The sequence below is a fragment of the Asticcacaulis sp. AC460 genome (assembly GCF_000495795.1).
In the GTDB taxonomy this organism is placed as follows: domain Bacteria; phylum Pseudomonadota; class Alphaproteobacteria; order Caulobacterales; family Caulobacteraceae; genus Asticcacaulis.
This window is the reverse complement of record NZ_AWGD01000001.1, coordinates 1-57,671: the sequence shown is the minus strand read 5'-3', so window position 1 is coordinate 57,671 and position 57,671 is coordinate 1. Positions and strand designations below refer to the sequence as shown.

Genomic DNA, 57,671 nt, shown 5'->3' with positions numbered 1-57,671 from the left:
CATAATCTTCAATATATATGGAAAAGCGCAATCGTTGTGGTGGTGTCGCCAGCTTTGCAGTTGTACTTACTTAAAAAAAGCAAATTCGGCGAGTTCCAATTTATGTTCTGCATCGCGGCTTTTTTGGTATCCGCGGTCATGCTGCTTTCTATAACGCACCCGTATTAATGCGCGTGGTCTTCCGAGGTGCCGGTCTTGGCCAGGGGGGCGTTTGAGACCGGCATGCCTAAGGTCACCGGACCGGCGCCGTCGAAGGTCAGGGTCACATTCACCGTCTGGCCTTCGGCGGGGCGGTCGGTCAGGCCTTCCAGCATGATGTGGTTGCCGCCCGGCGCCAGCACCAAAGTCTCGCCCGGTTTGATCTCGAAGCCGTCCGTCTTTTCCGACATCGACATGACGCCGTCCTTCATGGTCATCTCATGAAACGTCGCCTTCGCGGCGCAGGCGCAGGCTGCCGACAGCAGCTTTTCGGGCTTGTCGCCGCCGTTCTTGATCGTCACATAGGCCGCCGTGTTGGGGTTGTTGCCCAGAGCCGCGCGCATGGCGTAGTCGGTCATCAGCACCTTGGTGTTGGTGATGACGCCGTTGACGTTCGAGGTCGAAGCGACGGTCGTGTGATGTTCGGCTTTACCGCAAGCCGCCAGGGCCAGCAGTGACAGGGCGAGAACGGCAGCGGCTTTCATAGGCTTAACCCCACAATCCGAAGATCTTCTTCACGTCCTTTACCACGGGGGCGGCGGCTTCGCGCGCCGTTTCCGCACCCTTGGCCAGGACTGCGTCAATTTGTGCCGGGTCGTTGAGAAGCGCGCGCAGCTTTTCCGAGATCGGCGCCATCTTCGCGACCACCACGTCGGCCAGGGCCGGCTTGAAGGCGCCGAAGCCCTTGCCGCCGAATTCGTCCAGGACGGCCTGGTTGCTGATGCCCGACAGGGCGGCGTAAATGCCGACCAGGTTCTTGGCTTCCGGGCGTTCGGCCAGGCCGGCTTCTTCCGACGGCAAGGCGTCGGCGTCGGACTTGGCCTTCTTGACCTTGCCGGCAATGGTATCGGCGTCGTCGGTCAGGTTGATGCGCGAATTGTCGGACGGGTCTGATTTCGACATCTTGGCCGTGCCGTCGCGCAGGGACATGATGCGGGCGCCCGGGCCCTGGTACAGGGTTTCCGGCACCGGGAAGTAATCGGTCTTGAAGTCGTGGTTGAACTTTTTGACGACGTCGCGGGTCAGCTCCAGGTGCTGGCGTTGGTCCTCGCCGACGGGGACGTGGGTCGCCCGGTACAGCAGGATGTCGGCGGCCTGAAGCACCGGATAGGTGTACAGCCCGATCGAGGCGCGTTCCTTGTCCTTGCCGGCCTTATCCTTGAACTGGGTCATGCGGTCGAGCCAGCCCAGGCGCGCCACGCAGTTGAACAGCCACGCCAGTTCGGTGTGTTGCGGCACGGCGGATTGCGGGAAGATGGTCGATTTTTCAGGGTCGACACCGGCGGCCAGGTAGCAGGCGGCGATCTCGCGGGTTTGCGACAGCAGCTTGTCCGGATCCTGCCAGACGGTGATCGCGTGCAGGTCGGCGATCATGTAGAAGCGCGTGGCATCGAGGGCTTGCATGTCGGCGAACTTTTTCAAAGCGCCGAGATAGTTGCCCAGGTGGAGGGAACCCGAAGCCTGGATGCCGGACAGAATACGCATATCGTTTTAGTTCCTCAAATTTGAGCTCACCAGGGCGAGGGCAGGGCTGTCCGACTGACGGTAAAAGCCCCTCCCACCGCTCCGCGGTCCCCCCTCCCCGTGAAGGACGGGGCGGGAGAAGGAAGTGAAGGCCGTTCTGGGCTAGCCCTGGCGCCGCATGACGGCCTTCAGTTCGGAAACCGAGGTCGCTCCGGTGACAAAGAGAAGGGCCATATAGAGGAACAAGCCGGCAAAACAAACCCCCACAATCGCGAATTCCTTGGCCATATGGGCCTCGATCAGGCCGCGGTTGAGGTCGCAGACCTTCAGCGCCACGCCCATCACGCCGCCGCACAGGGCAATCTTGATCAGGGCGGAGCCGGAGCGCTTCGTGATGTGCCAGACCTTGCGTTTCAGCAAGGTCAGCAGCATCAGCAGGACATTGGCCCAGGCCCCGGCCGAGGTACCGATGGCCAGGCCCGGCACGCCGATTTCCGGGATGATCTGGGTCCCATCGATGTTGACGCCGTTGAACAGGGCCACCCCGACGCCGAGATTGACCACGACATTGACCAGGGCGAACTTCATCGGGCCGTAGGTGTCCTTGCGGGCATAGAAGGCCGGGCTGAGAATACGCGTCAGGACGAAGGCCGGCACGCCCCAGCCGTAGTGCAGCAGGGCGGCGGCGGTTTCCATCGCATCGTGGGGCAGGAATTCGCCGCGCGTATAGAGGCCGTCGATCAGGTAGTAGGGTATGGCGATCAGGGCGGCCGTGGCGGGCAGGGTGAAGACCATGGAATAGATCAGGGCGTCGTCCAGGGTTTGCTGGGCGCGGTCGTGGTCTCCCGACTGGACCGAGCGCGACAGGGCCGGCAGCAGGGCCACCCCGATGGCGACGCCGACCAGGCCCAGCGGAAGCTGGTACAGGCGGTCGGCCACGGTCAGCCAGGTGCGGGCGCCGTCGACCTGGGACGCGAAGATGCCGGATACCCAGACATTGATCTGGGTCGCCGAAGCGGCCAGGGCGCCCGGGATCGCCAGCCACAGCAACTGGCGGATCTGGGGCGTGAAGCGGGGCATGACGTTGAGGCCGACTTTCGCGCCTACCTTGCGCACTGCCCACAGCAGGAGTGCGGCCTGGGAGACGCCGGCGACGACGATACCGGCCGAGGCCCACCAGGCGCCCTGGACCGGGTCGGTTTGCGGCAGGACCATGGCCAGCATGACGACATTGAGCAGGGTTGGCGCGGCGGCCGAGACGATGAAGCGGCCGCGCGCGTTCAGCACGCCCGACAGCAGGGCGACGATGGTCATGCACGGCAGGTAGGGCATGGCGATCTGGGTCAGGACCACGGCCAGTTTGAACTTGTCCGGCGTGTCGGCGAAGCCCGGATTGATGACGTGCATCAGCCACGGCATGGAGATCTGCGCCGCGATGGTCAGGATGAGGGTGGCGGAAGCTAGGGTCGCCATGGCGTCGCGCGCCAGCTTGTCCGCGGCTTCCTGGCCTTCGGAGGCCAGGACGGCGGAATAGCTGGGCACGAAGGCGGCGGTGAACGCCCCTTCGGCGAAGATGCGCCGGAACAGGTTGGGGAAGCTGAGCGCGGTGTTGTAGGCGTCGGCGGCGATATTGCCCGAGGCCCCCATCACGGCAGTAACGACGACGTCGCGCGCCATCCCTAAGAAGCGGCTGATCAGGGTGAAAACGAAATTGATCAGCGAATTGCGGACGAGGCCGGAGGATTTGACGCCGGAGGATTCTGGGGAGTCGGACACGAAGGCAGCCTGTAACAGAGGTCGCGAAGCATTAGGCGTGTGAGGGGAAGGCTGCAAGGGGTTTCAGGGGAGGAATTGAGGGCCGTCGCGTCAATCGCCATGGGCCGAAACGCGGGCGGGCCAAATCCCCCACCGTCTCATTTGCTTCCAGCAAATGATCCACCTCCCCGTATAACGGGGAGGGATTAAGTTGTTTATAATGCTAACTTTTTTCTTGAACGCCGTTTCATTTGGCGGGGTTGTTCGTGGCCAGGAAGTCGACAATCGCCCGGGCCGCGGTCAGGCGGCAGGCTTCCGTGCCCAGGCCATCGCCGCAATCTTCGAGCTCGACATAGGTGCCGGTCTTGCCGGCGGCGCGAAGATCGGCGTCCAGGTCCCGCGTCCGGCCGGCAGGCGTGTACTTATTGAACCGGTTGTGGACCAGCAGGACGGGCAGGTCGATCGAGGCCGCCGAAATGGCGGCCGGCGCCTGGGCACCGTAGTAGCGCTGGATCAGCGAAGGCGACGTACTGTCGGCCAGGACGTTGCGCGTATGTTGCGGGTCCGCCCGCAAGGCGGCGATCGGGTCCGACTTGTTCCTGTCCTTCAGACGAGAAACGTAGTCTTGCGGATCGGTGATGGCGTTGATGGCCACCGCGCAGCGATAGGGAAGGTCTTTGCGGGCGCTGGCCAGGGCGGCATAGCCGCCATAGCCTTGCCCGGCGATACAGACGCGCTTCGGGTCGGCGATGCCCTTGCCGGCCAGGTATTCCACGCCGTCGGCCAGGTCGGTGAGCATCCGGCCGCTCCATTCGCCGTAACCGGCATCGGTAAAGGTCTGGTCGTAGCCGTCCGAGCCGCGATAGTTCGGCTGCAGGACGACATAGCCGCGCGAGGCCAGGACCTGCGCCAGCCAGTTGTAGCCGCGGGAACTATGGTCCAGGGGACCGTCGTGCGGCAGCACGACCAGGGCCCGGTTGGTGGCTTCCCCCTGGGGCGGCAGGGTAAGAATGGCGCGGAGCGCCATGCCGTCGCGGGCCTTGTAGCTGATCTGCCGTTGTGAGGCGACCCATTCGGCCGGGACGGACGGGTACTGGTTGCCGATGTCGACGCGGCGTGCCGAGGCGAAGTCGTAATAGTGCCAGGACCCGGTATCGTCACCGCCCTGATTGAACAGGATCATCTGATCCGCACTCTGCGACATGGCCGCCACGCGCACGGCCTTGTCCGGCGCCATTTCCAGGGCGAGTTTGTAGTATTCGGCCAGGTCGGGGTCGAAGAAGGTATAGGTAGCGGCTTCGCCCTGATGTTCGAAGCCGGCCAGGGCGCCGGTCTGGGGGTGGAAGATCGGCCGGTCGCGGGTGGCTTCACGGGTATCGAGCGCCTCGGACAGTTTTCCGTCGGCGGAGAGTTCGTAATAGTGGAAGCGGCGTGAACCATCGGGCGCATCGACCGCGTCCAGGATCAGCAGGGACTGGCCGTCACGTCCCATGCCCGCCAGGACGGGGGCGAAGGTGTGCGCCTTACGGTCGATCTTGCGCTTGAGAACCGGTTTCCACTTTCCGTTCTCACGGATTTCGATATGGGCGGTGGTGTCAAGGTAGGTGTAGGCCGCCCGGGCGATCGGGGTGCCCTGGGCGTCGACGAGCCAGTCGTCGACATAGCTTCCCATGCGGTCGATGTCGCCGCCCCGGTCATCGACCATACGACCGATGCCGGTGTCCGGATCGACGCGCCACAGATAGACACGTTGCGCGACCTGGCCGCCGATGGGCCGATTGCGCAGTTCAAGGAAGGCGCCCACAAGCATGGGCTTGCCGTCGATGGTGATGAGCTTGGGCAGGCCCAGCGCGATGTTGTGGTAGTCGCTCATCCGTTTGCCGAGCGTGACGGACTGGCTGTTGCGCAGGTCAATAACGGTTGCGGCATCATGAGAGCGGACGCCGTAGCTGCCGCAGACCGGTGAACTGAGCGCGTTTTGCAGTTGCATGCCCAGGATGCGATCCATGGTACTCATGGGATCGCTGGCGGACGCAACGCCCGATCCCCAGCCGGATATGGTCGTGGCCGAAATCAGGTCGGACAGGGCCTGGGATTCGTTCAGCTTTTGTCCGATGCCTGACGGGCAGGTGCCGCGAATGGCGGATCGCGTATCCGACAACATGATGTGGTTGTTGTCGAGCCAGGTGATGGCCGACAGGGAATCGTCGCTCAGGCGGACGGACTGGCTGCTGTTGTCCGTCGTGACGTAGGTGGTCAGGATACGCAGCCCCTCCCTGGCGGTCACGAAGGCAAAGCGGCTGCCGTCCGGCGACAGGGCGATCTGCTGGATACGCGGCGGTGTGACGAACAGTTCCAGTGGTGGCGGTGCGACCTCGGGCGCCGGTTTGGGACGGATCGTCCCCCGTACGACGACGGCGGACGGATCCGAAGCGGCGGTCTGCGCGGCGGCCTGTGAGCCGGCCAGCAGCAATGCGGCCGACAGTGTCATCAATACTCTCATCTGTTTCCCCTCCTTGTTGTCCCGGCGCCCGTCCGTATCGACCGGATCGATGCCGCAAGACGTTGCTGTCGTGCGTCGCGCTTTGGCATGCGCCCCTGGCGGATATCCCGCCAGAAGCAATACGGCCCAGGTGGCTGAACATCCGGTCGCGCGTTTGCCGGGCGGCAAAGCAGCATGCCGGATATCAGTCCCCGTTCGTTGCGCCGTGAAAGATCTGTGCGCAACCGTGCCGGCCAGAAAATCTATGGCAATTCCCCCCATGCCTCCATTCCGACGCGGCGGTGAGCCTGCGTCGTAAACCAGCGGAAATCAATCGAAAGTTATTTTCATATCCGAAAAATATGTGCTGCCCGTACAGAAATATCACAATGTGAGGCGGTGTTATAATGCCGTCTTGCCGGTAAGTTGATACGAATTTCATTGCGTCGCAGCGAAAGTTTTGTTTCTCTTGAGATATGGAACGGCAGCATTTCAAAACGGTCGTGATCGGCGGGTCCAACTCCGTCATTAAAACCGGCTACCTTGTCGAAGCCGTAAAAAACGGCAAGAACCTGGGCCTCGACCTCGATATCATCGAGGATATGGCCATAGGCGGCACAACCATTCTCAATGGTCTGTTCCGGCTGAAGCGCAGCAAGGAACTGGCGAACGCCGACGTCCTGATCATCGAATACGCGCTGAACGACACGCCGACCTATGCGCACGACATGCGCAGCCGGTCGTTCATCACCCACTGGGCACGCGCCTATGAAGGCGTCATCCGTTATGCCCGGACGGTCAATCCCAATATCCGGATCATCTCCATGATCCTGGAGGCCAAGACCCCGCTCGAAAAGCGCCAGATGAACCTGGTCTATGCCGGCGTCCATTACCTGTCGTCCTATTACGGCACCGAGCTTATCGACGTCGCTTCGGCCGTGCTGCGCTCGGTCGGGTCCGACCGCGCCTTCACCAACGAATTCTACAAGGACGGTTTCCACTACAAGCCGACCGTGTTCAAGTCGACGGCGGGCATGCTGCTGTCGCAGCTGATGACGCCGCCGCGCCAGCCCTTGCCCCTGCCCGAGCCGCTGGATCCGCGCAATTTCAGCGAGGTGTCCGCCTGGGGTGTCGAAGACCTGGACAGTGCCTGGAACCTGCCCCTGAAAACCTACGAGAACAGCAAGTTCAGCTTCGACGCGCTGATGCTGGGTGAAAAGGACCTCTCCTTTACCCTGGAAGACGGCAAGCTGCTGGCGCTGATCTATATCAATGATCCCGACACCGGCATCGTCCATTATCAGGTCGACGACCAGTATTATGCCTCGTACATGCAGAAGCCCGGCGTCCGCAGCGGCGCCTTCCCCTTCATCGTCGGCATGCTGAGCTGTGAATTCCTCCATCCCAAGCAGCTGATGGTGCCGGAGCGGACGCGGTCCTACCGGATATCGGCCCGCGACATGGGCGAGCCCCTGGCCAAGCTGTACCGCCCCAAGGCCAATGTCTTCCATACCAGTCCGGACAATCCGACCCTGGCCCTGACCGGATTGCTGTATACCGGCACGCTGACAGACCTGAAGCTGCTGGAACCCGCCGAGGACAGGGTGCTCGAGACCGCTTGATTTGTTCGCGCCGCCACGGTTAATGGTTAACGGGAACTGTTCGGGGCTGGACTATGTGGAAATATCTGATCGCGGCCGCCGTGGTGGCCGCCGCGCCGTTGGCGGCCATGGCGCAATCGACCTCGCCGAAGCTGATCCGCGAGGCCGAATTCGGCGTCGTGCGTGAGGTCGAGGGCGGGAAGCTGATGATCGCCGTGGCGCGCGACGGCTGTCCCGCCGCGTGGCAGCCGGCCGGGGGCGGACCGTGCTTCGATACCCTGAAGGCGAAACTGACGGCCAGTCCGATGCGGGTGCTGGGCCTGTATCGCGCCGCCAATGCCGGCCAGCGTATCGCCGGCCGCTATGGCAGCGATTTTGCCCTGTTCAGCGCCAGCATCGAAAACGGCGCCCTGGTGGCCCAGCGGCTGGAGCTGCCGACCTCTGACGTCACCGTGCCGACCAACTGTTATCGCCTGAACGGCGAGGGCGTCGGCTATGTCATCACGGTTCAGAACGGCAGCAACCTGGCCTATGAAAGCCAGATTGTGTCGTGCGACGGCGGGCCGGAAACGCCGCAGGGACCCTACTATCCCGAGGGTGACGCCATCCTGCCCGGTTCGACCGGCGTGCATCACCGCACCGAAGAGCTGATGGTGTGGGGCAGTGTCCGCTACCTGGCCATTACCGGCGTGACCTGCGACAAGGTTTATCAGTTGCGCAAGACCTGGTGTGCCCGGCCGGCCGTTTCGTACCTGCAGAATAATCCCGGCGAGAAGGAGCTGGATCTGATCGCCGCGCGTGGTCCGGTCAATGCCGGCGACTGGCTGACCGAAAAGCAGGTCGACCAGTGGGTGCTCAAGCGCAAGGGCAAGGATGGGTTCAAGGCCGACAGCCGGTGGGTCAACAAATCGTTCCTGAACGGCGTTGCCGGGTGTTGGTCAACCGAGGCGGTCGGCTGGAATGTCGGCCAACGGGGCGACGGATTGTACATCACTGAAGGGGCGCACCACGCCTGCGGTGCGCCCAAAGCGCCGGTGCCGGCCGCGGTCTACGAGGCCTATGGCCGCGAGCTGGAGGTTGTCGACTGCGCCGAGCGCCGTGGCGACTGGCGCAAGGGCGAGAGCGGCTGTCCCGACCGCATCAAGGCGCAATTGTTGGACATGAAGGTCGGTGACGCCACCGTGGTGGTGCTGAACGAGCACGGCCGGGTGGGAGATTACCTGCACCCGGGTAGCTATGTCAGCTATGATGTTGCCAATGTGCGGCTCAGCAAGGAGGGTGTGCTGGACATCGATGTGGTGTATAGTTATGCGCCCAGCGTCTACATGTCCAACTGCAGCCCGATGAACGGCGGTCCTCAGGAGAGCCGTGGCTTCGTGCTGGTGCGCAGCTTAGGCGTTAACCGGGCAAGGGAATATCAGTGGATGGAATGCCCGGTGTATTAAGGGTGTTATATCATGCGCTCGCAATAGAACGTAGGTAACGGAAGCAGCGGCGGGCCAAATCCCCCACCGTCTTATTTGCTTCCAGCAAATAATCCACCTCCCCGTATCACGGGGAGGGATAAGAAAAGTTTGTATATCCAGTAGCTTGCAGATGTGTCTGGCGGCGCGGGCATACGGAGTAGGTATGAGCATGCCTCATCCGGGTAGTGTTGCGGCTTGACATTACCGAAAGATTAATCGCGAATCCTTCGCAACGAGTAAAGCGTTCAACCGGAATGATAGTTGGCGCGCGCCTGTGGGGCTGTGGCGCCTGGGAGACTCAAGATGTTCGTATTCCTTGGCGATGATGGCATTGACGGCTTGGATGGCGTCGACGGCGATCAGGCGACGCCGACCGTCGCTCCGGGCGATGGCACCGCCGGCACGACGGGTGATGACGGCGAGGGGCTGATCGGGCATCTCCTGGACCAGAGCGACGTCCTGTCGGGTGACCTGGAGGTCCAGGCCCAAGGCGGCTGGGGCGGCAATGGCGGCAATGGCGGCCTGGGCGGCGCCAGCGCGGCCGGCGAAGCGTACAATGGCGGCGCGGGCGGCGCTGGTGGATCCGGCGGCATCGGTGGCGACGTGAATATCGGGATTGACGCTGTCACCGCCGATACGGTCACGATCCTGGTTCTGGCCGGCACCGGCGGCGACGGCGGCGGTTGGAACAGCACCAATCTGTTCGGCAATGGCGGCAAGGCCGGCGAGCCCGGCTATAACGGCGGCGCAGGCGCGGCGGGCGGCGCCGGCGGGACCGGTGGCGGGACCAGCCTGACCCTGGCCGACTCGCAGGTCGGCGATACCCTTATCCAGATCGCGGGCGGCGACGGCGGGACCGGCGGCGACGGCAGCGATGGCGGCACGGCCGACACCGGCGGGACCGGCGGTGCCGGTGGTGATGCCGGCAATGGCGGTGACGGGGGGAGTGCGTCCTTGTACTTCTTCGACAACCTCTTCGTCACCTCGGACGGGCGCGGCTTCGCGGCCGCAGGCGGCAGGGGCGGCGACGGCGGTTTCCAGGGCTATGGCGGTCTGGGCGGTGGCGCGGACGGCGACTACGGCTTCAGTGGCAATGGCGGCAATGGCGGTGACGCCCTGGTGTCGGTTTCCGGCAATATCTTCGACGTCACCTCGGATTGCGGGTGCGAGGATGCCATCATCGTCGCGGCGGTCGGTGGCCAGGGCGGTTTCGCCTATTATGCAGACAGCGACCCTTCGCGCGACGGCCTCAGTGGCGCCGGCGGCGATGCCATCATCAATTTTTCCGGCAATCTCCTGCGCGCTACTGCCAGCGACGCGGTGATTTCGCTGGCGCTGTCGCTCAATGCCGGGCAGGGCGGGGTGTTCTTCGCCGATCCGACCGATACCACGGCCGGCGCAAAAGGCGCCGACGGTGCGACGCAACTGATCTTTGGCAACAACACCATTCAGGGCAGTGCCGGCGTCGATACCTTCCGGCTGGACATCGAGAACTATGTGTTGGACGAGGCCGATACGGGCGTAGGCATTGCGCCGATCGGCAGCGTGATCATCGACCTGACGGCCGGTTCTATCGACCTGGGCAGCGGCGCCGTGAGCCTGATCCAGGATATCGAAAATGTCGACCTGGTCATCCGTGACGGCTATTACGACAGCGTCCTGGATTTCTATGACAGCTACACGGCCGCCTATCTGAACGGCAATGCCGCCGCCAACGAACTGGGCTCCAGCACCGGCGACGACGAGCTGAACGGGCAGGCCGGCAACGATACGCTGAACGGCTATGGCGGCGCCGATACGTTGATCGGCGGGTTGGGCAATGACGAGATCTGGGTCGACGACCTCAACGACGTCGTGGTCGAGTTGGATGGCGAAGGCACGGACACGGTGGTGTCTGAGGTCAGCTGGTCGCTGGCCGGAACCTTCATCGAGAACCTGTACCTGGACAAGTGGTACGACACCGACGGCACCGGCAATGACGGCAACAACCTGATCACCGGCAGCGCCGGTAACAACCACCTCGACGGTGGCCTGGGCGCGGACAGCCTGTATGGCGGTGATGGCGACGATACCTACTATGTCGATAATGCCGGCGACAAGGTCTATGAAGACCCCGGCATGGGCCGTGACGTGGTCATTTCCACGGTCAGTTTCAGCCTGGTCGGCCGCGTCGTCGAGCAGCTGTATCTGATCGGCAGCGATAATCTCAATGCGACCGGCAATACTTTGGCCAATACGATCGACGGCAATGACGGCAACAATGTCATCGACGGCGGCGCCAACTACGACAAGATGTACGGCGGCCTGGGCGACGACACCTATTATGTCGATCATGTCGAGGACAAGGTCTATGAGTTCCTCAACGCGGGCACCGACGTCATCTACACCTCGGTCGAGTACGACCTGACCGGCCGCCATGTCGAGGTCGTCTATCAGACCGGCTCTGACAATATCGCCATCTATGGCAACAGCCTGGCCAATGAGCTGCACGGCAACAGCGGCGACAACCTGCTGGATGGCCGCGCCGGCAACGACTCCATGGCCGGCGGGCTGGGCGATGACACCTATGCCGTCAACGCCGCGGGCGATGTGGTGACGGAAGCTGACGGCGAGGGAACCGACACGGTCGAGGCGTCGCGCAGCTACACACTGGGTGACTTCGTTGAACATCTGTCCCTGGGGGGCGTTTCCGACATCAACGGTACAGGCAATAGTCTAAACAACATTCTGATCGGCAATGACGGCCATAACGTGCTGACCGGCGGGCTGGGGGATGACAGCTACTATGTCCAGGCCGGCAATGACGTGGTGGTCGAGGCCGCCGGTGAAGGCAATGACGAGGTCCACGCGTCAGTCAGCTTCTCGCTGTGGGGCACCCATGTCGAAGGTCTGATTCTGACCGGCACCGCCAATATCGACGCCACCGGCAACAACCAGATCAATTCGCTGTTCGGCAATGACGGTGACAATGTCATCAACGGCGGTGGCGCCGGCGACCTGCTGTGGGGCGGCATCGGCGCGGACACGTTCGACTTTGACGCCGGCTGCCGTTCGGACAATATCTATGACTTCGATGCCACCGAAGGCGACAAAATCGACATCAGCGCCTTTACCGGCGGCGTGGCCTATAGCAACGGCGTCACCATCCATGATTTTGGCGGCGTTGCGCAGATCATTCTGGGCGGCGGCAATTTTGTCTGGGTGCACAATACCAATGCCGCAGACGCGGGTTTCCTGAGCGCGATTGTCTGGTAGGGATGATCGGGCTTTGGCGTGAAGACGGTAGTTGAAGGGGGAGGGAGCTGGAACCGGCGTTGCGGCCTTGGAGCGGCGGAGGTCGTGTTGGGGGCCGGCACGGCATTCGTAGTGCTGTATAGAAAGTATCAGGAACGGTGCTCCTGTCCCGCTATTTCGCTCTCGGGTGTATGATCCCCTCCACGGCCACTTCCTCCTGGCGAGGCATTTTTCACCAAGGATGTTATGAAAGTTGATATTCGTAAAATATTGGTAATTGCATTGTGCCTCTCCGGTATATTCATAATGCAATGTCGCGAGGCGATCGCCTTTGAGAATTTTGCCGAAAGCGAATTGTTATCAGAAATCCAGGAAATTAAGAACGAAGGTTCACCGAATTCCCAGGTAAACTTAACGTTTAAGCTCGCAAACGATTTTAAACGAGGTAAGTATCCTAAGGTAAGCAAAGCAGAAGTGCACGCCTTGGCTAGCCTTCTCTCTCTTCCCAACGATGCGGTGCGCCATTGGGATGCTGTTGCATTAAGGTATGCAGGGCCAAATGCCGATCGCGCAGTCGTGGCGCTCTATGTAGCGTTAGCTGAGATAGAGTGCAGCAACGCTTCCTTAACGTCGGAACAAGCAATTCGCCTTACATTGAAAGAGCTGCGCCACACTGCGCCCGAATCGAAATGTTCGCCATTTTAACTGATTAGTCTGGCGAAACGTTCAGAAGCTTCTACTGGCGCACCGGATCTCACGTAACGGCTTTTGCACTTTCTACCGGTGGCTGAGCGATGATATGAGCCTTCGTTTTGTGATGATCGCGCCAAAACGCCATACCGGCGAGTTGACTGAAGATTTCAGGGGGTAGGATGGTATCACGCGGCTCCCAAGTCACCTTGCGTTTGACCGTGTGCAAGCCTGGTGTATTCATATGGCTATCAAAGGTTTCGGCTTCGTATTCGAGATTGTCGAAGTCGTGTTCAAACCAGGTCTCTCCGACAAAATCGTAGACAAGCTTCATGGTTTCTCGGGGCCGCTGACACAGGATGTCATACTCTATGAGCAACATCCTGCCAGCCTCGCTGGAATAGTAGGCCTCCTTCATCGCATTCAGTGCAAAGCCGACCAGCCGATCGGGTCGCATCACCGCCTCTGCTCGGGAAAACACAGTGCTCGACTCGCCTTCGCCCGCGAAAATGCGAGATTGCCGCAGCGGGTTTTTACGAACGATTTGCTCGATCGAATCAATGACCCATGCAGGGTTTCTGACGCAGGCCAGAATGCGGGCATTGGGCATGATACGGGTCACAAGCGGCAGGTTGGCAGCCCATTGGCGGCTTGTGTCGAATATGACCTCCGCGTCCCCGACATCGTCATAATAGGCCGCGAAGATTCCCTGGACGAGACGCTGGGTTTTCTCGTCTGTCATCATCGCCGATACCTCGAGTCCGGAAGAGGTTCGCATAGCGGTCTTGACCAGGGCCGATACCGGGCTGGTCATACCGGCATGAAATCGCGGATTTTGTAACAGAATGCCACTCAGCATTGTCGACCCCGAGCGCGGGAGACCAGTGATAAAATGAAACTGTTTCATGGGCTTGCCTCTTGCCACGCTTTGCCGAGTTCAACCGCAGCGATGGTCACGTCACATTGGTACAGGCGCAATAAAATTGCATATGTCACTGCAGGACGGAGATAGCTGACAAGCATCCCGCTGGACGAGGAATTTATTGAGAGCCAAACCGTTTTTTTTACGGATCGGCGCTCTTTTTTTCGACGCGAACTTCAAGGCGTGCGTCACACTTGGGAATGCGCTCTACAGTACGAAGTCAGTGCCCAAAAGCGTGTGAGACGGGATGGAGGCCCAGTCAACACGGATTTCGAAGTCCGCCTTGCCGTCCCCGTTCACATCCCCCAGTATGCGGATATAGCCGCTGGTGCCATTGTCGTAACGCAATTGGCCCGCCGAACCACTGAAAGCGGCCGACCCTATGAAAGAGAAGTCCTGATCGAAAGCAAGAGCCGTGTTTGAATCGATGCCCGACAGGTCGATCTTGTCGCTGCCCTGGGCGAAATCGGTGATCAGATCCCAGTTCGCACCTGTCTTACTGTCGGACAGCGCGCTGAATACAAATCGATCGGCACCGTCGCCGCCCGTCAGTGTGTCCTTTCCGCCCCCGCCGCTGATCGTGTCGTCGCCGACGGATCCGATGACCGTGTCATTACCCGATCCGGCGTTGATTGAATCAATGTCGCTCAGCGACACGCCGGAGAAATCCATCAGGTCAGCTGAGCTGGACCCCAATATTCTTACGCCAGTAAAACCGCCACCACTCACACTTTCGGTATGGCTGGACATGGCCCAGTACAGGTAGGCGTCCTCCTTGCCGGCCAACAGCGTATCAATGCCATCGCCCCCATCGTATGTATCAACGCCGCTCTCGAAGATCAGAGTGTCGTTACCCGCGCCACCATCGATCATGTCGCGTCCGCTGGCGCCCCTGATTAGGTCTGCAGCTGCGGAGCCAATGACGGTATCGTTGCCCGACCCCGAGTTTATTGAAGCGATGTTTGTCAGCGTCACACTGCTCAAGTCCATCAGATCGGCGGCAGTCGAACCTAATATTCTCACATTGGTAAAGATGCCGCCACTTACCCTTTCAACATGGCTTGTGAGGGCCCAGTACAGATAGGCGTCGTTCTTTCCAGCCAAAAGCAAATCCGTCCCAGTTCCGCCGTCATAGGCGTCGGCACCACTTCCGAAAATCATCGTGTCAGCGCCGCCGCCGGCAACGATTACATCCTTTCCTTCGCCGCCACGGATCGAGTCGTCACCTTCGTTCGTCGTAATCGTATCGTCGCCAGCCAGGCCATTAATGGTGAAGTCGTCGGAGGTAAGGGCCATGTAGGTGTCATGAATGGCGGTGAGCGTAACGGACGTCGCTTCTTTCACGTCAGCGACCGTCAGGGCGACGGATTTGCTGATATCGTGGCCAGCGATGCCGTCCGTCACGGAGATTGTAAAGTCATAGACGCCGTCGCGATCCAAATCACCCGGGGCTTCCGCGTCGGGTGTTGCAAGGAAGCGGACATCGCCATTTGCGTCGATTTCGAACAGAGCGCTATCGTCACCGCTGAGGGTATAGGTCAGGGTTGTGCCTCCGACACCGTCGTCCGTCGCCGCCGCGGAAAAAACGGTGCCTGCGGTGTTTTCGTCGACCGTTGCCGAGCTCGCGTTACTTACAAACTGTGGCTCAGCATCGGTGTCATCGTTGGTGATCTTACCACTCAGGATGGAGGTGCCGAGGCCCTGGGTTGCTCCGCCCGATGCGTCCGAAAGATTGGACAGCGTAATGCTGAATGTCTCGTCGTCTTCAACAATGTTATCGCCGGCAATGTGTAGGGTAACCGTGACGGATGTCGTCGAATTGGCGGTGAAGGTGGCTGTGCCCGAAGGTATAGTTCCCCCCACAAAATCCGTGCCTGTTAGTCCCAAACCGCCCGACAGCGTCCAGTCGACACTGGTTGCCTCGGTGAAATCACCGATGCGGTTGATCTGGAAGGTTATATCCGTCCCACCACTGTTGCCCTCGGTAATCTGGAGACCGCCGGCGTGCAAATAGACCAGGCTGTCCGACATGGTGACCGATTGCGGAGAGTTGCTGTAAACCGCTTGCGCGTCGGAGCCTGAGGCGCCGGCTGTCCCACTCAGTCCATCGATACCGTTGATGCCATTACGACCGTTGTTGCCGTAGGGTGCTCCCCTGCCGCCAGCCCCGCCGAACCCAAAATGTCCACCCAGCCCTTTTGTCCCGGCATTTCCGCCAGAACCGGCGGTGACACTGTGGCCAGAGCTGAAAGCGGCGGTTCCGGACAGGGTGCCATAATTCAGAATCGCGCCGGCGGCATGCCCTCCGGCACCGCCGTTGCCGCCCTTGCCACCATTTCCGCCATTGCCACCATTGCCGCCATTGCCGCCCGGGGACACGAAGACTTCAAAGTAGTCGACATAATCCGTATAACCATACCCGCCTGTCGCGCCGTCGCCGCCCCGCCCGCCATTGCCACCGCTACCTCCGCGGCCACCGGAACCCGCCGTGGCGCCGAAAGCCCCAACCGTCTGCAATGAACCGCCACTTGTTTCATGCACCAGCACTGTGGCAAACGCACTATCGACCAACGTAATCGATCCTCCGCCAGCGTTCAGGATGGCTCCCGCCGCTCCGCCTCCCTTGCCGCCGTTTGCGCCAGAACCGCCGATGCCGCCTGTTCCTCCGTTTTCACCCGTTTCGCCATAGCTGGCATAGCCATACGATCCTGCCCCGCCATCACCGGCTGCCCCACCTGAGCCGCCAGCGCCACCGGCGCCACCGATTGCGACGCCGTGTCCAAGACTGGTGCGAACGATTTCCAGGGTTCCCGCATTGTAAATCAACCCTGCGGCACTGGTGCCATTGCCCCCGCTCCAGCCATCTTGACCTGCTTCGCCACCGCCGCCGGCGTATCCTTCATAGCCATAGTAACCATCTGATCCGGCGCCGCCGCTCGTACCGACCGCACGTCCATCCGCCAGAGCCAGAGACTCAAGGCGTAGCGTGCCCCCGGAACGGACGTTGAACAGCTGAGTTGCGTTGTTGCCGGAAATCAGGATGTCGGCCTGACCGTCACCATCGAGGTCGCCATTGATGTTTACGGAATTGCCGGCCGCAATAACCAGAGGGCTGTTGGCGTTGAGCGTGATCTGGCTAATCGAAGCATCGAAAGTGATCGTATCGCTTCCGGCACTCAACGCTGCCAGAGCAATTGCCTCACGAAGACTGATGACCCCATCATTGGGATTGTTGCTGTCAGAGGCGGTTGTTACAATAATTTCAGACATAAAAAATCCCGATTGGCGAACCGTTTATATGTACGAAGGCCGGTCCACACGAGTGTCGCCGGCGCGGTTACAGTTTGACGTCGTTACCCTATTCACAGAACATTATTATCGGCAACCCTGCACATCTGATAGCAGTGCAAAACGCCTCGCAAACCTAACGATCAACCAGATCTACCTCCACACGGGGCCGCCTGGCCGCTTACGATGATCGAGCCCCTTGGCCAACTCGGCCTGAAGGGCATGGTCTCAGCCTTCGGCCAGGCGGTCACGACCGGCATCCGGCGCAACCGCTCTGCCATGGAGATACTGACCGAACGGCTGAAGGCGGAAGCCGCTCACTTGGGCACTTTGGGAGATGCGATCAAATCCAAATTTACCCCTCATGGCAATTCTTAGGGAGGTATGCCCCAGGGTTATTTCGGAAACGCTCAGGTCATTGCCTGCCAAAATCACGCTGTTAAAAACGTCGGATATGCGCGCTGTTTCCTTCGACACATGCTCCAGGTCGGATACCAGATGCCAGCCCTCGGGAACACGGTAGCTAAACGTCGCTAACGCGTCGTCTCGTCCGTCGATCCACGGTAAGACCTGCGGTCCAAAAACGTGAATGAAGTCGGGCCCAACCAGGGGCTGGCTAAAATCGGTGGTGATCGAGGCGTCCTAGTAGCTCGCCAGGTTGGCGTTCACATCATAACACAGGGGCAGGTCAACCCTTGAGGGCGATGTGATTGTCAATTGGTCGGGTTGGGGGCGGCTGACTGAGGTTTCCCCGGTCATCCCCTTCGACGCCGGATAGGACTTCGATGAAATAGGCGAGCTGCTGTGAGCGGGGAGTGGCGAAAGCGACGGATGATCCCGAGGCGGCCAATACGACAGACGTCAGCACCCATATGTAACGCCAGAACGCTAAGAAGCCCATGTCATTTCTCCGCCTGCTCTGTTCGTTGTGTTGTGTCCGGCAACTTTTCATAAAGTCCATGTATCACAAGGTCGACATGAATTTACCGGAGGGTGCGGAGCTTGTTGTGCGATTGACGGAACCCTGGAGAGGCGGAGGGGACAGTATACCCCTCCACCGCTTCGCTGTCCCCCTCCCCACCCTCGCCGGCAGGCATCGTGGAGAGGAGGGAGCTTGAACACTCTACAGGTGATAAAGGTCTAGATTTCGCGAAGGGGGCCGACGCCGGTATCAAAGGCGCGGGCCTCGAAGGTCTTGCGCACCGACAGCTTGAAATCACGCGACAGGATGGTGTCGACCGCCATCCATTCGCCGGTCATTGCCTCATCCGTCAGGGTCAGGCGGACGAAGCCGTTGTGGCCATCGTCGCTCGCGATGATCTCAGCATTGCTGTCGGCAAGGGCCTGGGCCAGGTGCAGGTCCGGCAGCCAGGAATCCAGCCACCGCGTCGGTGAAGTGACGGAGGTTACGCCCAGTTCGACGGCGACCTGTTGGCCCGAAGCGTCGTGGAGCTGGTTGGCCCAGGCGGCATGGCTGTCGCCGGAAATGACCACCGTGCGGGCGCCGGCGTCGCGGATCAGGCCGTAGAGGCGCTCGCGTTCGGCCGGGTAGCCGTCCCAGGCGTCGAGGTTCCACGGGAAGGGATCGGAGCGGCTGAACAGGCCGATCATGGCATCCAGGATGCGGCGCGGCTGTTCCGGCAGGACGTTGCGGATGGTGGCGACATTGTCGGGGCCCAGGGCGGTCATGACGTCCGGGCCGTTGGTGCGCGTCATCACCACCTGGTTGCCCAGGACCTGCCAGCGGACGCCTGATCGGACGGAGGCGGTGAGGGTGTTGGCCAGCCAGGCGCGCTGGTCCGGGCCCAGCAGTTCGCGCGCCGCGTCGTTGATCTTAGCGCGCATGGCGTCGAAGTCAGGCACGGCGCCCAGGTCGGCGTCGTAGTCGAGTTGCTTGGTGCGACCGACCAGGCGGGTCTCGGTCATGATCAGCTCGGCCATGTCGCCGAAACGGAAGCTGCGGTAGATGCTTTCGGCGAGGCGGCCGGGGGCGGCTTCGCGGATCGGCATCCATTCGGCGTAGGCTTTCAGGGCGGCGGCCTTGCGGGCGAAGAAGTCGCCTTCGCCTTCGTCGGGATCATGGTTTTCGGCGCCGGTTGTCCAGCAGTCGTTGGCGATTTCATGGTCGTCATAGACGCAGATCCATGGCGCCCGGGCGTGGGCGGCCTGCAGGTCGGGATCGGCTTTATATTGGGCGTGACGGGCGCGGTAGTCGGACAGGGAGACGATTTCGCGCGGTGGCTCGGGCGTGCGGTTGAGCATGCGGCCATTGCCCATGCCGTAGTCGGTCAGGCCGGCGCCGTATTCGTAGATATAGTCGCCGAGGTGGACGACGGCGTCGACGCTGTCGAGGTCGGCAATGGCGCGGTAGGCGTTGAAATAGCCGTTGGGGTGCAGCGAGCACGAGACTACGGCCAGGGTGACCTTTTTGGTGGTTCGTGGCAGGGTGCGGGTGCGGCCGATGGGGGAGGTCACGTTGCCGGCAATGAAGCGGTAGAGGTAGTCGCGGCCCGCTTCGAGGCCCTGGGCGTCGATCTTGACGGTGTAATCGCGGTTGGGACCGGTGGTGAAGGCGCCTGAAGCGGCGAGGTCGGTGAAGGCTTCGTCGCGGGCGATCTGCCAGTTGACGGTCAGGCTGTCCTGAGCTCCGGTGATCCGGGTCCACAGGATGACCCGGTCGCTCAGCGGGTCGCCTGAGGCGACGCCGTGCTCGAAGCGCAGGCCTGTGGGTGCCGGCGCAACGGCCGAAGCGCCCAGCGCCGGAGACGCTCCGAGGATACCCAGGCCCAGAAGGGCGCGACGCCGGTTGAAAGCCATCTCGACCCCATGCGAGCTGTTTCAGATGAGGTTGGCCTTAGGGGGATTTGACGACAGGGATTTTACGGTTGGATGACGGTTTTTCGGCGGAAAGGTTAATGGGGCTCGCTCCTGGCGTCCTGGATTGCCCGCTGACGGAAAGATACCCCTCCGCCGGCTTCGCCGGCACCTCCCCAGCCTCGCCGGCAGGCATTCGTGGAGAGGAGGGAGCTTGCCTCCCCTTGTGTGATAGTCCTGCCGCCGCTGCCAGCACATGTCAGCAGTCATTCGCGGTGTCCTTGATCCGGCGGGGGGCTTCGGCCATATAGGAGGCACCCCAAAAAGGACGCCCGCATGGCCGATTCCATTATCAAGATCGAGAAACTCGACAAGACCTACAAGGGCGGCCATCACGCGCTGAAAAACGTCGATCTCGAGATCAAACGCGGCGAGATCTTCGCGCTGCTGGGACCCAACGGCGCCGGGAAGACCACCCTGATCGGTATTATCTGCGGTCTGGTGCGGCCGACCTCGGGCACGGTCATCGCTGACGGCCACGACATCGCCAAGGATTTCCGCAAGGCGCGGTCGGCGATCGGCCTGGTGCCGCAGGAACTGGCCACCGACATGTTCATTACCGTGTGGGCGGCCGTCGAGTTCTCGCGCGGGCTGTTCGGCAAGCCGCCCAACAAGGCGCACCTGGAAAAGGTGCTGAAGGACCTGTCGCTGTGGGACAAGAAGGATAACAAGATCGCCCAGCTGTCCGGCGGCATGAAGCGCCGGGTGCTGATCGCCAAGGCTCTGGCGCACGAGCCCAAGATTCTGTTCCTCGATGAGCCGACCGCCGGAGTCGATGTCGAGCTTCGCCGGGACATGTGGGAGATGGTGCGGCGCTTACGTGAAAGCGGCGTCACCATCATCCTGACCACCCACTATATCGAGGAGGCCGAGGAGATGGCCGACCGGATCGGGGTGATCAACAAGGGCGAAATCATCCTGGTCGAGGACAAGCATGCGCTGATGCGCAAGCTGGGCCAGACCCGGGTGAGCATTGTGTTGAAAGAGCCGATGGCGTCCCTGCCGCATCAGTTGCTGAAGTGGCCGGTGACGTTGTCGGAGGACGGGACTGTCCTGCAGTTGACGCTGAAGGGCGAGAGCGAGGACACCGAAGCCGACGCGACGGGACTAATCAAGGCCTTGGCGGCGCTGAACATCGATTTCAAATCGGTCGATATGAGCCGGTCGTCGCTGGAAGATATCTTTGTCGATCTGGTGGGAGGAAAGTCATGACCAAAGGCCTTAACTTCCACGCCATTCAGGTCATCTACTGGCACGAACTGGGACGCAGCATCCGCACCCTGTTCCAGAGTCTGGCCACGCCGGTCATCTCGACCTCGCTGTATTTCATCGTCTTCGGTTCGGCCATCGGGTCGCAGATGGGCGATGTCGGGGGCGTGTCATACGGGGCGTTCATCATTCCCGGTCTGGTGATGTTGACGCTTCTGACCGAGAGCACGTCGAATGCGTCGTTCGGGATTTACCTGCCGAGGTTCACCGGGACGATCTACGAAGTGTTGTCGGCGCCGGTGTCGGTGGTCGAGGTATTGGCGGGTTATGTCGGGGCCGCGGCGACCAAGTCGGTGGTTCTGGGCTGTGTGATTTTGGCGACCGCCCGGCTGTTCGTGCCGTATGAGATCGTGCATCCGTGGGCGACGGCGGGCTTTTTGATATTGATTTCGCTGACGTTTTCGCTGTTCGGATTTGTGTTGGGCGTGTGGGCCGACGGGTTTGAAAAGCTCCAGGCCGTGCCGATGCTGATCCTGTCGCCTTTGGCGTTTCTGGGCGGGACGTTTTACTCGATCAAGATGCTGCCGGAAGCGTGGCAGACCGTGACCCTGTTCAATCCGGTGGTGTACCTGGTCAATGGGTTCCGCTGGGCGTTTTACGGCCAGGCCGACGTCAATGTGTGGATCAGTCTGGGGATGACGTTCGCGTTTATGGCCGTGTGTCTGGCGATCGTGGCGTGGATATTCAAGACAGGCTACCGGCTGCGGACGTAGGTCATACTCTGAACCGTTCTGTTTTGCGGACGCGTATGTAAGATACCCCTCCACCGCTTCCTTGCGCTCGACGGCGTATACGCCGTCTTCACTCACCCGACCTCCCCACTTCGTGGAGAGGAGAAGTAAGGTCTATCTTTCGCGGATGAGGGCGTCGCGGGCGGCGACCGCTGTGTCGGCGAAGTCGCTGAACACGCCGTCGACACCCATGCCGAACAATTGGGCGTACTCGGCCATAGGGTCGCTGTAGAACGGATCGAGACGGTCGTTGCGCAGGGTCCAGGTGAAGACCTCCAGACCGCGGGCATGGGCGTTGGCGATGATGTCAGTGTGCAAGGTGGGGTGGCCGTCGCGGAAGGACACCAGCCAGCGCTTCCATGGCGCCACGACCGAGGCATAGGTCGCGACTTCGTCCAGGCCCTCTGGCGTCAGCATGTCGGCATAGGTGCCCGCGCGGCCCGATACCACCCAGTCATAGGGCTTGTCGTCCGGCGGCAGCAGCGTGACGTTTCCAGTCGCATCGACGTCGGAGCCGCTGATAAGTTGCAGCAGCTTGATGGGCGTCAGTTTTTTGAGGGCCTTGAGGTTGGCCTGTTCGAAGGACTGGATCCACACCGGCGCTGTGCCTGAGTTCAGGCCGGCGCGGTCGAGCATGTCGACCAGTTTCTGCTCGATGGGGAGGCCGAGGTCCTGGTGGAAGGTCGGGAACTTGATCTCCGGCACGATGCCGATGGTGCGGCCGGCTTGGCGCGACAACCGTTCGCGCAGGCCCAGAACCTCCTGAAGCGTCGGGATGTCGTAGCGGTCGTCGTCGGCATGGCTGCGGTCGGCAAAGACCTGGCGGGCACGCAGGGTCTTGATCTCGGCCAGGGTGAAATCGCTGACGAAGAAGTCGGTGATTTCGAAGGTTTTGAATTTGATCGTGCGTTTGCGATCGGCAAATTCGGGATGGCTGAGGACGTCGGTCGAATCCGTCAGCACCGGGTCGTGGCGCACCACCAGGTGACCGTCCTTTGTCGCCACCACATCGGGTTCGATATGGTCGGCGCCCATGCGCACAGCGGCCTCATAGACGGCCAGGGTGTGTTCCGGCAGGTAGCCCGAGGCGCCGCGGTGAGCGATCACCTGGGGGCGTTTCGGTTGTGCATGGGCGGGCGTGGCAAAAGCCATGGCGGCGGAGGCGGCAAGAAGCTGACGACGGTTCATGGTCCTCATTTATCCAGCTTGTGCAACAGAAATAAAAAAGCCGGCTGCGGTGGTGCGCAGCCGGCTCAAGTTTTACTGGGAAAGCTGAACTCTACTTAGATTGTGGTAGCGGTGAAAAGGAAGGGATGTTCCACTGACGGAAAGCCCCTCCCACCGCTTCGCGGTCCCCCCTCCCCGTAAACGGGGCGGGAGAAGCAAGTTGAAGCAAACTCATACTCTGCGCTTAGAACGCCTTACGCACACTCACGAAGAACTGGCGGGGGGCGCCCGGCAGGACTGTCTGGGCATTGCCGCCGGCATCGTTGTTGACGAAGCCGCCCGAACCGATGGTCGAGATGTATTCCTCGTCCGTCAGGTTGGTCACGTTCAGTTGGAAGGTCGCACCGGCTTCTTCCAAGCGGTAGCCGATGGTCAGGTCGGCGATGGTCGAGGATTCGACACGGCCGCCGATGTTTTCATAGGTGTAGAAACGCCCACCCGTGTAGTTGACGCCCAGGGTGGCGAACAGGTTGCCGGCGTCGTAGCTCAGCTCGGTCTTCAGCAGGTTTTCCGGCGTGTTGACCACGGTCTTGCCCTTGGTGTGGGCGCGGACCGTGCCGTCGTCGGCGACGACGTCGTCCTGGTAGGTCGAGTCGTTCAGCGTATAGGCGGCGTACACGCGCCATTGCGGCGAGATGCGGTAGGTGCCGGCCAGTTCCAGACCTTGCGTCTTGACGTCGCCGACGTTCGACAGCACCGGGGCGTTGCCCAGGATCGAAGCGCCCTGAGCGATGGCCAGGATGCGGTTTTCGAACTTGACGTCATACAGCGCGGCGACGCCCGAGAAACGGTCGGTGCGGACGCGGACGCCGCCTTCGATCGTCTTGGAGGATTCCGGCTTCAGGTGGTCACGGACGAAGTTGATGTTGGTCTGCGACTGCGAGCTGAACGGGCCCGAAGTGGCGGCCGAGACGTAGGCGTTCATGTTTTCGGTGTAGGAGCCGAAGACTTCGAAGGTGTCGTTGATGCGATAGACGGCGCCGGCCTGGGGCAGGAAGCTGTCCTTCGATTCCAGTTCGGCCTTGATGGTGCCGCCGACGACCTGGTTCACCTTGTTGGTGACGTCCAGCGACTTGAAGCCGAAATTGACCTTCAGGGCGTCGGAGATCGTCCACACGTCCTGGACATAGGCCTGGGTCGTCTTGGTGCTGAAGTCGTATTCCCAGTTGGTGCGGAAAGCGCCTTCCTGGAAGCCCAGCGGGTCGCGCTTGGCGGCCGTCAGGTCTTCGGCATAGAAGCGGCGGGCCTGGTTGAAGTCGTTGTTTTCGGTCCAGACGCCGGCCGACACCTGGTGCGCGCCCAGGTCGAAGGTCACGCCGCCGATGAAGCCGGTGCGGGCGATGTCATATTCGGTGGTACGGATCGACAGCGGGGCATTGTCCTTGGTGGCGCCGGAAACGCCGAAGTTCGGCGAGACGGTGTACGGCGTGACCCACAGGCCCTGGCCTTCGTCGGCGTGGTGATAGACCTGGGCGTCGACGCGGATGGTGTCGGTCAGGGCCAGGTCGAGACGGACGGCGGCCAAGGTGTCGTCACGGACGCCGGCGCCATAGTAGTAGGCGTCATCCGGGGTGGCGACGCCGTAGGCGGCGTACGGGTTGGTGCCGGTCCCGCGCCAGTAGCCGGACGCCGGGTCGAGCGTGCCGGTCGGGTTCAGGGTGGCGTGGTAGTAGTTGGCCGGGTTGTTCAGCACCGAGGCGACGCCGATGGCCTTGGCGTAGTCGGGTTGGAAGTTGTCGGCGTCGTAGCCCAGGCGGCCGATCATTTCCAGCGACAGGTCCTGATAGTCCTGTTCACGGCGTTCCGAGTGGTTGACGAAGGCGGTCAGGCTGCCGTCTTCACCCAGCGGCAGGACCCACTTGGTGTCGAACTGCGTGGCCTTTTGTTCGCCGCCGCCCTTCCACTTGTCGGTCTTCTGGTCGACGGCGGAAATGTAACCGCGCAGGCCGCCCAGGGCGTCGATGATGCCGGTTTCGAAGCGGCCGTACACGCGGCGCATGGCATCGGTGCCGAGGGTGACGGCCACTTCGCCGCCCAGGTCGGTCGACGGATCACGCGAAAAGAACTTCAGCGTGCCGCCCAGGTTGGAAGCGGTGGCCGAGTCGAGCGAACCGGCGCTTTGGGCCAGGTCGACGCGGGTGATGTTTTCGTTGATGATGGCGCGCGAGATGTGCAGGCCGTTGTAGTTGCCGTAGGACATATCACCCAGGGTGACGCCGTCCAGGGTGAAGCCGAGCTGGTTCTGGTTGAAGCCGCGGATCGAGATGCGGGTCGACCATTCGTAGGCGCCGAACGGGTCGGCCGACTGGAAGGTGACGCCCGGCAGCTTGTCGACCACCTTCAGCGGCGAGGTGCCGGGGGCGACTTCGAAGAGGTCCGAAGCGCGGACCGACTGGGTCTGGCGGCTCTGGCCATGGCCCAGGATGACGATTTCGGAAGACTCTTCGGCGACCGGAGCCGCGGTGGTTGCGGCGTCTTCCGCATGCACGGCGCCGGCAAAGAGCGCGACGGCGGCGACGGAGGTGAACAGGAAGGATTTCATTATATACCCCTTGGGCGCCGGGGAAGGGGAGGTTGGCGCCATGGGGTAGCCGCCCTAATCGCGGACGGTGACGGTTTGCGAAAGCTTTTCGGACGGTTTGGTGTCGGCGTGGCGAAGCTTTTGTGACCGGCGTGAAAAGGCCTTATTGTGCAGGGGATTGGCAGTGTGATCACATTGCCACAGCCAGATTCCTACTGAAAACTTACCCGCATTTTTCGTAGTCTGTGGCCGGGCAGGGGTTGTTCGACATGAGGAATGCACATGGCCCTGCGCCCCTATTGGAGCGGCAATATCCGGCTTTCGCTGGTCACCCTGGCGGTCAATGTCTACGCCGCGCTGAACCGGTCGAAGCAGATCGCCTTTCATGAGATCTATGAGCCGACCGGCGAGCGGGTGCATCATCAATTGGTGGCCGGCGACAAGGCGGTCGACCGCGACGATATCGTCAAGGGGTACGAGGTCGAGAAGGGCGAATATGTCCTGATCGATCCGGACGAGCTGAATGAGCTCAAGATTCCGTCCAGCAAGACGCTGGACATCGCCCAGTTCGTCGATGCCGATGCGATCGATGCCGTTTATTTCGAAAGCCCGTATTTTGTCGCGCCGGCCGATCGCGGGGACGAGACAACGTTTCGGGTCATCCGGGATGCGTTGCGCACGTCGGGCAAGGTCGGTGTCGGGCAGTTGGCGATCGGCGGGCGAGAGCGATTGTGCGCCCTGAAGCCGTGCGGCACCGGTCTGTTGCTGGAGACGCTGCGGTATGAGGACGAGATCAAGGACGCCGATCCGTTTTTTGACAAGATCCGTGAGACCAAGGCGGATGCCGAAGAGGTCGACCTGGCTTTGGAGCTGATCAAGCGCAAGGCGGCGAAGTTCGATGCCGGCAAGTTTCATGACCATTATCGCGAGGCCATCCGGGAGCTGGTCGATGCCAAGGTCGAGGGACGCGAGCCCCGGGCGGTCGAAGAAGAGAAGCCTGCGGCTAAAGTGATCAACCTGATGGATGCTTTGCGCAAGAGTTTGAAGCAGGCGGATGAGGGGGAGGTGGCGGCGGCTCCGCGGAGAAGCCGGACGAAGGCGAGTGAGGCTAAGCCTAAAGCGGAGAAGGCGCGCAGGAAGAAGGCGAGTTGAGGATGGGAGATCAAATTTTCTTATCCTCCCCCGCGTGCAGCGGAGGTGTCGCCGAATGGCGGCGGAGGGGGAGTCGGGAGCTTGGAACGCCCCCTCCGTCTCGACGCGCTTCGGCCCATAGGGGGCCTCGCTTGCTCGCCACCTCCCCCGCAAGCGAGGGAGGATAAGGAATGCCTGACTCGCTTTCCCGCTATAATGAGAAGCGCGATTTTACCAGGACCGCCGAGCCTGAAGGCAAGGTCGCCAAGGGTAAGGGCTTTCATTACCTGATCCAGAAACATGCGGCGACGCGGCTGCATTACGATTTCCGCCTCGAACTGGATGGCGTGCTCAAATCCTGGGCCGTGACGCGCGGGCCCAGTCTCAACCCCGCCGACAAGCGGCTGGCCGTCGAAACCGAAGATCACCCCGTCTCCTACGGCAGCTTCGAAGGCACCATCCCCAAGGGCGAATATGGCGGCGGGACCGTCATGCTGTGGGACCAGGGAACCTGGGAGCCCATCGGTGATCCGCATGAAGGCCTGAAAAAAGGCGACCTGAAGTTCAAACTGCACGGCGAGCGGTTGGGTGGTTCCTGGGCTTTGATCCGCATGAAGCCGCGCCCCCAGGATCGAGGACGCAATAACTGGCTGCTGATCAAGCACCAGGATGAGGTCGCCAGCGAGGACGACGCCGAGGCCTGGCTGGAAAGCAACGCCAGCAGCATCGTCTCCGGCCGGTCGATGGACGACATCGCTGACGGCAAGAGCAAGGTCTGGCATTCGGGCAAGGCTGAAAACACGCTGAGCTTTATCGAACCCGAGCTGGCGACCTTGGCCGATAAGGTGCCGTCGGGCGAGAAATGGGTACATGAGGTCAAGTTCGACGGCTATCGCCTGCAGGCGCTGATCGAAGGCGGCGAGGTGCGCCTGCTGACGCGCACGGGATTGGACTGGACCCCCAAATTCGCCGGCATCGCCCGCCTGCTGCAAAAGCTCAAGGTGGGCACTGCCATCCTCGACGGCGAGGTCGTGGCGTTGGACAGCGAAGGCGTCTCCAGCTTCAAGACGTTGCAGGACAGCCTGCGCGACGGCCACAGCGACGCCCTGCAATACTATGTCTTCGACCTGATGCATCAGGACGGCGAGGACCTGACGCGCTTACCGCTGATCGAGCGCAAGGCGCGGCTGGAAAAGCTGCTGAAAGGGTTCACGTCCGACAACCGGATCAACTATTCGGAGCATTTCACTGAACAGAGCGGTTTTGTCTCGGGGGTCTGCGACCTGAAGCTGGAGGGGCTGATTTCGAAGCGGGCCGATGCGGTCTATGCGTCCGGCCGGGCGCGGACCTGGCTGAAAATCAAGTGCCACAAACGCCAGGAGTTCGTGATCGGCGGCTTCAAGGAACCGACCCATGCGGCGCGCGGCATCGGCGCCCTGATGCTGGGTTATTATGAAGACGAAAAGTTCGTCTTTTGCGGCAAGTGCGGCACCGGGTTCGATCATGAGACCTCGGTGGCCTTGCGCAAACAGCTGGATGAGCTGGTGCGCAAGACCAAACCGTTTGACGATGTGCCGGCCGAGGTCCGCCGCGAGGCCGTCTGGGTCGAGCCGAAGCTAGTCTGCGAGATCGAGTTCACCGAATGGACGCCGGACGGGCGGTTGCGGCATCCGTCCTTCCAGGGTTTGCGCGCCGACAAGCCGGCCAAGGAGGTCGGGCGCGATCGCGAATTGCCCGTGGAGACCGTGCAAAAGGAGGCGAAGATGGAGGTTGCTGAGGCCAAACCCGGCGTGCGTTCGAAGGCGAAGAACGGCAAGGTCGATGTCGGCGGCATCGGCGTGTCGAGCCCTGACCGCATCATCTATCCCGGTACGCAGATCACCAAGCTGGATCTGGCGCAGTATTATCTCGACGTCGCCGATCACATCCTGCCGTTCGTCGCCAACCGGCCTTTGTCGATGTTACGGTGTCCGGAAGGGATCGGGGAGGCGTGTTTCTTTCAGCGCCATATCTCGGCCGGTCAGTCCGAGCATATCTACGAAACCGGCATCCCGGTGAAGGGGCGCGACGAAGACTATCTGATGATCAAGGATGCCAAGGGGTTGATCAGTCTGGTTCAGTGGGGCGTCATTGAGCTGCATCCGTGGGGCTGCCGCGTCGATAAGCCTGACCGGCCCGACCGGCTGATTTTCGACCTGGACCCCGATCCCGGTGTGCCGTGGGAGAGGGTCGTGGCCGCGGCCTTCGAGGTGCGCGACCGGATGGGCGAGCTCGGGTTGGGGAGTTTTCTCAAGACCACCGGTGGCAAGGGGCTGCATGTCTGCGTGCCGATCGATCGCGACTATGGCTGGCCGACGATCAAGGCCTTTGCACGTGCCGTGGCCCAGTCGATGGAGCACGACGCGCCGGACAGGTTCATCGCCACCATGAGCAAGGAAAAGCGCAAGGGCCGGATCTTCGTCGACTATCTCCGTAATGAGCTGACGGCGACGGCGGTGACCGCTTTTTCGGTGCGGGCAAGGCCGGGAGCGTATGTGTCGACGCCTCTGGATTGGAAGGAGTTAAGTGTGGCGTTGAAGCCGTCGGATTTCGATATCGATACGGTGCGCGAACGGGTGAAACAGGGCGATCCGTGGCGGGATTTCTTCAAGGTGCGCCAGATGATCAAGCGGGAGTATCTCGAGGCTTTGAGGATTGAGGTTTAGCGAAGTCTGAAATCGGGCGGCGATCGGACCTACGTAAGATACCCCTCCCCCGCTTCGCGGTACCTCCCCACTTCGTGGAGAGGAGGGCGCTTGGGGCGTCTGTTGCGGTAGTCCTTTGTATTACGTCGCTTCCTTCGGTGGGGCGTAGGTGCCGGAGCCGAAACGCTTGCTCAGGCCGATCGTGAAGGTCACCGGTAAAGTCCGGTTTTCGTCGCGGCTGAGCAGCAGCGGTGTGTCGCGCACCATGACGGTTTTGCGCGCGCTCAGAAGGTTGTCGGCGGAAATGTTCAGGCTCAGCGAGGGCGTCAGGTTGCGGTAATAGCGGATCGCGCCGCTGCTGAAGCCCGGCAGGACGCCTTCGGCCGAGACCTGGCGGCCGTTGGCGGCGTAGCTGAACGACAGGACGTCGCCCTTGCGCAGATTATAATTGACCCCGATCTGCCAGGTGACCGTCGTCAGGGACCGTTGCGCAACGTCCGGCAGGCGCAGGCGGGTGTCGTAGATATTGACGGTCGTGTTGAGGTTCCAGCGTTTTGACAGTTCGGCCATATAGTTGAACTGCAGGCCGGTCTGGTCGCTGGCGCCGGCATTGCGGCGGGAAATCTCGATCACCTGGTGGCCGCTGTTCTGCGGATCGGGCACGAAACGCGTGGTCGTATGAATCATGCCGTCATTGCGCAGGTGATAGGCGCGCAGCGAAACATTGGTGGTCTCCTTGCTGTACTCATAGGATGCCTCGAAGCTGTCGATGTCCTGCGGTTTCAGCGCCGGCGCCCCGGCGGTGACGGTCTGGGTGTCGATATACAGGCGCGAGGGGTTGAGATCGCGCGGCGACGGCCGTTCCAGGCGATGAGCGTAGTTCAGCCGGATCTTGGCGAAGTCGGAGACGATATAGGTGGCGAACAGGCTGGGGTTCAGCCGGGTGTAGTTTACACGGACCGGGTTACCCGCGGCATCCGGGCTTTCGAAGTCCAGGGTTTCGGAACGAATCCCAGCCAGCACGACCCAGCGGTCGCCGACCGCCTTCTGCCAGGTGACATAGGCTGCGCCCAGGGTTTGGCGGTAGCGGAAGTCGCTGGTCAGGGCCGGGTTGAGAACCGCCGCTTCACCCAGCGAGAAAGGGGTGAAGGCTTCGCTAAGGTCGTGCGAGTCGTCGGCCGTAAGCTGGAAGCCCATGGTCACCTGGTCGTCGCCCCAGTTGGCATTGTAGTCGGTGCTGAGGATCGCCGTGGTCATGCGGGTGAGCGAGCGGTTGCGCATGATCTTTTCGCCGGTATTGCCGGGCACGCTGGACCGTTCGTAGTCCAGCCGGTTGTCCATGGCGTTGTCCATGAGGTTGCGGCTTAGCCGGGCATCGACCTTGAGGCTGTCGCCAAGCTGCTTGCCGGTGCGGGTCCAGGTCACGGCCAGCATGCCACTGTCCATCGTGCCGGCGCCCGTGCCGTGGCTGCTGTAGCGGTCGGTGGCCGCGCCCGTTGCGTCGTAGGTGTCGCTGCGGCCGGTGCTGTCATTGTCGTTGTCGAAGCGCATCAGGCTGAACTGGCCGGTCACGGTGTCGCGCGCGCCGGCGTCGTAGTCGATATTGCCGTTGATCATGACGGAGCGGGCGGCGCTGTCGAATTCCGCGGTGCTTCGCGTTGTCCGCACCGTCCGGCCGGCGGCGTCGCGCTGGCTCAGCGAGGAACGGCTGCCGCTTTGGTTGGACGATTGCAGGAGATTGCCGAAGGTGACCGTGGAAAACCGGCCGGCATAGTGTTGGGCGAAGCCGTTGAGGCTGTAGCCTTTGCGGGAGTCGACCTGCCCGCCCAGCGAGCCGAAATAGCCCGGCGCCATGCGGACCTTGGTGACGATGTTGATGATGCCGCCGGCCCCTTCGGAACCGTATTGGGCGCCGGGCGTCGACATGACTTCGATCGAGGAGATGGTGCTGGACGGCATGGCGCGCAGGGCGGCTTTGCGGTTGTCGCCGGCCAGAAGGGGCGAGGGCTTGCCGTTGACCAGGATCTGGACGGTGTTGCCGCGCAGCTTGACTTCGCCGGACGGATCGACGGTGACGCCGGGCACCTTGGACAGGGTGTCGGCGGCGGTGTCGGTCTTGCTGGCCGGATCGGCTGCGACGTCATAGGTTTGACGGTCGATGCGGTTGACGCGCTTCTTGCCCTTGACCGTGACGGTCTTGCTATCGGGCTTGCGGTCTTCAGCCAAGGCGGGGGCTGCGGCCAGGGCGCAAAACAGCACCAGCAAAGCCGAGGCGTAACGAAAACCGGCGCCGTGTCGCATAGATCCCCCGCGTGTGCGATTCGCTCGCTCTGCCATCGTATACCATTTTGTGGCGGGTGTATGGCGTCGGCGGTTGGCACGCGATGAGAAGCTCTATAGGATGCCGTCATCACGCCTTGGGGGCCTTCATGTTGAAATTCGTAAAATTCGCTGTGGTTGCGGCCGTCTTGGCCTGTGCGGCCCCAGTGCTGGCTCAGACGCCGGCGGAACGCCTGGGTGACGCAATCGATCTGATCAATAATCGATTTGGTCCGCAGGCCGAGTTCCGGGCACCTCCGCCGGCTTCCGATCCCGAAGTCGCAAAAAGTCTGGCCGACATCGAGGCGTCGATGGAGGTTTTCGCAACGCCGGCCTTCCCTATTGATGGACTTAGTACGTTCGCCTCGGTATGTGTGCCGCTTAGTCAGCTTCCCGTGCGCTATGTTACCGCGGGCATGAACAGTGTTTTTCCTGACAGCAAACCGCCCACCACGCCGCAGGAATATTACGCGTTGATGAACAAGCCGGAAGCGTTGTCGCTGATGGCGCGCAATGCCATTCGCCATCAGGACGTGGCGACGCTTTTCATGGTTACAAGCGTAAAATGCATGAGTCTGCATATGCCGGTCGTGGAAAAATTCTGGCAGGATTTGCCGCCATCCGAGCGTACGGCCGTTCGCATACAGGGATTGAAGCAGCTACGCAGCGGTGCGGCAGGCATGGTGCGAGGCGCAGTCCTAAATGCCACGGACCCATCCATGTCCACGAAAAACCGCAATTTGCTTACGGTTGCCGCGGCGACCTATCTGCCCGCTATGGCCCGGACGCTTCCGGTTTCCGAGCGTAAAGTTCTGCTGGCCGAAGTGTTGAAGGCCGATCCTGCATTCAAACGAACTTATCCCAAGGAATTTGAAATCATCACGCAAACCCTGTCATCGACCGAATGTACGGATGTTTGCCTGGTGCCTTAAGCCGGATGGACACGACGCAGCGGACATTGCCAGTCGGCTTCGACAGCGCGGCCGCTGTATTGACGCACCTCCGAAGAGTCGCCGTGGCGAGACAGCATCGGGTTTTCCGTGCCGCTGAGTTGGATGTCGCGGTCGATGATGCTTTCGCGCAGGGTCTCGTAGCGGCCTTCGGCGCGCAGGGTTTCGAACTGGTCGTGGGCGTTGAAGACCAGGGCGGGGACCTCGAAGCGGCGCGCCGGGCGTGAGGCGCCGGGATGCAGGGCGACGACGAAGAAGGCTTCGCCGCCGAAGCTTAAGGAAAAGTGCGGGTCGTCGGGATCGGCGCTGACACGCGGGTCGTAGGTTTCGCCGGATTGGGCGTCCAGGGTTTCCAGGGCTTGCAGGCGTTGGAAGAGGATCTGTTCGAAGGCGCGTTCCGGCAGGGTGTCGGCTGTGTTGAACAGGACGACGAAGGATTGGAACGGGCCGGGGTGGTCGCGGTAATAGCGGGCAAAATCGCGCAGGGATTCGTAGATGGTCCGGTCATCGCGCGGGCAGCGGATATCACCGGCGACGACGAATTGCATCTGGTGGCGCGACAGGGCCGACTTGGCGCCGACGCACGGAAACGCCTTGTCGCGGATATGGGCTTCAAAACGTTCGATCAAGGCGCTGTCTGCGCCGGTGGAGTCTTCGCTAATCGTCGGAAAATACACGGATACGCCTTCCTCTGCTGGAAGGTTAACCTAACGGAGGTGCGGTAAGGAGAAACTCGGGAAGGCGGGTGCGGCGAGCAAGGAGGCTGTAATCCGGCGTGACACGCGGCGCCTCTGTTTATACAATGCTTGCCATTGCGCGTCCATTCCTGACGTCTTTCTTACAGGTTTGTTTCTAAAGTTCGGCCCATTACGCGTGGCTCGGGGTATGATCATGCCGGAAAAACGGTTGCGCCCATGACGGTCGCGAATACGGCGGTGCCGCTGTGGGGGGATTTCGCCTGGCGCGATGGCGGGTTCTATATCCGCAAGACCGGTATTCACCTGAAGATTACCCAGGCCCTGGTCGCCGAGATCGCCAGTTGGGTGGTGTGGCTGACCCTCCTGGCCGGGGCGGCGCTGTGGGCACGGCTGACCTATGCCCGGCGGCTGAGCGTGTGGTATGCGCCCGACCGGCCGCGGCCGTGGTATATGTGTCGCGGCATCGCTATCTTCGGCGGGATCGATGTGGCGAAGGCGCCGGACGGGGCGGATGCGGCCTTCTATTTCGAGGACGTCACCTGTGGCCAGCCGGCGCGATTGGCCGGGCGGCATCTCAACCAGGCCTGTCAGGATATTTCCAAGGCCCATGTCGCGCGAGTGTTCGAGGAGGTGGCCGGTTATCCGCTGGCGCTGGATCCGCGTCAGGCGGCCGGCGAAATCGTCGAGAAATCCGACAAGAACGGTGTGCATGATGGCCGCATTGTCATGGCGCCGATGGCGCCGCTGAGTGGCAAGGTCTATCAGCGGGTGGTCGATACGCGGGACGACGACGGGTGCTGCCATGATCTGCGCACGCCGTGCATAGGCGGCGAACCGGTCGTGGTGTGGGTCAAGACCAAGACACCGGAGGGGCGGTTTTCGATCAACAACCGGCAGGCCCGGATGGCCGAACCCGAGGCTGTTTACTCCGAGGCGGAACGCGATCTGATCCGGCGGTTCAATGCGCGGATCGGGCTGGATTGCGGCGGGCTGGATATCCTGCGCGACCGTCATGACGGTCGCATCTATATTGTCGACGTCAATAAGACCGATGTCGGCCCCGTTATCGCCCTGTCGTGGAGCGACAAGATCCGGTCCATGGCGCGCCTCGGGCGTGCGCTGCGCCGGCATATATTGGAGACTGAGGCATGATCACCGAAATCGCACCGCGTACGGGTACCGCTTTTAAACTGAACCGGGGGCAGAGGTTGCGGGTCATCGATCCGCAGGGCGAGCAGGTGTCGGACATGCTGGCCTTCAATGCCCATGATGTCGATGAGGTTATCTCGTCGGGGCGGACTCTCGACTATGCCAGCAAGTTATTTCTGACCGTGGGGGATCCGATCTTTTCCAACCGCAGCAACGTCATGCTGCGGATCGTCGAGGATACGGTCGGGCGGCATGATTTCCTGCTGACGCCGTGTTCGAAGGACACGTTCCGGATCATCTATGGCGACGAGCATCCGCATCACGGCTGTTTCGGCAACCTGTCAATGGCGCTTGCGCCGTATGGCGTCAAACCGGACCAGATTCCGGTGGCGTTCAACATCTTCATGAATGTCCAGGTGGATGGCCAGACGGGGGCCTTGTCGGTCGATCCGCCGATGAGCAAGGCCGGCGACCATATCCTGTTCGAGGCGCATATGGATCTGATCGTGGCGCTGACGGCGTGTTCGGCGCTGCAGTCGAACAACTATGCGTTCAAGCCGATCCACTATCAGGTGGAGGACGTTATCTTAGGCCGTCAGTAAAGCCGTCGCCGATACCGGTGAAGAAGTCCGGGACATTGTTCCTCAGGGGTTAGGGGTATCCAATCTCTGACGGAAAGAATACCCCTCCGCCGGCTTCGCCGGCACCTCCCCGGCTTCGCCGGCACCTCCCCGGCTTCGCCGGCAGGCATTCGTGGAGAGGAGGGAGCTTGCCCATTCCATATGCGATAGCCCTCTCACATGTGGGGAAGAGAAGAAAGGTTAGTTCGCCTTCACCTGTGAAGCGCTTTTCCCTCTGGTCAGGATGTGTTGGGCGCTATAGTCTGACAATTAACAATGATCACAGAGACATGACATGAGCTCCTTTTCTCCGAGCCGCCGCGCCATCCTGGCCGGTTCCGCGTTAGCCGGTATGGCGGCGACCTTGCCGGCTGGGGCTTCCGCCCAGACGACAGGCCTGTTGGCGCCGACGCCGCCCATGGGTTGGAACAGCTGGAACAGCTTCGCCACCACCATCACCGAAGACCAGTCGCTGGAAGTCGCCACCATCATGGCGCAGAAGCTGCTGCCGTCGGGCTATGACATCTTCACGGTCGATATCCAGTGGTACGAGCCGGAAGCCAAGAGCTACGCCTACAATGCCGAACCGGTGCCGACCATGGATGATCACGGCCGCCTGTTGCCGGCGCCGAACCGGTTTCCGTCTTCGGCCAATGGCAAAGGGTTCAAGCCGCTGGCCGACAAGGTTCATGCGATGGGGCTGCGTTTCGGTGTCCACCTGATGCGTGGGATTCCGCGTCTGGCCGTCAAGAAGAACGTGCCGATCGTGGGTACGTCGGTAAGGGCAGCCGATATCGCCGATACCAGCAGCACCTGTCCGTGGAACCCGGACATGTACGGCGTCGACATGAGCAAGCCGGGCGCCCAGGCCTATTACGACAGCGTGTTCAAGCTGTTTGCCTCCTGGGGCGTGGACTTCGTCAAGATGGATGATATGAGCCGGCCCTATGACGCCCACATGGCCGAGATCGAGGCGGCGCATCTGGCCATCCAGAATTCCGGGCGGCCGATGCTGCTCAGCCTCTCGCCCGGCGAAACGCCGGTGGCACGCGGCGAGCATGTCCGCCGCTTTGCCCAGATGTGGCGGATCAGCGACGACTTCTGGGACGAATGGAAGTTGCTGGACGATCAGTTTACACGGTTCGAGAACTGGAATGCCTGGCGTCAGCCCGGCGCCTGGCCGGACGGCGACATGCTGCCGCTGGGGCGGCTGGCCCTGGGCGATCGCGACACCAAGTTTACGCCCGATGAGCAGCAGACCCTGATGAGCCTGTGGTCGATCGTGCGCTCGCCGCTGATCATGGGCGGGGATCTGCGGCATCTGGACCAGGCGACCCTGGATCTGCTGACCAATCCGGAGGTGCTGGCGGTTAATCAGAACAGCAAGGACAACGGGCCGCATTTCCTGGCCGACGGCACGCGGGTTTGGACGGCACGGGCAGGGGATAATAACCACCTGTATGTGGCGCTGTTCAACACCACTGGCGACCGCAAGACGGTCAGTTTTGCGCTGAAATATGCCGGAGCGAACGGCCGCTACAAGGTGCGGGATCTGTGGAAGCGCGCCGATATCGGAACGGCTGAGGGCAAGGTGCAGGCGGAGATTCCCGCGCACGGTTCAGTGCTGTATCGCCTGTCTGCCGCGTAGGTTGTTTACTCAGACAAAAATAACACGCCGTCCGGATTTGTTCCGGGCGGTGTTTGCATGTAAAGTGGGATAATATTTAAATAATTCAGTCATTTAATGTCGATTTTCGATGGGGCGATATGATCGTATAATTCCTCCGTCCGCCCTTGCTAGGCCTCTGGTTCAGTGCTAAACCGCTTTTTGTCTGAGTAAAAGGCGGCTAACGCTCCACCGGACATGGGAACGCAGTCAAGCAGGACGGGTGGGCGCGTGAGCGGCATCGAAATCAGTAATGTTACCAAGGCCTATGGTGCGACTCCGGTGCTGGATGGGGTCAGCCTCAGCATCGCCGACAACGAATTTGTCGCCTTTCTGGGGCCGTCGGGCTGCGGCAAGACCACGCTTCTGCGGCTGATCGCGGGTCTCGAAGAGGTCGATGGCGGTGAAATCCACATCAATGGCCGCCGGGTTGATCAGCTGGCGCCCGGTGCGCGCGGCGTCGCCATGGTGTTCCAGAATTACGCCCTGTATCCGCATATGACGGTGGCCGACAACCTGGCCTTCGGGTTGAAGAATGTCGGCATCGCCAAGGCCGAGATCGATACGCGCATCGCCGAAGCGGCGCGCATTCTTGAGATTGGCGAGTATCTGGGGCGTAAGCCCGGAGAGCTGTCGGGTGGTCAGAAGCAGCGCGTCGCCATCGGGCGAGCAATTGTCAAGAATCCGGATTTGTTTCTGTTCGATGAGCCGTTGTCGAACCTGGATGCGGCGCTGCGGATGCGCACGCGGCTGGAGTTGGCGCAGCTAAGGCGGCGTTTGAAGGCGACGATGATTCTGGTCACCCATGACCAGGTCGAGGCCATGACTTTGGCCGACCGCATCGTGGTGATGAAGGACCGCAAGATTCAGCAGGTCGGTACGCCGATGGAGATCTATATCCGGCCGGCCAATGTCTTCGTGGCCGGTTTCGTCGGGTCTCCGCCGATGAATATTTTGAAGGTCGACGTGGATGTTTCCGGGGCTGTGGTCATGGCCAGGTTGGCCGGTGGCGTGTTCAAGACCGGCGTCGGATCGGCGGGTTTGCCCGTGTCGGCGCATTGGCGGATCGGCTTGCGGCCGGAGACGGTGAAGGTCGGGGCATCGGGTGATGGTTTGGCGGCAACGGTGGAGTTCGTCGAGCGTCTGGGCGAGCGGACTCTGGTTTATACCAAGCTGGCCGATGGGACGCCGGTGACGGCCGAGGACGCCGGCACTAGTCGCGTCAAGATGGGCGATCCGGTTGGTTTGAAGATCGATGCCGGGAGTGCGCATCTGTTTGACGGCGAGGGTGTCGGGTATCATGCGCCGGAGAGCGGAGAATGAGGGGAAAAGAAAAATCCCCTCTCCCCGTTCTTCACGGGGAGAGGGTAAGGGTGAGGGGCCTCTTGGCTTCCGGTGCTCGGACGTCTTCGGAAGGCCCCTCACCCGATCGCGTTCACTTCGTTCCGCTCTCGTCCTCTCCCCGTAAACGGGGAGAGGTGAAATGAGTCGTGCTCTGTCGCAGAAGGGGAGCTGGACCAACGCCCTGTTCGTGGCGCCGTATCTGTTCGTCTATCTGTGCCTGCTGATCTATCCGCTGATCGCCGGCATGGGGTTGAGTCTGTTCAAGGCCGACCTGTTCGGCGGCGGAAGCTTTGTAGGGTTTGAGAATTTCGCGCGGCTGTTCCGCGACGAGGTCTTCCTGCAAAGCGTCGCCAATACCTTTTACTTCGTGGCCCTGACTGTGCCGCCGCTGACCGTGTTGCCGCTGCTCCTGGCGCTGCTGCTGAACCGCACAACGCGGGTGGCGGCGTTTTTCCGCGGCGTCTTCTTCTCGTCGTCCGTGCTGTCAGTGACCATCGTCACCCTGGTCTGGCGGATGATCCTGATGAGCGAAGGCGGGCTGGCCTCCAACATCACCGCCCTGTTCGGCGCCGATGCCATTGCGTTCCTCAGCGACCCGAAGATCGTCATGATCTCCATGGCCATCATCACCGTGTGGTGGTGTCTGGGCCTGCCGATGATGCTGTATCTGTCGGCCTTGCAGCAGGTGCCGAAGGATATTTACGAGGCGGCAGAGCTCGACAATGCGTCGTGGTGGCGGACCCTGTGGTCGATCACCCTGCCCAGTGTGTCGCGGACCATCATCCTGGTCGCCATCTTCGAATGCGTGCTGCAGTTCCAGCTGTTCGGTCAGCCGCAGTTGATCACTCAGGGTGGGCCCAATGGCGCCTCGCGGCCGATCGTGCTGTTCATCTTCGAAATCGGCTTCCGTAGGTGGGATGTCGGCTATGCCGCTGCGGCGTCGCAGATCCTGTTCGCCATTATCCTGATCGCGACGTTAGTGCAGTATTTTGTGACACGGAAAAGGGGTGTGCAATGAGCGCCTCGTCCCAAAAGAAGTTGCGTGAGATTGCCATCCTGGCGACCCTGGTCGTGCTCGGCTTCATTATGCTGGTGCCACTGATGTGGACCGTGCTGTTGTCGTTGAAGTCCAATTCGGACCTGCTGCAGTCGACGGCCAATGCGTTTCATGGCCCCTATACGGGTGAGAACTACGCCGCCATCACCAAAAGTTCGGGCGTGTTCCGCTGGCTGATGAACTCGGTGATTGTGTCGGGATTGCAGACGATCGGCGTATTGGTGCTGGCGTCGCTGGCCGGCTACGGTTTTGCCCGGCTGGAGTTTCCCTATCGCGACCAGATTTTCCTGCTGGTGCTGTTCGGGTTGGCTATCCCCGAGCAGGCGGTCATCATCACCCGCCACCAGTTGTTCACCGGCCTCCATCTGCATAATTCCTATCCCGGTCTGATCCTGCCGGGATTGGCGGCCCCGTTCGGCGTCTTCCTGATGACCCAGTATTTCAAGGCCATCCCGAAGGAGCTGGACGAGGCCGCCATCCTCGACAACGCCTCGCGGTTCAAGATTTTCTGGAAGGTGTTGTTGCCGCTGACCATTCCGGCCCAGGCGACCTTGGGGATCTTTACCTTTCTGGGGTCGTGGAATGACTACTGGTGGCCGCTGATTTCGGCAACGCGGGCGGACATGTTTACGCTTACTGTGGGTTTGTCGGCGTCGCAGATCAACTTCGCCCAGACCTCGGGGCTGGGGTATCTGATGACCCAGGCGGTGTTTGCCGCCGTGCCGATCCTGATCGTCTATATCATCTTCCAGAAGTACATCGTGCGCGCGGTGGCGGGAGCGGCGATACGATGATCGGGTTGTTAAGAAGCTGGGTTGCTAAGGGAGCCTTCGGCGGGCCAAATCCCCCACCGTCTTATTTGCTTCCAGCAAATAATCCACCTCCCCGTATAACGGGGAGGGATAAGGTAAGTATGTGCCGACCGCAGAACAGCATTGTCACCGTGTTGGCGGCGATTGCGTGTCTTGCTTTGGCTGCGTGTCAGCCGAAGTCGGATGTGACCGAGGTGACGGTGCAGCGCATCTTCGGGGAGTGCCGCGCCAATGTCCCGCAAGGCCAGGCGCCGATCAAGAATCCCGACGGCGAATGCGAAGTCGTCACCCACCTGCTCGATGAGTTCCAGAAGGCCAATCCCGATATCAGGCTCAAGGTCAATATCGCGCCATGGCCCGGTTACGACCAGCTATCGGCGCAGTTCGCCTCCGGTGATCCGCCCGATATTGCCACCATGCACATGTCGGCCATGCCCGATTTCGCCTCGCGTGGCCTGATCGAGCCGCTGGATGGTGGGTTCAAAGAGGTTGGCCTGGATGTCGATAACTTCACGCCGGCGGCGCGCAACGGCGTGACCATCGACGGGCAGGTCTATGGCATGCCGTTCGATAACTGGACCCAACTCTGGCATGTCAATATGAACCTGTTCGCCAAGGCCGGACTGGTCCGCGACGGTCAGCCGATCCTGCCGCACAATCCCGAGGAACTGCTGGCCCAGGCGCGGCAGTTCAAGGCGAAGACCGGCCTGCCCTACCTGCTGCAGCCGACCGATAACGAACGCGCCGCCTTTACGCGCAACATGTTCACCTACCTGTTGGACCAGAAGGCGGTCTTCTTCAGCGACCCGAAGACCATCCGGCTGAACACGCCGGAAGCCCGCCGCATCGTCAATCTGTTCAAGCAGATCTATGCCGAGGGCCTGATGGCGCCGGGCCAGGATTATCCCGCGGCCATGGCGGCTTTCCTGAACGGGGAGGGTGGTATCTGCCTGGTGGGGACGTGGATGATCGGCACCTTCGAAGCCGAGGCCAATACCGAGGGCCGGCCGCTGTATCATGGCTATGCGGTGAAGCCCTATCCGATGCTGTTCGGTACCGAGCAGGCCGCCTATGTCGACGGCCATGCCTGGGTGATGCCGAAACGCGACCGCACGCCGGCCGAACGCGCCGCCGTGTTGAAGCTGATGAAGTTCCTGCAGGCCCACGACTATGACTGGGCGCGGACCGGCCACCTGCCGACGCAAAAGGATGTTGCGCAGAGCGCTCAGTATCTCAGCCTGCCGCACCGTAACGACATCGTCGCGTTGGCTTCTACGGGCAAGACCCTGCCCGCCGGCGTCGAGCGCCAGTTCGCCATCCAGGACATTGTCGGCGACGAAATGGCCTCGGCCATTCGCGGCCACAAGAGCGTCGACCAGGCGCTTTCCGACGCCGAACACCGGGTCAATGACCTGCTTTTCCATGTGCTTTCGAGACAAGACCGATGACATTGACCGCCAAGATCGTCGCCGACCGCGACTTTATCGTCGCCCCGCTGGACCGTCGTGTCTTCGGCACCTTTGTCGAGCACCTGGGGCGCTGCGTCTATGGCGGCATCTATGAGCCTGGCCATGCCACGGCTGATGAGCATGGCTTTCGCGGCGATGTGCTGGCGCTGACCAAGGAGCTGGGCGTCACGGTCGTGCGCTATCCCGGCGGCAATTTCCTGTCGGGTTATGACTGGGAAGACGGCGTCGGCCCCAAGGAAGACCGTCCGGTGCGTCTGGATCTGGCCTGGGCCTCGACCGAGACCAACCAGTTCGGCACCAATGAGTTCATGGTCTGGGCCAACAAGGCCGGGGTCGAGCCGATGTTCGCCGTCAACCTGGGCACGCGCGGTCCTGCCGAGGCGCGCGATTTCCTGGAATACTGCAACCACCCGGGCGGTACCAAGTTTTCGGACCTGCGCAAGTCGCACGGCTTCCCCGAGCCGCACAACATCAAGTTCTGGTGCCTGGGCAACGAAATGGACGGGCCGTGGCAGACCTGCGCCAAGACGGCGAAGGAGTACGGCGCCTTAGCGCGGGAGACGGCCAAGGTGATGCGCTGGATTTCGCCGGATCTGGAGCTGGCGGCGTGCGGGTCGTCGCAGCGCGCCATGCCGACCTACGCCAAGTGGGAATATGAGGTGCTGGACGAGTGTTTCGAGCAGGTCGATTTCATCTCGCTGCACGCCTATTTCCGCAACGATGGCAATGACATCGCCGAGTTTTTCGGCGAGATCGACAATTTGAAGGTCTATATCGACGAGATCATCGCGGTGTCGGATGCGGTCGCGGCCAAGCGCCGGTCGAAGAAGCGTATCATGCTGTCCTTCGACGAGTGGAACGTCTGGTACAAGGCCCACCGCCCCGAAGACCTGAAGAAGCCCGGCTGGCCCGAAGCGCCGCCGTTGCTGGAAGAACTGTACAATTTCGAGGACGCCCTGGTGGTCGGTGGCGCCCTGCTGACCCTGATGAACCGCGCCGACCGCGTCAAGGCGGCCTGCCTGGCGCAACTGGTCAACGTCATCGGGCCGATCTTCACCGAAACCGGTGGACCGGCCTGGCGCCAGACCATCTTCCATCCGATCGCTGACTGCACCCGCAATGGTCACGGCGAAATCCTGAAGTTGAAGGTCGATAGCACGACCTTTACGACCAAGGCGCATGGCGAGGTGCCGCACCTGATCGCCTGCGGGGTCTTTAATCCGGAAACGGGTCAGGTCAGCCTGTTTGCTTTGAATCGCTCGACCGAGGAGACGATGGAGCTGGATGTCGACCTGCGCGGATTGGGGGAGGCGTTGAAGGTGGGTGAGTCGCAGGAACTGTATGATCCGAACCTGAAGGCGATCAATTCCAAGGCAGCGCCCGATGCGGTTTCGCCCAAGCCGAACGGGACAGCGCGAATCAGCGGCAGCCGATTTACGGCGACCTTGAAGCCGCAATCCTGGAACGTGTTCACGTTGATGGCATAGGCGAGGTCGGGGCGGTTTGTCTATTTGTCGGACGACGCTAAAGCGCTATTCGGAGCTTTCCACCCTTTTATGTCGTACCAGAACAGCGTGAAACGCACTGAAATCTAATGGATAAAGTCGCCAGATCGCAATTTTGACGCTCGTGACTTTCATTTGTAAAAAATTACAGCCTTGATTTTGCTGGTGAAGTTTGTGGCGTTGTTGCGCTTATGAGACATTGGGTTCATAAATCAGACAAAAAGAGACTGAGCACCGCTTGCGCTATTGACAGGGGATTATTGTCGGACAATATCGCAGCATAGGTTCAGGCCCAAATTGAACCATTCTGCCAGGGAGCTAAAAATGTCTGACATCTCGTCGACCCTTCGTCGTGGTCGCAATCTGAAAATTCTTTGCCTGACGGCCGTGTCCGTCGTGGCGCTGGGCATGGGCGCTTCGGCCGTCATGGCCCAGGACGCACCGGCCGCCGCGGCGCCGCCGGAAGACCAAGTGGTCGTTCGTGGCGTGCGGGCCTCGATGGCCAAGGCCGTCGCCACCAAGCGTCGTTCGACCCAGATCGTCGATTCGGTCATCGCCGAAGACATCGGCAAGCTGCCGGACAACAACGTCGTCGAAGCGCTGCAGCGCGTCCCGGGCATCCAGGTGACCAACCGCGCCAATGGCGAAGTTTCGGGCATCTCCATCCGCGGCATGCCGGATATCACCACGACCTGGAACGGCCGTTTCGTTTTCACCGGCACGGGCCGCCAATTGGCGCTGCAGGACATTCCGGCCAACCTGATCAACCGTATCGACGTCTACAAGACCCGTACCGCAGAGCAGATCGAAACCGGTATTGCCGGCCAGATCGACGTCGGCACCTATCGCCCGTTCGACTTTGCCGGCTTCCAGATGTCGGCGGCCGTGCGCGGCATCTATCATGAGCAGCGCGACAAGATGAACCCGAACGCCAGCGTCCTGATTTCGAACCGCTGGGACACCGGCGCGGGTCAGGTCGGCGCCTTGGTGAACCTGTCGTATGCCAAAACGCAATATCGCAATCAGGACCTGAACGTCGGCGCCAGCGTGCCGTTCCTTACGGAAACGCCGCCGGCCGGCTGGGTGCCGTTGCAGCGCCTGTTCCCGGACAATCCGCGGTCGCCGTGGCCGACGGGTCTGGAAACCGGTCTGCCTTACGCGCCGGGTTCCAAGCTGCCTGTCGACGGTGTGCAAACGCCTTACTACCTGTCGCGTGACGCCATGATCGCCACCGACCTGATCGGTGACCGCGAGCGTCCGGCTCTTAACGCCGCCTTCCAGTGGAAGCCCAACGACACGTCGGAATACACCTTCGAATATTTCTACGAGGGCTATCGCAACGACCTCTTCAATAGCATGAACTTCTCGTTCGTCGATTGGTGGGGTTCGCTGACGCCGTCGGACATTTCGGGTATCAAGCTGATCCCGGGTACGAACATCATCAAGTCGCGCTCGGTGCATGACATCTACGGTTTCAACTCGTCAGACTTTACCCGTCAGAAGACCGACACCCACGTTTTCGCGTTGAACGGCAAGTGGCGCTTCGACAACCTGACCCTGATCGGCGACCTGTCGTATCAGAAGAGCGACTTCCAGTCGGACTTCTTCGCCGTCCGCACCGATCGCGCCGGTCATGACATTGTCATCGACTTCAACGACAAGGATGGTCTCCCGTCCTACAGCTTCTCCGGTCCGGACGATGTCCTGACCAATCCGAACCTGTGGAACATTGCCCAGTTCTACGACAACATCAATCAGGACAAGGGCGATGCGCTTACCCTGTCGCTGGACGGCGACTGGGTGTCGGATGACCCGATCCTGAAGAAGGTCAGCTTCGGCGTCCGCTTCGACGACCGCGGCGCCAAGCATTACTTCTGGGGCCAGGACTCCTTCCTGGGCCAGCCTCTGTCGAGCCTGCCGGCAGAAGCCATGTTCTATAACGAAAACTTCTTCGACGGCCGCGCCAATGTGCCGTCGTCCTGGGTCCTTCCGGACGGCCGCTGGCTGTACGCACATGCCGATGAAGTCCGCCAACGCTACAAGAATGGCGATGCTCACGTCGTCACCAGCGCGGGCATCAATATGAACGAGGACTTCCGTGTTCAGGAAGCCACGACCGCGGTTTACGCCCAGGTCGATCTCGAACCGCAGGTCTTCGGTCGTCCGCTGCTGATCAATGCCGGCTGGCGCTATGTGTCGGTCAACACCGACATGACCTTCACCGACCGTATTTCGCACGTCACCACCAGCCAGGATGCCTATGTCGCCCGTCTGCTGCCGAGCCTGACCCTGCGTTACGACCTGACCGATGATATCCGCGTCCGGTATAACTACGGCGAGACCCTGCGCCGTCCGGATTTCGGCGCACTGAACCCGAACTTCACCCTGACTGGTGACCTGTCGAACATCGGGCGTGGTTCAGGTAACCGTGGCAACCCGGATCTGGAACCGACCGAGTCCAAGAACCAGGACGTGGCGGTCGAATGGTACTTCGCCCGCGACAGCGTTGTGCACCTGACCGTGTTCAAGCGTGAGATCGAAGGTCTGGTCGTGACCACGCCGAATATCGTCACCATTCCGGGCAGCGGCCTGAATACCGACAAGTTCCTGATCAGCCAGCCGGTCAACGCTTCGAACGGGACGCTGGAAGGCGCCGAACTCGGCCTGACCTACTTCCCGGATTACCTGCCGGACTTCCTGGACGGCCTGGGCGTTCAGGCCAGCGTGACCTGGCTCGACTCGTCGCAGAACATCCCGCTGTACGACACTTCGGGTGCGACGCCGGTCTATCTGGGTGAAGATCAATCGGCCTTCTTCGGCGTGTCGGACTTCTCCTACAACGCCACCCTGGCCTACGATAAGGGGCCGATCGGCGCCCGCCTGTCCTATGTCTGGCGCGACGACTTCCTGGCTTTCAACGAAGCCCGCCTGTTCGCCAACCCGCTGGGTGTGTGGGCCAAGCCGGAAAGCAGCCTGGACTTCCAGATCAACTATGACATCAACGACAAGCTGTCGATCTCGTTCGACGCCGTCAACCTGACCGACGAAATCGGCCAGAACTACTACAAGTTCGGTGATGCCGGCGGTCCGGACACCTTCAACCACGTCAGCACCCTGTGGAGCCGCTCGTTCGCGGTCGGCCTGCGGTGGCGCTTCAACTGACTTCTCCCAAGGTCTTTAATCTCCTAACCTAAAGACCCTATTCGGGCGCCGTCGCATACTTCGCGCCGGCGCCCTTTTTTTCTTTTGAGATTGCCTCATGCCCCAAAGTGGCCTCCACTCTCCGGCACGCGGCGAGGAGGTCCCCATGATTACGAAACGGCAAATAATGGGTGGGCTGGCGGGGCTGGGGTTCGCCGGCGCGACGCAGGCCCAGAGCCTGAGCGACCGGCTGAGCGGCGACCTGTCGCCGGTGCACGATCCGTGCATCATCAAGGACAAGGACGTCTATCACCTGTTCTCGACGTCGCAGTTGCGCGAGGGCGGGCTGATCTTTTGGCGGACCTCGCCGGATCTGGTGACCTGGACCTTGAAGGGCCATGTGCTGCGCGAGTTTCCGAAGTGGGTGACGGATGCGGTACCCGGAACGCGGGGGGCGTGGGCGCCGGACATCGCCTTCTTTAACGGCAAGTTCCATTTGTACTATTCGGCCTCGACCTTCGGCTCGAACCGATCGGTGATTGGGCTGTTGACCTCGCCGACCCTGGATACGTCCGATCCGGCCTTCGGGTGGAAGGACGAGGGGGTGGTGGTCGAATCCGACGTCCACAACAGGTACAACGCCATCGATTCCAACTATCTGATCGACGCCCAGGGCAAGCACTGGATTGCGTTCGGATCGTTCTGGTCGGGGATACAGCTCTTCGAGGCTGATCCGAAGACAGGCAAGCCGAAGAACCGGGTCAAGAAGCCGAAGAACATCGCCAGCCGGCCGATGCCGGGCGCGGTCGAGGCGCCGTTTATCATCCGGCGGGGCGAGTGGTACTATCTGTTTGCGTCCTATGATTTCTGCTGCAAAGGGGTGAACAGCAGCTACTACACTGTCGTCGGGCGTTCGGCCGCGGTCGAAGGCCCCTATGTCGACGACAAGGGCGTGAAGCTGCTCGACGGCGGCGGGCGGATGGTGCTTCAGGCCGATGAGCGCTGGAAAGGGCCGGGGCATTGCGCCGTCTTTGAAGACGCGGGCGTGCACTACATCGTCTATCACAGCTATGACGGCCAGGCCGGCGGAAGGCCGACACTGCGGATCCAGGCGCTGAACTGGACGGTGGACGGGTGGCCAACGGTGTAGGGAAGAGGCAGGAGGCGCAGCCTCCTGCACCTCGTAACGCGATAGCGCTTACCTTTTTTCCATAATAAAAGCCGGGGCGTTAGGGCCCCGGCTTTTATTATGGAATGAAGTAAACACCGTCGAGTTATGGGGTGCAGGGGTCCGCGACCCCTGCCTCTTCCTACAACGCTGTCACCGTCACCTTCCGTTCCACCTCGGTCTGCAACGGGTTCTTCAGCCCGTACAGGAAGGCGTCGGCGGTGATTTCGAAGACGTCGCCGTCCTGGGTCTTCACGCCATCGGCGAAGGACGCGGTGGCCGTGCCGAAGCAATGGACGTGGATGTCGCCGGGCGTGCGGAACAGTTCGTACTTGAAGTGGTGGTGTTCCAGGTTGTCGAAGCTGTGGGACATGTTGTCCTCGCCCGAGATGAAGGGCTTTTCCCAGATTACCTCATTGCCACGCCAGATGCGCGACGTGCCGCGAACGTCCCTCGGCAGCTCACCGGTCAGGATCTCGACGCCCAGCGATGCCGGCCGCAGCTTCGAGTGGGCCAGCCACAGGTAGTTCTGCTTTTCGACCACGTGGTCCGAGAACTCGTTGGCGATCGCCCATCCGATACGGTACGGCGTGCCGTCGTCACCGATGACATAGATGCCGGCCATTTCCGGCTCTTCGCCGCCGTCTTCGGCAAAGCTGGGCGAGGTCAGGGGCGCGTTCGGCCCGACCAGGGTGTTGCCATTGCCCTTGTAGAACCATTCCGGCTGGACACCCGTCTCGCCAACCGCTGGCTTGCCGTTCTTCACGCCCATGAGGAACATGCGCATCGAATCGGTCTGGACCTCGGCCTGGGAAGCCGCCTTGTGCATCTTGTCGCGGCCTTCCGCCGACCCCAGGTGGGTCAGGCCGGTACCCGTCACATGCAGGTGCGAGGCGTCGGGATGGTCGATCGGGCACAGGACGCGGCCTTCCGACAGGGCCACGGCGACATCGACCGCGTCGCCCGTGCCCTGCTTTTCGACCTGGGCAGCCAGCGACACGCCGGCCGAGATGGCCGCCTTTGCCAGCTCATAGGTGGTCGCCACGCCGTTGACGAGGTGCGCCCCATCCTGGGTGGCCGCGACAAGCTGGCGCTCGCCCGAAGCGCTGACGATCTGGATGAGACGCAAGGTCATGGGTAGTCCTCCTGAAAACCGAACTTTCTAATAGTCTGACAAATTGGTGATGTAAAGACCGCAGTTCGCCTTGTCAAATGTCTGAGGAAATGGCATCCTCATATGCATGAACGCCTACGATAAGCGCGGCCGGGGAGACATATTGGAAACGCCTTTGCGCCATCACCTTGGCCAGGGCCGGCTGCACGGCGCGCTGGCGCACCGGTTGGGCGTGGATATCCTACGTGGAGTCTATCGCCAGGGCCAGACCCTGCCCAACGAAATGGAGTCCAGCAGCACGCTGGAAATCTCGCGTTCGGCCTATCGCGAAGCCATCCGCATCCTGGCCGCCAAGGGCATGGTCGAAAGCCGGCCGAAAACCGGCACCCGCGTCACGGCCCGCACGCGCTGGAACATCCTGGACCCCGAGGTCCTGGGCTGGATGTTTGAGACCGAGCCCAGTGAGAAATTCATTCTCGACCTGTTCGAATTGCGCCTGATCACCGAGCCGACGGCGGCCGCCTTCGCCGCCCAGCGCCGCCAGCCGGCCCATATCGAAGCCATGGACCATGCCCTGATCGTCATGGCGCAACAAACCCTGGCGACGGAAGCCGGCCGCCAGGCCGACCTCGATTTCCACGACGCCCTGATGCAGGCCTCGGGCAATGAAGCCCTGGCGTCGCTGAGCTCCTCGATCGGCGCCGCCGTGACTTGGTCGACGCGGTATAAGCAACGCACCGCGGCGCTGGACCGCGACCCGGTTCCCGACCACCGTGCCGTGTTCGAGGCCATTGCCCGCGGGGATGAAGGCGACGCGCGCTGGACCATGGAGTCGCTGGTGCGCCTGGCACTGCGCGACACCCAGCGCAGCATGGAAAAGCTTAGCTGATATTTGTCTGAGTTTAGGGGGCATAAAGAAAGTCGCCCCACCACCGCATCTCACTCACTCCGCCTTTGGCTCCGTTTCGCTCGAGCGGTCCCCCTCCCCACGCAAGCGCGGGGAGGTATAGGGATAACAAAAAAAGCCGCCCTGGGTGACCCCAGGGCGGCTTATCAGTTTTGGCGAACCTATCAGTACTTGTAGTTCACGCCGATGGTGAAGGTCTTGCCGTTGCGCAGCTCGAACAGGGTGTCTTCGCGGGCGCTGTCGATGAACAGGCGGTTCTGCTCGTCGGTCAGGTTCTGGGCTTCGAAGATGAGCTTCAGATTGTCGTTCAGCTCGTACGAGGCCGACAGGTCGACGAACAGGGTCTCATCATTGCCCTGAAGATCCGAACCGCGCGAGGCCGGGATGGCGCGGATGTACTTGCCGCGATAGTTGGCCGTGCTGCGGATGCTGAACCGGTCGTTTTCCCAGTAGATCGTGCCGCTGGCCGACTTGCGCGACAGGCCCAGCAGATCGTTGGTGGCGGTCACGGTGGGTACGCCGTTGGCGCTGGCCAGGATGTACTGGATCTCCGACTCGATGTGGGTGTAGTTGCCCAGGACGCCGAAATTGGCCCAGAAGCCCGGCAGGAAGTCCAGCTCGGCCTGCAGGTTGATTTCGAAGCCCTTCAGCGGACCGCCTTCGGTGTTTTCGAAGCGGCCGACGGTGAAGATTTCGGTCGGCGACGTGTTGGTGTTGTCCAGGAGCGAGTCCGGCAGGCCCAGTTCGCGGTACGGGATCTGGCTGGTCACACGCTGGATGTAGGTTTCGATGTCCTTGTAGAAGTAGCCGACAGAGATCAGCGAGCCGGGACGGAAATACCATTCCAGGCCGGCGTCGAAGGTGTTGGCGCGGATCGGCTCCAGGAACGGGTTGTTGATGTTGCCGGTGCGGGTCGTGGCGGTGATGCCGGCGCTGGGGATCAGGTTGCCCAGTTCAGGACGCGACATGACCTTGGCGGCCGAGACACGGGCCAGCAGGTTCGGGTTGATTTCGAACACGATGTTAGCCGAGGGCATCCAGTCGTCATAGGAACGGTGGACCTCGTTGCGCTTGCCGACCTGGCTGTACATCCAGCCCGGAGGGGCCGCGACCGGGATGTGGCCGACGGCGACCTGGTCGGTCGCGTAGTAGCGCACGCCGACGTCACCGCGGATCGGGATCGGGAAGCGGTCGGTGTCGAATTCCGCCATGAGATAGGCGCTTTGGGTCGTTTCCAGGATCTGCGAATTGCCCGCACCGCATTCGACGCCGCAGTACTTGAAATTATCAAAGTGGAAGGTGTCGCGCCACTTGGCCGAATCGATGGCGACCCAGGACGACGGCGCGCCGCGGCCCCACAGGTCATCCAGGCCGTCGATGGTGGTGGTGATGCTGGCCAGGGTCACGCCGGACGGCAAGGGCTGCACGACCAGGGCCGAGGGGATCGGCACCAGATTGCGCTGGGTGAAGTCGGCCTGACGGTACTGGATGCCGGCCTTGAACGAGATTTCGTCGCTCGGCGTCCATTTGGCGTCCAGGTTGACCGTGGTGTTGTCGGTGTTGTTCCACTGGGGCTTGCCCTGCATGGAATAGCCGCCGGTCACCGTGCCGTCGGCCTGGGCCGGGGCGTACGTGAAGCTGGCCGGATTGCCGACATCGGCGCCGAACTGGATGATCGGCGTGGTTTCACCGTCGCGGAAGTCGATCGAGAAATTGTCGGCATCGATGATGTCGATGAAGGTCTGCAGGCGCATCGGGTCATAGCGGCGCGAGGCCGACTTGCCGAAATAGCCCATCACTTCGAACTGGTCCGAGAAGCGGTGGGTGAAGCTGACATTGACCTGGCTGTGGCTGCTTTCGAAGCGGTCGACCAGGCCTTCCGAACGGATATCGACGCCGTCGAACAGGCCGTAAAGCAGCGAGCCGTTGGAATCGAACTGGATGTCCTTCACCGAGACCATCGGCTGGCCGTTATTGGTGACCGAGCGGGCAAACGACAGGCCGGCGATGTAGTTGTCGCGGCGTTCGACGTCGAACTTCGAATAGAGGAAGTCGACCAGAATATCGGTGGTGTCGTTCTTCCATTGCAGGCTCAGCGTGCCGCCCAGGCGCTTGGCGTCCTGTTCGGAGTTCACATAGCGCGGAATGCGCGGGAAGAAGGCGCCACTGCCCGGGGTGTTGGGCTCGACCGGGCTGCGCAGCGCCATGATGGTGTTCCACGCGGCGACGGTGCCGGTGCGCGGATTGTTGGTGCTGCACATGGTCGCCGAAGCGCCCTTCGAGGCGTGGGTGGTCGGCGACGGGCTGATCGGGGTTACACCGATCGGCGAGCAGAACGGCATGGCCGAGGCCCCCGAACCCAGCTGGTTGCCGCCCATGCTGGCGGACAGGATGTCGACAGCCGAATAGCCGACTTCACGGATGTTGCGGTCGGAATAGGACAGGGTGCCCAGGATGCCGAAATTGCTGTCGTCGAACTTCTTGCCGGCGACCAGCGAGACCTTCGGGTCGACCTTGCCGCTGATCTCGTTATAGGTGCCGCGGGCGGTCACCGAAAAGACCGTGTCCTGGCGCGAATCGAACGGCTTGGGGGCGCGCAGGTCGACCGTGGCGCCCAGCGAACCTTCTTCGACATCGGCCGAGGAGGTCTTGCGCGCCGTCAGCGACGAGAAGATTTCGGTCGGGAAGGCGTTGAAGTCGAAGCTGCGGCCGTTGTTGGCGGCGCCGTAGATGTCGGCGGCGCCGATCTGGGACGAAGCTTCCATGCCATTGACGCGGACGCGGGTGAACTGGGCGGCCAGGCCGCGGACCGAGATCTGACGGCCTTCACCGCCGTCGCCGCGCGACAACACCACGCCCGGGATGCGCTGCATCGACTCGGCCAGGTTAGCGTCGGGGAACTTGCCGATGTCTTCGCCGAGGATCGAGTCGACGGTGCCGGCGCTGCGCTTCTTGATGCCCAGCGCGCTCTTCAGGCTGCCGCGGAAGCCCTTGACGACGATGACGTCGTCGGCCGCGGCAGGCGCCGCCGCCGGAGCGTCCTGAGCGGCGGCTGCGGTCGCCGCCAGCGCCGCGGCCAGGGCCAGCGCAGACGCCTGGAGACACCGCGCCGTGCGGCTTGAAATTTTACGATTAGACATTTTCTTTTCCCGTTCCTGTTGGGGCGTTTACCGTTCGAGCCTGTTTCGACTCTTGTCCTGTGCGGCGACGACTCGCCGTCCGTGCCGATTATAAACTTTGCACGCCGCAATTTGAACGGGGAAAACGATCATTTGTGATATAATTTGATCAATCGTGACCTTTTTGTATCTGGCATGACGCAAATTTCAGATGATGGGAGAATATCTTATCGCGGCTGCAACATTGGAGCGTGTCAGGTCTGCAATTGGTGCGTAGTTTTGCTCGCTATTCCAGCACGAGCAGAGACACGCCCTGGCGCGGGACCGTGAAGGTCAGCTCCGCCGCGCCTTTCGCCACCTTTGCGGCCTCGGGCCAGGTCTCCGGCGTCATCTTCGAGGCGGTTTCCAGGACGGCATACTGCTTCTGGTCGGGTGACTGGGGCGAGCCCATCTGCTGCCAGGCGGTGAAGGCATTGCCGTGGTCACCGTCGACCCGCCATTGCGTCACCTTCACTGACTTGCCCTTCAGGCCGTTGACGTGCAGCGAAACCGCGGCTGTGGGGCCGGCGACATCGTCGTCATGATAGTTCCAGACCAGGATGGCCAGACGGTTGTCCTTTGTCCGCGTGGCGAGCACGCCGACGTCGGCGGGGCCGCGGATGCCCGAGGCCATGACGTCGTTCAACGGGACCTGGGCGCTGCTGGTCGCCGCCACCTGGTCCGGACCGAGTTGAGCGAAAAGGCGGAAGGTGTTGATCACCGGCAGGTCGATGCCGTTGGTGGCCAGTTGGCGATAGCCGGCAAACCATGGCTGGTCTTCGAAGGTAAAGGCCCAGGTCAGGGCGCCGTCCAGATTGATCCTGTGCTTGCCGGCCAGTTCCCAGATGCGGGCATAGGACGCCGCGGTGTAGCTGGAATACAAAGTGCCGTTGCGATAGGCGTTCTGCGGTCCGGGGCAGGCGGCGCAGCCCTCCGGGTCGTTTTCACCGATGACGATGGGGCGGGTCTTCAGCTCCGGCACGGCGGCGACCTTGCCGAAACCGGTGTCGATGGCCTTCAACTGTTCGATCATGCTCATCCGGACGTGGCCGTCCAGGAATTTGGGCGCGCCCTTGGCATGGAAGGAGAGGAAGTCGGTGGGCGTGCCGGTTTCGCCGGTGGCGTAGTTGGTGCCCGACACGACGTGCTTCAGGAAGCCGTCCATAAAGGTGCCGCCGGCGCCGGCCACGTCCGGGCCGCCGACGCGAGCTTCGGGCAGGGCGCGGCGCACGCCGGCTATGGCATGGTCGTGCAGGCGGTAGAAGTCTTCGGGGGTGCCGGCCCAGTAGAAGTTCAGGTTCGGCTCGTTCCAGGTTTCGAAATACCAGGTCGCCACCTCTTTGCGGCCGTAACGTTCGACATTGTGTTTCGTCCACTGATAGACCAGCTCTTCCCACTTTTCGTAATCCTTGGGCGGCCAGATCCAGCCGGTGGCGATCAGGTCGTAGGCAAAGCCCGGCCGCCAGGTGTGCTGATACGGCGTGCCTTCGGGGGCGCTGGACATGGCCTGCGGCGTAAAGCCTATCTGCAGGTAGGGTTTGACGCCGCGCGCCAGGTAGGTGTCGATGATGTGGTCGACCACCGTCCAGTCGTAGACGGGATTACCGTTGGCGTCTTCGGTATAGGCGTTGGTCGAGCCCCATTTGAAAGCCGGGGTGCCGTCGCCCGTGCTCAGAAGGTTGTGAGCCCGGAAATAGACCTGGTTGGGCCGTAGTTCACCCAGGTGCCCCATCAGCTTGCGGCCGTCCTTCATGGTGGCGTAGTTGGGCTCGTCGGCGCCAAAGAAGCGCCAGATCGGCGGCAGTGGCGCGACGGTTTTGGATGCGTCGACTGTCATGGTGACCGGAATGGGGGCGGCGGCTTCGTCGGTGCGGTCTTGAGCCACAGCGGGGAAGGCGAGGGCCATCACGGTGGCGGTCAGGCTGAGCAGGCGGCGCATGTATTCCTCCGACAATTGTAGCGTCTGTGTACGAAGGACGGCGGCCCTCGTCCATAGATTTGATCGAAGATGCGAAAAAGTGATCATTGCACAGCTTGCGTGCGTCGCAAAAAAATACCGCCGTTTACGCGAAGTCTTAATCCTGTTTCCGGATACTGGCCGGCGAAGAGACCGTGCGTAAAGGGTAAGACGAGTATGCGAAACCGCCAGTCACGGGCCGCAGGCGCCTGGGAGCCGGAGAACGCGTCCCCGGAGTCCCAGGACCCCGCCATGCGCGCCTTGCAGATGCGCTATCTGGCGCACGTCGCCGACCGCCTGGAATCCTTCGAAGCCTGTGTCGCACCCTATGACCGGGCGTGGCTCACCCGCGAAGCCCATGCCCTGGCCGGCAGCGGCGGTAGTTTCGGTTTCTGGGATATCAGCGCCCGCGCCGGCGAACTGGAAACCCTGCTGAAAGATGCGCCCAACCCCTCCGACCCCGACATAAGCGATCACCTGACCTGGCTTCGCGACGCCATGGCCATGGCCTTGCTGCAGTCGGAAACGGCCGAACCGGGCCAGGTCCCGGCCAAGCCGGCGCCAGCGCCCGTGCCTGTGCCGGTGCCCGTCCTGTCGTCGCGCGTCGTCATCGTCGAGGACGATGTCAGCGTCCGCGACCTGCTATCGGGGCTGATCTCCGCCACCGCCGAGGTCTTCACCGCCGCCGATACGGCGGAAGGCCGCCATCTGATCGAAACCGTCCGTCCTGACCTGATCCTGCTCGACAACCGTATCGGCGGCGCCGACGCCGGGCTGGAACTGCTCGACTCGCTGCAGGCCGTGCCGGGCCTGAAAGACATTCCGGTGATCATGATCACCGCCAGCGACGATCCCGGCGAAGTCATGCGCGCCCTGATGGCCGGGGCCGCCGACTATATCGTCAAGCCCTTCGACCCGGCCGAGGTCGGCGCCAAGATACGCGGCCGGCTTGACCGGCTGGGCAGCCACGTCCTGATCGCCGACGACGACGATACGGTGCGTGAGATGCTGGTGCACAAGTTCCAGAGTGCCGGCTGCAAGGTCACCTCGGTCCAGACCGGCGCCGAAGCCTGGGACGCGCTTCAGGCCGGTGACTATTCCGTTGCCCTGCTGGACCGGATGATGCCCGGCTATGATGGCGTCACCCTGCTGCGGATGATGAAGGCCGACGCCCATACGGCGCAGGTGCCGGTCGTGTTCCTGACGGCGCGCCATTATGGCGCCGACGTGCTGGAGGGGCTGAATACCGGCGCGGTCGACTATATCACCAAGCCCTTCCACGCCGACGAGGTGCTGGCCCGGGTGTTGCGCCTGCTCAATACGGGAGAGGCGGCATGAAGGCCCTGATCCTGAGTGCCGTTTTGGCGCTGTTCCCCGGTGCGGTCATGGCCGCCGAGAGCCCGGTAACCGAAGCCCGGCAACTGGCCGAACAGAAGCGTTATGATGAGGCCGTGACCCTGCTGCGGACCGCGAAGACGCAGCATCCGGAGGATGTCGAGCTTCGCCTGGCCCTGGCACGTGTGCTGAGCTGGAAGGGCGACTATCGCGCCGCCTCAGCCGAACTGGGCGGGGTGACGGGGGCGGAAGCGGCGACCATCCGCGGCAACCTGGCCTACTACCAGGCCGACTTCAGCACGGCCAGGACCCGCTATGCCGAGGCCCTGACGATCGCACCCGATTTCGACGAGGCCCGCGACGGCCTCAACCGCGTCGCCACCGCCCAGGCGGCCGAAGGCCCGCAATGGCAGGTCGATGCGGGAACCGAATACAGCGGGTTTTCCGGCTCGGACCAGCCCGACTGGAACCAGCAGTCGGTCCAGGTCACCCGCCGCTTCAACGCCAACCGCAGCGCGGCCCATCTGCGTATGGTCCGCTACAGCCAGTTCGGCCTGAATGACGGCGAGGTCGAATTCGGCCTGGCCGGACGGTTGGGTGAACGCTTCAGCGCCTACGCCGCCATCGCCGGATCGCCCGATGCCGACTTCCGCCCGGAAGGCCGTATCGCGGCCGGCGGAGCCGTGCGCGTGACCCAATCCCTATCGCTGACCTTCGATGGTCGCCATGACCGCTATGCCGCGGTGAAGGTTTCCAGTGCCGCCTGGGGCGTGCGCTACGAACCCCGCGAAGGCTGGGCCGTGTCCAGCCGCATGATCCGGGTTTCACCGTCCGGCAGCGACGCCCAAACCGGTTACGACCTGCGCCTGGACGGCACGATCCGCGAAGGTCTGCGTTTCTATGCCGGGGTCGCCGATGCGCCGGAAACCGTCGCCGCCGTCACCATCGACACGCGTTCCGCGTTCGCAGGCATTGCCTGGGACATGACGGACACCACCACCCTTCGCGCCGGCTATGGCCGCGACGACCGCGAAAACACCTATGTGAGACACGGCTTCCATGTCACCCTCAGCCAGCGGTTTTGAACTCGCCTTCCTGCGCGCGATCTGGATCGGCACGGCGGTGCTGTGCGTCGCCGCGATCGCCATCATGCTGGTGCTGGTCGCCCGCCGCGCCGCGTCCTCGGCCGACGCGGTCCAGCGTGACGCCCGGCGTCAGTCACTGTCGCGCTTTATCCTGGCGGCGTTGAAATCACCGGTGGCCCTGGATGCCGCCGCCCTGCCGCCAGTCACCCCGGCAGACTTCCCCATCCTGGTCAGTCTGGCACTGGACATGCTGCGCAGCCTGCGTGGCGGTGACGCCGTCCGTATCTGTTCCCTGCTCAAGCTATGGGGCGTCGAGCCCTACCTGCTGGCCATGGCGGCGCGGGGCCGGCCGGGCAAGCGCATCCGCGCCGTGACCCTGCTGGGCTTTTTCGACGACGACACCTCGCTGCAGGTCCTGCTGGCGACGGCGCGCGACCGCGAAATGTACGTCCAGATCGCCGCCCTGCGCGCCCTGGCGCAACGTGGCGCCGCCGATCACATCGACACCATCACCGACAGCCTGGCGCACTCAGGGCAGACCAACACCCTGCTGCTGCACGACATCCTGCAACGTTTCGGGGCCTCGGCCGTGCCGGCCCTGGCGCGCCTGGCCTCGTCGCCGGCCAGCGCCGAGGTGCGCACCGCCGCGGTCATGGCGCCGGGCTCGATCGGCGCGGTCG

The 57,671-nt window shown here is 61.9% G+C and carries 38 protein-coding genes; 24 read left to right on the top strand and 14 right to left on the bottom strand.

The features are described 5' to 3' along the window. Nucleotides 1-164 precede the first annotated feature (164 nt). The 4 genes from ABAC460_RS25660 to ABAC460_RS25645 all read right to left on the bottom strand — a co-directional run bounded on the left by ABAC460_RS25660 (nt 165) and on the right by ABAC460_RS25645 (nt 5,908). On the bottom strand, nt 165-683 hold the full coding sequence (locus ABAC460_RS25660) for a copper chaperone PCu(A)C (RefSeq protein WP_023451412.1): 519 nt from the start codon (nt 681-683) through the stop codon (nt 165-167). Between the two features lie 4 nt (nt 684-687). Next, entirely contained in the window at nt 688-1,683 is a 996-nt protein-coding gene (gene trpS / locus ABAC460_RS25655; RefSeq protein ID WP_023451411.1) for a tryptophan--tRNA ligase, read from the bottom strand. Between the two features lie 141 nt (nt 1,684-1,824). After that, nucleotides 1,825-3,438: a murein biosynthesis integral membrane protein MurJ gene (murJ, locus tag ABAC460_RS25650; RefSeq protein ID WP_023451410.1), complete on the bottom strand. Its 1,614-nt coding sequence runs from the start codon at nt 3,436-3,438 to the stop codon at nt 1,825-1,827. Between the two features lie 226 nt (nt 3,439-3,664). Then, nucleotides 3,665-5,908 carry an alpha/beta hydrolase family protein gene (locus tag ABAC460_RS25645; RefSeq protein WP_023451409.1) on the bottom strand — a complete coding sequence of 748 codons (2,244 nt, stop codon included), beginning with the start codon at nt 5,906-5,908 and terminating at the stop codon, nt 3,665-3,667. Between the two features lie 467 nt (nt 5,909-6,375). On the opposite strand from ABAC460_RS25645, the gene ABAC460_RS25640 reads away from it, so the two are divergent. The 4 genes from ABAC460_RS25640 to ABAC460_RS49425 all read left to right on the top strand — a co-directional run bounded on the left by ABAC460_RS25640 (nt 6,376) and on the right by ABAC460_RS49425 (nt 12,905). Then, nucleotides 6,376-7,521, top strand: a complete 1,146-nt coding sequence (locus ABAC460_RS25640; protein WP_023451408.1) for an SGNH/GDSL hydrolase family protein — start codon at nt 6,376-6,378, stop codon at nt 7,519-7,521. Nucleotides 7,522-7,574: 53 nt separating this feature from the next. Continuing rightward, entirely contained in the window at nt 7,575-8,945 is a 1,371-nt protein-coding gene (locus tag ABAC460_RS25635) for a hypothetical protein (RefSeq protein ID WP_023451407.1), read from the top strand. Between the two features lie 324 nt (nt 8,946-9,269). Continuing rightward, nucleotides 9,270-12,221 carry a beta strand repeat-containing protein gene (locus ABAC460_RS48015; RefSeq protein WP_023451406.1) on the top strand — a complete coding sequence of 984 codons (2,952 nt, stop codon included), beginning with the start codon at nt 9,270-9,272 and terminating at the stop codon, nt 12,219-12,221. Nucleotides 12,222-12,446: 225 nt separating this feature from the next. Next, entirely contained in the window at nt 12,447-12,905 is a 459-nt protein-coding gene (locus tag ABAC460_RS49425; RefSeq protein WP_155914529.1) for a hypothetical protein, read from the top strand. 49 nt (nt 12,906-12,954) lie between these two features. Here the strand turns inward: ABAC460_RS49425 and ABAC460_RS25630 are convergent, their stop codons facing one another. Both ABAC460_RS25630 and ABAC460_RS51095 read right to left on the bottom strand, forming a co-directional pair. Next, nucleotides 12,955-13,797, bottom strand: a complete 843-nt coding sequence (locus ABAC460_RS25630) for a sulfotransferase family protein (protein WP_023451405.1) — start codon at nt 13,795-13,797, stop codon at nt 12,955-12,957. Between the two features lie 222 nt (nt 13,798-14,019). Then, a complete protein-coding gene (locus ABAC460_RS51095; protein WP_155914528.1) occupies nt 14,020-17,082 on the bottom strand; it encodes a calcium-binding protein in 3,063 nt (1,020 codons plus the stop codon). 204 nt (nt 17,083-17,286) lie between these two features. Between ABAC460_RS51095 and ABAC460_RS25615 the strand changes: the two genes are divergently transcribed. After that, nucleotides 17,287-17,478 carry a hypothetical protein gene (locus ABAC460_RS25615; RefSeq protein WP_023451403.1) on the top strand — a complete coding sequence of 64 codons (192 nt, stop codon included), beginning with the start codon at nt 17,287-17,289 and terminating at the stop codon, nt 17,476-17,478. Nucleotides 17,479-18,240: 762 nt separating this feature from the next. Here the strand turns inward: ABAC460_RS25615 and ABAC460_RS25605 are convergent. Continuing rightward, complete coding sequence (locus tag ABAC460_RS25605; RefSeq protein WP_023451401.1) at nt 18,241-19,917, bottom strand: alkaline phosphatase D family protein; 1,677 nt, start codon at nt 19,915-19,917, stop codon at nt 18,241-18,243. Nucleotides 19,918-20,250: 333 nt separating this feature from the next. Between ABAC460_RS25605 and ABAC460_RS25600 the strand changes: the two genes are divergently transcribed. Next, nucleotides 20,251-21,186 carry an ABC transporter ATP-binding protein gene (locus ABAC460_RS25600; protein WP_023451400.1) on the top strand — a complete coding sequence of 312 codons (936 nt, stop codon included), beginning with the start codon at nt 20,251-20,253 and terminating at the stop codon, nt 21,184-21,186. Then, nucleotides 21,183-21,956, top strand: a complete 774-nt coding sequence (locus ABAC460_RS25595; protein ID WP_023451399.1) for an ABC transporter permease — start codon at nt 21,183-21,185, stop codon at nt 21,954-21,956. The genes ABAC460_RS25600 and ABAC460_RS25595 overlap by 4 nt, the downstream gene beginning before the upstream one ends. A gap of 132 nt (nt 21,957-22,088) precedes the next feature. On the opposite strand, the gene ABAC460_RS25590 is transcribed toward ABAC460_RS25595, so the two are convergent. Continuing rightward, the gene (locus ABAC460_RS25590; protein WP_023451398.1) at nt 22,089-23,162 is read right to left on the bottom strand and encodes a glycerophosphodiester phosphodiesterase family protein; all 1,074 of its coding nucleotides are present in this window, start codon (nt 23,160-23,162) and stop codon (nt 22,089-22,091) included. A 223-nt stretch (nt 23,163-23,385) separates the two neighbouring features. Further along, on the bottom strand, nt 23,386-25,743 hold the full coding sequence (locus ABAC460_RS25585) for a TonB-dependent receptor domain-containing protein (RefSeq protein ID WP_023451397.1): 2,358 nt from the start codon (nt 25,741-25,743) through the stop codon (nt 23,386-23,388). A gap of 261 nt (nt 25,744-26,004) precedes the next feature. Here ABAC460_RS25585 and ku point away from each other — a divergent pair, with 261 nt between their 5' ends. Together ku and ligD are read left to right on the top strand one after the other, a co-directional pair. Then, complete coding sequence (gene ku, locus ABAC460_RS25580; RefSeq protein WP_023451396.1) at nt 26,005-26,874, top strand: non-homologous end joining protein Ku; 870 nt, start codon at nt 26,005-26,007, stop codon at nt 26,872-26,874. Nucleotides 26,875-27,044: 170 nt separating this feature from the next. Continuing rightward, nucleotides 27,045-29,558 carry a DNA ligase D gene (gene ligD / locus ABAC460_RS25575; protein WP_023451395.1) on the top strand — a complete coding sequence of 838 codons (2,514 nt, stop codon included), beginning with the start codon at nt 27,045-27,047 and terminating at the stop codon, nt 29,556-29,558. Nucleotides 29,559-29,678: 120 nt separating this feature from the next. On the opposite strand, the gene ABAC460_RS25570 is transcribed toward ligD, so the two are convergent. After that, nucleotides 29,679-31,838, bottom strand: a complete 2,160-nt coding sequence (locus ABAC460_RS25570; RefSeq protein WP_023451394.1) for a TonB-dependent receptor — start codon at nt 31,836-31,838, stop codon at nt 29,679-29,681. A gap of 128 nt (nt 31,839-31,966) precedes the next feature. Between ABAC460_RS25570 and ABAC460_RS25565 the strand changes: the two genes are divergently transcribed. Further along, the gene (locus ABAC460_RS25565) at nt 31,967-32,788 is read left to right on the top strand and encodes a hypothetical protein (protein WP_155914527.1); all 822 of its coding nucleotides are present in this window, start codon (nt 31,967-31,969) and stop codon (nt 32,786-32,788) included. On the opposite strand, the gene gntA is transcribed toward ABAC460_RS25565, so the two are convergent. Beyond that, entirely contained in the window at nt 32,785-33,483 is a 699-nt protein-coding gene (gntA, locus tag ABAC460_RS25560; protein ID WP_023451392.1) for a guanitoxin biosynthesis heme-dependent pre-guanitoxin N-hydroxylase GntA, read from the bottom strand. The genes ABAC460_RS25565 and gntA overlap by 4 nt on opposite strands. Before the next feature lie 237 nt (nt 33,484-33,720). On the opposite strand from gntA, the gene ABAC460_RS25555 reads away from it, so the two are divergent. From ABAC460_RS25555 to ABAC460_RS25510, 10 genes are all read left to right on the top strand, one after another. Next, on the top strand, nt 33,721-34,656 hold the full coding sequence (locus ABAC460_RS25555) for a hypothetical protein (protein WP_023451391.1): 936 nt from the start codon (nt 33,721-33,723) through the stop codon (nt 34,654-34,656). Further along, entirely contained in the window at nt 34,653-35,255 is a 603-nt protein-coding gene (locus tag ABAC460_RS25550) for a DUF1989 domain-containing protein (protein WP_023451390.1), read from the top strand. Before ABAC460_RS25555 ends, ABAC460_RS25550 begins: the two co-directional genes overlap by 4 nt. Nucleotides 35,256-35,568: 313 nt before the next feature. Then, nucleotides 35,569-36,921: a glycoside hydrolase family 27 protein gene (locus ABAC460_RS25545; RefSeq protein ID WP_023451389.1), complete on the top strand. Its 1,353-nt coding sequence runs from the start codon at nt 35,569-35,571 to the stop codon at nt 36,919-36,921. Nucleotides 36,922-37,170: 249 nt separating this feature from the next. Then, nucleotides 37,171-38,262 (top strand): ABC transporter ATP-binding protein, encoded by a 1,092-nt coding sequence (locus tag ABAC460_RS25540; RefSeq protein ID WP_023451388.1) that lies wholly within the window; start codon nt 37,171-37,173, stop codon nt 38,260-38,262. Between the two features lie 160 nt (nt 38,263-38,422). Then, nucleotides 38,423-39,301, top strand: a complete 879-nt coding sequence (locus ABAC460_RS25535) for a carbohydrate ABC transporter permease (RefSeq protein ID WP_023451387.1) — start codon at nt 38,423-38,425, stop codon at nt 39,299-39,301. Beyond that, nucleotides 39,298-40,134: a carbohydrate ABC transporter permease gene (locus ABAC460_RS25530; RefSeq protein ID WP_023451386.1), complete on the top strand. Its 837-nt coding sequence runs from the start codon at nt 39,298-39,300 to the stop codon at nt 40,132-40,134. Before ABAC460_RS25535 ends, ABAC460_RS25530 begins: the two co-directional genes overlap by 4 nt. 119 nt (nt 40,135-40,253) lie before the next feature. Continuing rightward, on the top strand, nt 40,254-41,600 hold the full coding sequence (locus ABAC460_RS25525) for an ABC transporter substrate-binding protein (protein ID WP_031236196.1): 1,347 nt from the start codon (nt 40,254-40,256) through the stop codon (nt 41,598-41,600). After that, entirely contained in the window at nt 41,597-43,108 is a 1,512-nt protein-coding gene (gene arfA / locus ABAC460_RS25520; protein WP_023451384.1) for an arabinosylfuranosidase ArfA, read from the top strand. The genes ABAC460_RS25525 and arfA overlap by 4 nt, the downstream gene beginning before the upstream one ends. Nucleotides 43,109-43,450: 342 nt before the next feature. Next, the gene (locus ABAC460_RS25515) at nt 43,451-46,288 is read left to right on the top strand and encodes a TonB-dependent receptor (protein WP_023451383.1); all 2,838 of its coding nucleotides are present in this window, start codon (nt 43,451-43,453) and stop codon (nt 46,286-46,288) included. Between the two features lie 145 nt (nt 46,289-46,433). Next, nucleotides 46,434-47,417: an arabinan endo-1,5-alpha-L-arabinosidase gene (locus ABAC460_RS25510; RefSeq protein ID WP_031236194.1), complete on the top strand. Its 984-nt coding sequence runs from the start codon at nt 46,434-46,436 to the stop codon at nt 47,415-47,417. 160 nt (nt 47,418-47,577) lie between these two features. Here ABAC460_RS25510 and araD1 read toward each other — a convergent pair whose 3' ends face one another. Next, nucleotides 47,578-48,570 carry an AraD1 family protein gene (gene araD1, locus ABAC460_RS25505; RefSeq protein WP_023451381.1) on the bottom strand — a complete coding sequence of 331 codons (993 nt, stop codon included), beginning with the start codon at nt 48,568-48,570 and terminating at the stop codon, nt 47,578-47,580. A gap of 106 nt (nt 48,571-48,676) precedes the next feature. On the opposite strand from araD1, the gene ABAC460_RS25500 reads away from it, so the two are divergent. Next, the gene (locus ABAC460_RS25500; protein WP_023451380.1) at nt 48,677-49,438 is read left to right on the top strand and encodes a FadR/GntR family transcriptional regulator; all 762 of its coding nucleotides are present in this window, start codon (nt 48,677-48,679) and stop codon (nt 49,436-49,438) included. Nucleotides 49,439-49,620: 182 nt separating this feature from the next. On the opposite strand, the gene ABAC460_RS25495 is transcribed toward ABAC460_RS25500, so the two are convergent. Together ABAC460_RS25495 and ABAC460_RS25490 are read right to left on the bottom strand one after the other, a co-directional pair. Beyond that, entirely contained in the window at nt 49,621-52,596 is a 2,976-nt protein-coding gene (locus ABAC460_RS25495; RefSeq protein ID WP_023451379.1) for a TonB-dependent receptor, read from the bottom strand. 265 nt (nt 52,597-52,861) lie between these two features. After that, nucleotides 52,862-54,553: a GH39 family glycosyl hydrolase gene (locus ABAC460_RS25490; RefSeq protein ID WP_023451378.1), complete on the bottom strand. Its 1,692-nt coding sequence runs from the start codon at nt 54,551-54,553 to the stop codon at nt 52,862-52,864. 270 nt (nt 54,554-54,823) lie between these two features. On the opposite strand from ABAC460_RS25490, the gene ABAC460_RS25485 reads away from it, so the two are divergent. The 3 genes from ABAC460_RS25485 to ABAC460_RS25475 all read left to right on the top strand — a co-directional run. Then, nucleotides 54,824-55,909, top strand: coding sequence for a response regulator (locus ABAC460_RS25485; RefSeq protein ID WP_023451377.1), 1,086 nt, complete (start codon nt 54,824-54,826; stop codon nt 55,907-55,909). Next, nucleotides 55,906-56,991 carry a YaiO family outer membrane beta-barrel protein gene (locus tag ABAC460_RS25480; RefSeq protein WP_023451376.1) on the top strand — a complete coding sequence of 362 codons (1,086 nt, stop codon included), beginning with the start codon at nt 55,906-55,908 and terminating at the stop codon, nt 56,989-56,991. The genes ABAC460_RS25485 and ABAC460_RS25480 overlap by 4 nt, the downstream gene beginning before the upstream one ends. Next, on the top strand, nt 56,966-57,671 hold a 706-nt coding region (locus ABAC460_RS25475; protein ID WP_035425764.1), incomplete at its 3' end, for a HEAT repeat domain-containing protein. The genes ABAC460_RS25480 and ABAC460_RS25475, both read left to right, overlap by 26 nt.

Bases quoted from the DNA above. Each gene is read 5' to 3' on its own strand.
- ABAC460_RS25630 (WP_023451405.1), bottom strand. From the start codon at position 13,797: ATGAAACAGTTTCATTTTATCACTGGTCTCCCGCGCTCGGGGTCGACA.
- ligD (WP_023451395.1), top strand. From the start codon at position 27,045: ATGCCTGACTCGCTTTCCCGCTATAATGAGAAGCGCGATTTTACCAGG.
- ABAC460_RS25555 (WP_023451391.1), top strand. From the start codon at position 33,721: ATGACGGTCGCGAATACGGCGGTGCCGCTGTGGGGGGATTTCGCCTGG.
- ABAC460_RS25515 (WP_023451383.1), top strand. From the start codon at position 43,451: ATGTCTGACATCTCGTCGACCCTTCGTCGTGGTCGCAATCTGAAAATT.
- ABAC460_RS25585 (WP_023451397.1), bottom strand. From the start codon at position 25,743: ATGAAATCCTTCCTGTTCACCTCCGTCGCCGCCGTCGCGCTCTTTGCC.
- ABAC460_RS25545 (WP_023451389.1), top strand. From the start codon at position 35,569: ATGAGCTCCTTTTCTCCGAGCCGCCGCGCCATCCTGGCCGGTTCCGCG.
- ABAC460_RS49425 (WP_155914529.1), top strand. From the start codon at position 12,447: ATGAAAGTTGATATTCGTAAAATATTGGTAATTGCATTGTGCCTCTCC.
- araD1 (WP_023451381.1), bottom strand. From the start codon at position 48,570: ATGACCTTGCGTCTCATCCAGATCGTCAGCGCTTCGGGCGAGCGCCAG.
- ABAC460_RS25635 (WP_023451407.1), top strand. From the start codon at position 7,575: ATGTGGAAATATCTGATCGCGGCCGCCGTGGTGGCCGCCGCGCCGTTG.
- ABAC460_RS25645 (WP_023451409.1), bottom strand. From the start codon at position 5,908: ATGACACTGTCGGCCGCATTGCTGCTGGCCGGCTCACAGGCCGCCGCG.
- ABAC460_RS25485 (WP_023451377.1), top strand. From the start codon at position 54,824: ATGCGCGCCTTGCAGATGCGCTATCTGGCGCACGTCGCCGACCGCCTG.
- ABAC460_RS25595 (WP_023451399.1), top strand. From the start codon at position 21,183: ATGACCAAAGGCCTTAACTTCCACGCCATTCAGGTCATCTACTGGCAC.
- ABAC460_RS48015 (WP_023451406.1), top strand. From the start codon at position 9,270: ATGTTCGTATTCCTTGGCGATGATGGCATTGACGGCTTGGATGGCGTC.
- ABAC460_RS25480 (WP_023451376.1), top strand. From the start codon at position 55,906: ATGAAGGCCCTGATCCTGAGTGCCGTTTTGGCGCTGTTCCCCGGTGCG.
- ABAC460_RS25535 (WP_023451387.1), top strand. From the start codon at position 38,423: ATGAGTCGTGCTCTGTCGCAGAAGGGGAGCTGGACCAACGCCCTGTTC.
- ABAC460_RS25590 (WP_023451398.1), bottom strand. From the start codon at position 23,162: ATGAACCGTCGTCAGCTTCTTGCCGCCTCCGCCGCCATGGCTTTTGCC.
- ABAC460_RS25565 (WP_155914527.1), top strand. From the start codon at position 31,967: ATGTTGAAATTCGTAAAATTCGCTGTGGTTGCGGCCGTCTTGGCCTGT.
- ABAC460_RS25605 (WP_023451401.1), bottom strand. From the start codon at position 19,917: ATGGCTTTCAACCGGCGTCGCGCCCTTCTGGGCCTGGGTATCCTCGGA.
- ABAC460_RS51095 (WP_155914528.1), bottom strand. From the start codon at position 17,082: ATGTCTGAAATTATTGTAACAACCGCCTCTGACAGCAACAATCCCAAT.
- ABAC460_RS25550 (WP_023451390.1), top strand. From the start codon at position 34,653: ATGATCACCGAAATCGCACCGCGTACGGGTACCGCTTTTAAACTGAAC.
- ABAC460_RS25490 (WP_023451378.1), bottom strand. From the start codon at position 54,553: ATGCGCCGCCTGCTCAGCCTGACCGCCACCGTGATGGCCCTCGCCTTC.
- arfA (WP_023451384.1), top strand. From the start codon at position 41,597: ATGACATTGACCGCCAAGATCGTCGCCGACCGCGACTTTATCGTCGCC.
- ABAC460_RS25525 (WP_031236196.1), top strand. From the start codon at position 40,254: ATGTGCCGACCGCAGAACAGCATTGTCACCGTGTTGGCGGCGATTGCG.
- trpS (WP_023451411.1), bottom strand. From the start codon at position 1,683: ATGCGTATTCTGTCCGGCATCCAGGCTTCGGGTTCCCTCCACCTGGGC.
- ABAC460_RS25500 (WP_023451380.1), top strand. From the start codon at position 48,677: ATGAACGCCTACGATAAGCGCGGCCGGGGAGACATATTGGAAACGCCT.
- ABAC460_RS25570 (WP_023451394.1), bottom strand. From the start codon at position 31,838: ATGCGACACGGCGCCGGTTTTCGTTACGCCTCGGCTTTGCTGGTGCTG.
- ABAC460_RS25530 (WP_023451386.1), top strand. From the start codon at position 39,298: ATGAGCGCCTCGTCCCAAAAGAAGTTGCGTGAGATTGCCATCCTGGCG.
- ABAC460_RS25615 (WP_023451403.1), top strand. From the start codon at position 17,287: ATGATCGAGCCCCTTGGCCAACTCGGCCTGAAGGGCATGGTCTCAGCC.
- ABAC460_RS25640 (WP_023451408.1), top strand. From the start codon at position 6,376: ATGGAACGGCAGCATTTCAAAACGGTCGTGATCGGCGGGTCCAACTCC.
- ABAC460_RS25600 (WP_023451400.1), top strand. From the start codon at position 20,251: ATGGCCGATTCCATTATCAAGATCGAGAAACTCGACAAGACCTACAAG.
- ku (WP_023451396.1), top strand. From the start codon at position 26,005: ATGGCCCTGCGCCCCTATTGGAGCGGCAATATCCGGCTTTCGCTGGTC.
- ABAC460_RS25510 (WP_031236194.1), top strand. From the start codon at position 46,434: ATGATTACGAAACGGCAAATAATGGGTGGGCTGGCGGGGCTGGGGTTC.
- ABAC460_RS25660 (WP_023451412.1), bottom strand. From the start codon at position 683: ATGAAAGCCGCTGCCGTTCTCGCCCTGTCACTGCTGGCCCTGGCGGCT.
- ABAC460_RS25495 (WP_023451379.1), bottom strand. From the start codon at position 52,596: ATGTCTAATCGTAAAATTTCAAGCCGCACGGCGCGGTGTCTCCAGGCG.